Here is a 50,881-nt window from a genome sequence, read left to right as displayed (position 1 = left end):
TCAGGAACAGGGCTCGGCCGATGCGCTTCCAGCCGAGGTGATCGTGCGCCCGGCGCGAGGCCGTGTTGAAACGCGTCAAACGGCTGAAGGTATAGCGCACTCCGCGCTCACGCAGGTAGCGACTCGCCCCGTCCCACATGCCGACGAAGCTGAAACCCATTCGGTAGGCTTCGAAGAGGTAGAGATCGAAGTCGAACACCGAGGCATCGGCGGGGTGGATCTCGAAGCGCGCTCGCACCTCGTCCTCGTCGTAGTGGTTGAACGCGAACCAGATGTACCCGATCAATTCGCCCTTCTTGTAGGCGCCGAAGCAGATCACGTCCTGCTCGAAGCGTGCGGCCTTGATGTCCTCACGCGCGGGCATCAGCGCCACTTCCGGGTCACCCTCTTCGATGAGCCGAAACTCCATGTGCTTCACGAACTTGGCCGGCACCAGCGGTTCGCTCGGAATGGGCTGAACCATCAGCTCGTAGAAGTACAAGCGCATCTGGCCGGGCAGCCGGGAGAGGATTCGGTCCAGGACGTAGACGATGCCAGCGAACAGGCCGAATTCTTTAAACGGGCCGGTGAACTTGGCGAACATCAGGACAACCCCGGGCCGGGAACGAAGGAGGGTGCGTAGAGCGCTCGGAGTGTGGCGTTAGGTCAAGCCACCGTCAACTGTCTGGATCCCAGATAGGAAAACCCCCGCTTTGTCGCTGATGCGAAAAGGAAAAGGCGATGACCGGGGGCTCGGCGGGCAGGCTTGCCGTGGCCGGGATGGTTCTACGGGCGGGGCGCGAACAGTGTGGGGCAGGTGCCGTTCAGCGCTCGAAATCGACCGCAGGATCGGCCCGCTCTTCGGAAAACGCCGAAGCGTACGGGTGCCAGGCTTAAGCTGTTGAGTCAGCAAAGATTACATTCCTACCCGTGGAGTGTGGCGTGCTACCGGCGAGGCTGGCGCCTATCCGCTATAGTGTCGCGCGATCAAGGCAGCCTACGGCTTGACGCAGGCAGCCTGGAAGCGCCATAACTAGTTGAAATATAAGATATGAAAAGCAACTTGGTCAGCAAGGCGGCGACCCAGTACCGGGTGCTACGGAAGGAGCTGTCCCAGCGGTTCACGTCCCTCGGGGGGGTTGGGGATAAGCGCGTGTTGTTCGTGGCGGGCGTACAGCGCTCGGGCACCAACATGCTGATGGACGTGCTGGAGCGCAGCCACGCCACGGCTGTTTACAACGAGTCCGATCCTCGCGCCTACCAGGACTACGAACTCATCGAAGCGCGGGTCCCAGGCATCATCGAGGCTGCTAGAGCCCCGGCGGTCGCGTTCAAGGTGTTGTGTGAACTCCACGACCTGCGCCGAATGCTCGATACCTATCCCGGCGCACGAGCCATTTGGATCTATCGTCGCTTCGACGACGTGGTGAATTCGCACGTCGTGAAGTGGACGGGCATGCCCGAGTCGGTTCGCCTGATCGTGCAGGAAGACCGCGAGGCGGCCGGTTGGCGCGGGCGCGGCATGAGCGATGAGAGCCATCGAGAGCTGACCTCGCTTTACCACCCCGAACTCGACAACCCGAGCGCGTGCGCGCTGTTCTGGATGTGGCGTAACCAGCTCTTCTTCGACCAGGCCCTGAACGGCGATCCTCGGGTCAAGCTGATCAACTACGAGACCTTCGTGCGCAACCCGGCGGGGCACTTCCCCGCCGTCTTCGAGTTCTTTGGATTGCAGCACCGAACCGAACACTCGCAGTTCGTCAGCCCGCGCTCGATCGGTAAGCAGCAGCCACCGCAGATCGAGGCAGCTGTGCGCGAGCGATGCGAGGCACTGTTCGAGCGACTGAACGCCGCTGCCTGGAAGCTCTAGCCGCTCGCGAGATCGGCCGGCGCGGCACCGACAACCCGCGGTGCCAGGGATTGTGAGCTTGTGTGGCGCGCCGGCGAACTTTGGTCTGCTGGATGGTCTATCGAGACAGTTAGGGCCAAGAGCGTTGGGGTACTATGACAATGAGGAAGCCAAGGATGAACAGAACGATGCCTCGCGCGTTCCCACTGATCGCAGCGCTGACCTTGTTCGCTGCATGGATGCCGATGACGGCGACGGCTGGCTACAACGCACAGCTTTGCGGTGCTCTCGAAAACGCCTACGGGCCCTTCGACTACACCGACCCGATCCATAAGCGCCAGAAGCTCCCCGTGGTGGAGCGCCACCATTTCAATCGGGACGTCGCCCAGGCCAGGCGCGGCGTGGGCACCAAGAACACGCCCGGCCAGGACATCGATTACACCCTTCGCGCCTTCCCGAATCACCATGCGGCGCTGTACGCGGTGATGCTGTACACGATGCAGGTGCCTCTGGGTCGTCATCCGAAGGGGCTCCAGTTTGCGCCGGACTGCTACTACCAGCGCGCCCTCGCCTGGCGCCCCAACGACCCGACCGTGCACATGGTGTACGGCGTCTTCCTGAGCAAGACGGGTAAGTTGGAGCGCGCCCTGGAAGAGTACGAGACGGCGATCGAGCTGTCTCCGGAGTACGCGGAGGCGCACTACAACTACGGCCTGCTCCTGCTCGACAACGGGCGCCACGAGAAGGCCCTCGAGCACGCGCAACGGGCCTACGAGCTGGGATTCCCGCTCGATGGCTTGAAGCGAAAGCTGCTCCAGGCAGGCGTGTGGCGTGACGCTGCCGACGCCGGCAGCTAACGCACTCGCCTCAAGCCGAGCCTCGACGGGAGAGCCTGAGTAAATGCGTGACCTCCTAGTGCTGCTGTTGGTGCTCGGCGCCCTGCCCCACGTGTTCAGTCGAGCGTGGATCGGGGTGCTCGTGTGGTCGTGGCTCGGTTACATGAACCCCCACCGCCTCACCTTCGGTTTCGCCTACAGCTTCCCGTTCTCTCAGCTGGTCGGCCTGGTCACGCTCATCGCCTTTGCCTTCGACAAGGACAAGAGGGCACTGCCAGCAACGCCGCTCATGTTCTTGTGGGGAGCGTTTATCGTCTGGCTCAACTTGAGCACCCTGACAGCGATCTACCCCGACCAAGCGGCTTGGGAGTGGGATCGCACGATGAAGATCATGCTGTTCTGCCTCCTAACGGTGGCGTTGATCAATACCAAGCAGAAGCTCATCGTGCTGGTCTGGGTGGTGGTGGCCTCGCTTGGGTTCTTCGGTGTCAAGGGCGGGGTCTTCTCAGTCCTGGGCGGTGGCCACAGCCTAGTTTGGGGGCCACCGCAGAGCTTCATCACCGACAACAACTCCCTAGGTATGGTGCTTGTGATGACCATGCCGTTGATGTTCTTCCTGAGCACGCTGGTGGAGCGGAAGATCTTCCGCTTGGCGATCTTCGGCTGCATGGGGCTCACGGCCTTGGCGATTCTGGGCACCCATTCGCGCGGGGCGCTGCTTGCCTCCGTGGCCATGCTCACGATGCTGTGGTGGAAGAGCCCCTACAAGGGGCGAACGGCGTTGGTGCTGATCGCCCTGATGCCCGTGTTCTTCCAGTTCATGCCGGACGAGTGGTGGGAGCGGATGCAGACGATCCGCACCTATCAGGAAGACGGATCGGCCATGGGTCGATTGAACGCCTGGGGCTTCGCCATTCGCTTCGCGATGGATCATCCGCTCACCGGCGGAGGCTTCAGCGTCTTCAGCCCCGAGCTGTTCATGCGCTACGCCCCCGATCCCCTGGATTTCCACGACGCCCACAGCATCTACTTCGAAGTGCTCGCGGAGCAGGGGTTCGTCGGCCTTGGGCTGTTCTTGACCCTCGGCGTGCTCACGCTGCTTACTGCGGGTCGCATTATCCGCCTGAGCAAGCCCCACGAGGAGCTCGCGTGGGCCCGCAGCCTCGCCGCCATGGTGCAGGTCTCGCTCACCGGGTACGCCGTGGGCGGTGCCTTCCTCGGCATGGCGTACTTCGACCTGTACTACCACCTGATCGCGATCGTGATGATCGCCGAGCGTTTGGTGCAGGAGCACCTCGGGTTGGTCAAAGTGAAGTCGCCGTCGAAGGACAAGGAGCGGCGAAAGCGCCGGCCACGTTCCCAGGCGCCGGTGGGTGGGCCCCTGGACGCGCCAGCCCCCACGGCGGGGGCCACTATGGTCGCCACCTCATCCTCCCGAACCAGTAGCTGAGCCGGGCGGACACCCGATCAGTCGGTGGGGATCGAGATCCGAACCTCGTTCGAGAGGCGGCTTTCGACGCCACGCCCATTCACGGCGGTGATCGCGAAGTAGTACTCACCGCGGGCGAGTCGATCGATGCCGAAGGACGAGAGCCCCGGGTTATCCACGTTCGTGATTTCCGAGTAATTGCCCGGCGCCGTGCCCTGGTAGATCCGATAGGCCGTGAGGTCGGTGAGCACCGTGTCGTCGGTGTTCTCCGTGGGCGGTGTCCAGCTCAGGGTGACGCCGAAGCGCCCTGCCGCGAGCACCTCCACGCCAAACGTCGGCAAGCTCACCGTGCTGATGCCATCGGTGACGCTCACCGACACTCCGGCGTAGAAGCCGACGTCGGCTTCCATCGGCGTGCCGCTCAGTTCTCCCGTGGCGGGCGAGAAGCTGGCCCAGGCTGGCAGGCTGGCCACGCTGAAGGTGAGCGCGTCGCCGTCCGCATCTGCGGCGGTGGGGATGAACTGATAGCTATCCGTCGCGATCACTTCGATCCCCGGCGTGCCGCTGATCTGCGGCGGCGAGTTGTCCGCGGGGGTCGAGACCACCAGGGTGAAGGAGAGTGAGGCGGACTCCTGACCGTCAGAGACGCTGATCCGGATGCCGTTGTACACGCCCACGTCGGCAAGCTGCGGCGTGCCGCTGATCGCGCCGTTGTTGGCCGAGAAGGACATCCACTGCGGCGCGTTGTCGATGCTGAAGGAGAGCGGATCGCCGTCGCTGTCGCTCGAGGTCGGCATGAAGCTGTAGCGCTCCCGTGCCGTGACGTTGGTATCCGGCAGGCCGCCGATCGTCGGCGCGCTGTTCACGGTCAAATTGTCTTCCGGGGGAGGCGCCGCCTCCTCCTCAGGTGCCGGGGCACCGGTGCCGCCGCCACCGCCGCATCCGGAGATCGTGGCGATGAGCATGGCTAGGGCTGCCGGTACGCTGCCGGCGACCGCTCCCCTGGGTCTCTTACTGGACACTTCTGCCTTCCTCAGCTTTTACGGTGAGTCCTTCACCTAAGTTGTTATTCAGGTCAGGTCAGATGACTTCAAATGTTTCCTACGCCCGACGCCCCCAAAGTCGGGGGCCGCGTTCGGTAATACACGTCCGACTTGTCGGTCGACCTCATCGCACCATCTTCAGAGCGAGGGCCGCTGAGCTGCGGTGCAACGTCAGCGCGATCAGGCCGAAAACGCCGGCCCCCACCGCGATGAGCGCGGCCAGAGAATACACCCCTGGCGGGGTCCCCGAATAGGTGACCGCCTGTCGGGCAAGGCTGACCGCGATCCACATGGTGCCAGCACTGGCCGCGAAGGCGAGGATCAGCTTGACATACTGCGCTCGGGAGACATGCAGAAGCGGCAGGGATCGGTACGCGATGGCGGCGAAGCACAGGGTGAACCCGATGATCCAGGCCCAGCAAACGCCCACCAGCCCGTACTGCGCGCCGAACAGGAAGCTAGCGGGCAGGATAACCGTGGTGAGCCCCGTGTTGACCAGGGCGACGTCAGCCTTGCCGATGCCGAGCAGGGCCGAGTTCAGCACCTGATTAATCATGCGCAGCGGACAACTCAGGCTCAGTAGCTGCAGGGGCACGATGGCCCCGATCCATTCGGGGCCGAGAATGACCGTCACGATCTCCGGCGCTATCGTCGAAATACCGAAGAAGACCGGGAAGCTGAAGATCGCCACGAGCTCCGTGGCGCGCATGAACTGACGGGCGATTTCCGCCTTGTCGTCCTGCAGACGCGAGAAGCCGACGAACCCCACTTCGTTGACGTTGGCAGCTAGCTTCTTCATCGGCAGGGACGCGAGCTGCATGGCGACCGCGTAGAGGCCCAACACTTCCTTGCCGAGCAGTCGCCCGATCACGAACACGTCCGCCTTCGAGTAGACGTACCAAAGCACGCGCATCACCGTGACTTGGCCGCCGAAGGTGACGACCTCGCGCATGCCCTTGAAGGAGAAACTCGGCCACTCGAAGTGGCGTGCCGCGAGGTTCATGCCGATGGTGCGCACGAGGGTGGCGCCGATGGAGCTGTAGACGAGGGACCAGACCCCGGCGCCGGACAGGGCGAGGATCAGGGAGATCACGCTGCCGGTGATCATGGCAACGAAGATCACCATCGCCTTGCGCTTGAACTGCATACGCCGATCGAGCATCGCCTGGGGGATGGTGAGCATCGTGAGCAGCGGGAAGCGCAGGGTGAGCACCCAGATGATGGGGGTGATTCGGGGTTCGTCGAAAAACGCCGCCATCGGGTGGGCCAGGAGGAGCAGCAGCACCGCGGCGGTCGAGTTGACCAGGATCACGACGCCGAAGACCTTGCTCACCAGGCCGTCGGGGAGTTCGCTGCGCTGGGTGATCGCCGCGCCCATGCCGAATTCCTCGAGCAGGGCGAAGAAGCCGATGACGATGGTCGCCATGGCCATCAGGCCGTAGTCGTCGGGCGTGAGCAGGCGGATGACGACGAGGGTGACGACCCAGGTGCCCGCCTGGCCGGCGAGGCGGGCCATCGCGAGCCAGCGGAAGCCGGATATCACGCGCTTTCCAACGCTGTCCTTGGCTGGCTCGGCCACGGTGGCCCCCGCAGAGCAAAGCGGCGAAGTGTAGCGCCGCCGTTCAGCTTCGGCCATGGCAGCGATCACATCGTTCCGCGAGGCTCTCAGCCGCTTGGATCAAGTGCGTGAGAGCGGCGTGGATATTCCTCGCATCACGCGGCGCCCGCTGGCACCATTCGCCACTTCTCTGGCAGTAGGCGAATTCCATGTCCGCACTTGTTCACCTGATCGCTGGTGCACGCCCCAATTTCATGAAGATCGCACCCGTGGTGCGCGCCCTCGACGCGCGCTCCTCCGAGTTCCGGTACCGAATCGTGCACACGGGGCAGCACTACGACCGGCAGATGAGTGATGTGTTTTTCGAGGAGCTCGGCATTCCCGCTCCCGATCGCCACCTGGACGCAGGGGGCGGGAGTCACGCTGAACAGACCGCCAAGATCATGATGGCCTACGAGCCCATCGCCATGGAGGAGCGCCCGGATGCGACCGTGGTCGTCGGGGATGTGAACTCCACCGTCGCGTGTTCGCTTGTAGCGAAAAAGCTACACATTCCGGTGGCGCACATCGAAGCGGGCCTTCGCAGCGGCGACCGTCGCATGCCCGAGGAGATCAACCGCTTGGTGACCGACGCCATCAGCGACCTGTTCTTTGCGACGGAACCTGCGGGGCTCGAGAACCTGCTCGCCGAGGGCAAAGACGAGGCCAGCGTCCACTTCGTCGGTCACGTGATGGTGGACAACCTTCTGTACCAGCTCGAGCGGCTCGGCCGCGTCGGCGACGAGGGGCTCGAGGCACGTGACATCAAGGCCGAACTGGAACGCTACGGGGTGGTGACCATGCATCGCCCCTCCAATGTGGACGACCCGCAGGTGCTCGGCGGCATCATGGCCGCCCTGGGGCGCATCAGCGAGTCGCTGCCGCTGATCTTCCCCGTCCATCCCCGTACGCGCGCGGGCCTGGAGGCCGCGCAGATACCGATCCCCGCCGGTATCAAGCTGATCGGGCCCTTGTCCTACATGGCGTTCCTGAATCTTTGGAAGGACGCCACCATCGTGCTCACGGACAGCGGTGGCTTGCAGGAGGAAACCACGGCCCTGTCCGTGCCTTGCCTCACTATGCGCGAGAACACCGAGCGCCCGGTGACCGTGGCCGAAGGGACCAATCAGCTGGTGGGAACGGACCCGGCGCTCATCGAGAGCGCCGCGCGCAACGTGCTGGCGGGCGATGTACCCACGGGGCGTCGTCCGGAGCTGTGGGATGGTCGAGCGGCGGAGCGCATCGTCGAGCACATCGCCCAGTTCCTCGGGCGTACTGTCAAAGCCTAATACTACCGCTAGGCGTCGTCAGGGCGACGGGGCGTCCAGCCCGTCGAGTACTTCGACCAGTCGTCCGGTGAGCGCCTTGCGCGAGTAGCGCGCCACCGCGGCCGGATCGGCACTGCTGATCTGGCCCTCGCGCAGTTGGCTCAGGAATCGGGGCAGCATCTCCTCCACCGGATCCGTCTTCTCCAACGGGGTGACCCACGGCAGGTCCAGGGACTGCAGGAGCTTGCCCGTGTCGCCGGCGGGATCCGTGAGGGCGAGGATCGGCTGCTCCGTGCGCAGATACTCGTAGAGCTTGGCCGGGATCTGCTCGTTGCAGGTCTCGCTCTGCAGGACGAGCAAGGCGTCTACGCTCAGCATCTCCGCCAGGGCTTCGCGGTAGGTGAAGCGCGGCAGGATCTCGACGAAGTCGGTGACGCCGAAGTGCTCCGCGCGCTCGCGGACGAAGGCCTCCTGCACCGGCGCGCGGAAGCGGATCGTGACATCGCTCGGCTGCAGGGTGCCCTTTCGGTGCAGACGACTGATGGACTCGAACAGGGCGGAGGGGTTTCGCTCATTCTCGTACACCATGCCGCTGTGCAGAAGGACCAGGGGGCGTCCGTCGCGCGGCGGTGGGTCGCGGCGAAGGCCGTCGAAGGCGTTCTCGTCGAAGCCGTTTTCGATCAGCTCGAAGCGCTCCGCCTGCGTGCTCGCGTAGCGCTTGCGGTAGGTCTCGAGAGCGCTGGGCGCGACGAACACGAGCTTGCGGGCGTGCTCGATCGCGAGGCGCTCCGTCTCCACGAAGGCGCGGTGCTGGCGCGGGTCGCTGGGGTAGCCGTCCTGCGCCATCGGGTCGCGGAAGTCTGCCACCCAGGGCACACCGAGACGTTTCGATAGGTCGTGGCCCACGTGGTGCGCCGTGGCGATCGGGTAGGTGCTCCACACCACTTGCGGGTCGAGTGCGCGCAGCTGTTTGAGCGCGAGGGGGGCGAACCAGCGCCATGAGGTCCACCGATCCGGCAATGCCATGCCGCCGAGGTAGCGGCCGCCGATGGCCAGATGTCGCGCCGTGTCCAGGCACCCCGTGCGGATGACCTCGCATTCCGGCGGCAGGGCCTTCTCCGTCTCCAGGTCGACGGTGCGGTGGATGCCGCGCCAGGGGGTGATCACCACCGGTCGCCAGCCGAAGCTCGGCAGGTGCTGTACGAACCTGAGGGTGCGTTGGATCCCGCTCGTGCCCACGAGTGGCGGGAACTGGAAGGCGACGAGGGCTAGGGTCTTCATGGCGGGGCTCGGGGCTTTCGATCGGGTCGTTGTTGTCGCGCCGGCGGGCTGGCGTCGCGGGAGCACGCTCGCGGCGCTCGCCAGCACGGCGGGTGAGGGTAGCACGCGGCAGGAATACGGTTCTGTGGACTGACGCGAACGGGGCGCCTGTTCCACAGGCGGCGAATTACTAGGAAATTGCTCGGCGTGTCGAAATCGTGTGGGCTGGCGGCTCATCCAGGTGAGCGCGGGACAGGCTCGCGCCAACACCCAGGAGAGAAGATGCCATGCAGTACATGATGATGTTCGCAGAAGATGCCAACGCCTTCGCCGAGCGCGAGGACCCCGAGCGCACTGAGGCCTACTGGGCCGCCTGGCAGGACTACGTGCAGACCCTGCAGCAGTCTGGGGTGGTGGTGAACGGGGCCGGCTTGACCCCGCCCCACGCCGCGACCACCGTGCGCGTGCGTGACGGTAAGCGAGTGGTCCACGACGGCCCCTACGCCGACAGTAAGGAGCAACTCGGCGGCTACTTCATCATCGACGTCGATGACCTGGACGCCGCGTTGACGTGGGCGGCGTGCTCGCCGGCTGCCGCCTACGGGGCGGTCGAGGTGCGACCGGTGCTACCCCCGCCGCCGGACGCGCCGTAGCGACTGGACCGGGGGCTGAGTTGCCATCCCCGAACGCCCTGAGCGAGCGCGCTGCCGAAGCGGTAGCGCGCCTCTCCTACGGGCGCCTGGTCGCGCTCTTGAGCAGGCGGTCTCGCGATCTCATGGCCGCCGAGGACGCGCTCTCCGAAGCGTTCGCGGCCGCGCTGCGAACGTGGCCGGAGCGTGGTGTGCCCCACAACCCCGAGGGTTGGTTGCTCACGGTCGCACGTCGCAGTCTCGGCCACGGCGAGCGTGCGGCGAAGGTTCGCGAGCAACACCGCTACACGGTGGAACAGCTGCAGAACACCCTCGCTGAGGGCCCCGACGGCGCCGTGCAGTTCCCGGACGAGCGCTTGAAGCTGATGTTCGTCTGCGCTCACCCCGCCATCGACGCGGCGGCCCGCACGCCGCTCATGCTACAGACCGTGTTGGGCTTGGACGCCTCGCGCATCGCCAGTGCCTTCCTGGTCTCACCGGCCGCGATGGGGCAGCGCCTGGTGCGGGCGAAGTCGCGCATCCGGGATGCGGGCATCGCCTACGAGGTACCCACAGGCGATGCCCTGTCGCCGCGGCTGGATGACGTCTTGGCGGCGATCTACACGGCCTTCAACGCCGGGTGGGACGTGATGGCGGAGACGGCCACCGGTGAGGGAACCCCGCAGGGATTCGCCGAGGAGGCGATCTGGCTGGGGCAGGTGCTGGTGGCGTTGATGCCTGAGCCGGAGGCGCTCGGTCTGCTCGCGCTGATGTACCACTGCGAGGCGCGACGGGCCGCTCGCCGCGATGAGGCGGGTGCCTTCGTCCCCCTCGATCGCCAGGATCACTCGCGCTGGTCCTGGGCGATGATCCGCCAGGGTGAGGCGCTACTCGCCCAGGCCGCGCGCGCGGGGCAGCCCGGGCGCTACCAGTGTGAGGCGGCGATTCAGTCGGTGCACTGCGAGGTGGTCAGAACCGGAACGCCGCGCTGGCCTGCCCTCGAGCAGCTCTACGATGCGCTCCTGGTGTTCACCGATGCCGTCGGCGTGCAGGTGGGGCGTGCCGCGGTGCTGCTCAGATCGCGAGGCGCGGCACATGCGCTCTCGGCGCTGGAGGCATTGCCCGGAGCGCTTACGCAGACCTATCAACCCTACTGGGTAACCTACGCGCACGTGCTACGCCACGCGGGTCGCCTGGAGGAAGCGAATCGAGCCCTGCAACGCGCCCTCGGCCTCACCCAGGATCCCGCCGTGCGGGCCTGGTTGAGCGCGTTGCCATCTGACGACGCGCCGGCGAACGGTGATGCCTAGCGTCAACAGATCCGCGCCAGCGCCGTTGTACCAGGACACTCGCACCATCGGATGGACAAGATGACGATATCTCGCCCGACGACGAAAACCCCTTGGATCCTGGCCCCCCTGTTGCTCGCGCCGGGGCTAGCGGCCGCCCAGCAAACGACGATGTTCTTCACCTCGAACAACGACTACACGCTGACCAACACCTTCAGCGAGGTCAGCGTGTTCAACATCGAAATCGTGATCGACGCGCCCCTCGAGGCGGGCACCGCCTACGTCGATCCACCGATCACCAGTGTCACCTATCAGGTCCAGGGAGAATTGGAGGACGGCACCCCCTCCGGGTTCCCCGCCTTCGATCTCCAGCGGGAGATCACGGGCGAGGACTTCTACGCCCAAGGGAGCTCCCTCAGCTTCGAAATCGATGCGGCCGCGGTGCTCGACGACGGCGTCCAGGTGAGCGAACTGGTCGGCGAGGAGGTGGTATTCACCTTCAACGGTCGTGAGATGGACACGGGCCGCTTCCACCCGGCCCTGTTCGAGTTGCGCGCGGACGGCACGGGTCGGCTGCAGAACTCGAACAACGCGCCTGCCGGCGAGGCCATCGGCTTCGGTGAGGAGTACATCACCGATCTCATGTTCGATCCCGGCAACACCACGCTGCTGAGCACGGTCTCCGAGCCGATTCCCCCCGACGATGACGACGGTGGCAGCGATGACGATGACGAGGACAACGGCGGTGGCGGCGCCTTCGGCTGGCTCGGCCTGGCGCTGCTGGCTGGTGCTGCGCGCGCCACTCGCTCTCGTCAGCGGGCATCGTAGGTACCGCCTGAGCGGTTTTCCCTCGGCGGCAGCGCTCCGTTGGCGGAGGGCGAGTTAGCATCCTCGCCCTCATCGCTTTCGGAGTGCGTCGTCGTGTTGCTGCTGCTTCGTGTTGTTCTTCTCAGCTCGCTGGTGCTTCCCGCCGCGGGCTATGCCGCCCTCGCTTGTCCCTCGCAGTTGTTCGTCAGCGGGTTCGATGGAACACCCGAGGCCGGCGATAGGGCCGCCGTTCGTGCCGCCTTGGCGCGCGGGGCCACCTTGCGCCTGGGCTGGGAGCTCGATTTCGACGGCGATGGCATCGGCGATCTCACCCATTGGGCCGAGGCCAGCTTTCTGACCGAGTGGGAAGGCGAGGTGTTCGCCCAGGTGCAGGCGATCCACCGCCAGCGACCGATCCGCGACGAGGGGCGGGTGGAACTACCGCCGCCTTGGAATGAGTGGCGCGGCATTCTGGGCACCGACGGCAGCTTGGCGGGCGCCCTGAGCACCCCTCGAGAGGGCGGCGCGAGGGGATCGCGCGCCGTGCGCATCGTGTGGTGTGACACGGCCGCGCCGTCCTGGCGCCTGCTCTATCGCCACGATGCGCAGGGTCGGGCGCTGGAGGGGTCCCTCGACGCCCTGCACCGCGCCGTGCGCGCCGGGCACGCTATTCACGTCGGGTGGGGCCTCGAAGTAGTCCGCGATGGGCAGACGCCGCGGTCCGTCGAGCACCTCGCAGCACCGGTGTTCATCACGATCGTCGATCAGCACCACGTGGCTGCGCAGTTGCCGGAACACATCGGTCAGCGGGGCTACTGGAACGTCGAGGATGCGTTCTTCGATGACCCCGCCGTGTTGTGGCGGGGCCTGATGACGACGCAAGGCACCTTCGATGCCGTTTGGGTGGACCGATCATCAGGAGAGGCTAAGCGCCGAAGCCCGCAGCGGGCGGCATTGTCTTGGTACGGATTTGGCGTTGCGGGCGCAGATGCGCCATCGTTGGCGGTACCAGAAGGGGTCATGCGGGATCAAGCGCGCGCCGATGAGCGCCTAACGCCCTAGTGGCATCGCCTCTTCCCCAGTGTAGGTAGCGTAAAGGACGTTCATGGAACTCGACGGCGGCCACGTGCTGGTGATCGGCAAGGCGGTCATCTGGTTCGCGCTGCCGATCGCGTTCGTCCTGTGGGACATGCGCGCGCTGGCGCGCGAGCGCAAGAAACGGCAGGCCGCCCGTGAGGGTTCCGAGGGGCGTTCGTCGCTAGGCAGCTAGCGGCTCCGGTGACCCACCGCGTTTGCTCGATGCTGTGAAGATCAGCGTGCCGCTGGCACTACGCTAGGAGCGGGTGGCCAGGGAACCGGTGCCCTCGAGCTGAGACTCCCGCAAGACGGTTCGCGCGTCGCGGCGGATGAGTCGAGACACGATCGGAAGTCACCGCGCATGGCCGAAGCGCATTCGGCAGCGCGGAGATGAGCAACATGGACGAAGCGCCCGCAGTGATCCCGCAGGACCTTTCCGAAGACCGCTTCCTCGCCTACTACGCCGAGGCTAGCCTGAGCCAGGACACCTGGGGACGCTCACGGCGAATCCACTCGCTGATGATGCGCGCGCTCCAGCGCCTGGGCCTACCCGCGAGCGAGCTGGCGGTGGGTGATGTCGGCTGTGGCGCGGGCACGCAGTCCCGCGTATGGAGTGAGGCCGGCCATCGGGTCAGCGGCGTCGATATCGACGAGGGCTTGATCAGCCTGGCGCGAGAACGCCTGCGCGAGTCGCCGAGCAAGGTGCCCATCGAGTTCGCCGTGGGCAGCGCCGACGCCTTGCCGTTCGGCGATGCGAGTCTCGACATCTGCCTCATGCCGGAGTTGCTCGAACACGTCGTCGACTGGCAGGCGTGCCTCGACGAGTGTGCACGCGTCCTAAAGCCCGGCGGGCTGCTCTTCCTCTCCACCACCAACGCCCTCTGTCCGCGGCAGCAGGAGTTCAAGTTGCCGCTCTATAGCTGGTATCCGGCGGCCGTGAAACGACGCTGCGAACGCCTCGCGGTGAGCAGCCGCCCGCAGTGGGTAAACCACGCCCAGTATCCGGCGGTAAACTGGTTCACCTTCTACGGCTTGCGCCGGGAATTGACGGCGAGGGGGTTTGCGCAGTGTTTCGATCGCTTCGACAACATGGGCACGGAGCACTTGGGTGCCATGGCGCGCGCTGGTGTGCGCGTCGCCAGACGGTTTAGGGCGGTTCGCCTACTTGGCCATGTCGTCACACCGTACACGCAGATCGTCGCGATCAAGGGATAGGCGAGGGCCCGTGCGGGCAGTTGGGGCTCGTCGCCCCCTCGCCTGCGGCGCGGTGCTGGCGACCCTGTCGTCGCTCTGGCTAGGGGCGGCCTGGGGCGAGCAGACGCCCGTCGGGATCCACCCTTCCCCCCTGCAGGACCTGCCGAGCGAAGAGGGCGCTCACCTGCAGCAGATACGCGAGCTGGCCCCCGGTGCTTGGCTCGATCTGGGTCCCCCCGCCGCGGATCCTCGCTTCGGCGTGGCCTACGGCGCCAGCTGGGGTGGAAACGCCCTGCAGTACGATCCGGTCGGGCGCGGCGCCTACCGAGCCGGTGAGGGTCGCCACGCGTTCGTGAAGCCCGACGGCTACGGCCAGGACGACTTCTGGTTCTACGACATCCACCAGCACCGCTGGCTGTGCCTGTACCCGGGCACCAATACCCACGAATTGCTAGAACAGGTGAAGCAGGGTCGCATCGCGGTCGACGAGGTCGGGCGACCGGTGACGCCGGGTGGCGGCACCGTGCCGGGCCATCTGCTGATCCACGGCTTCGGCTATCTCGCCGTCAATACGGACACGGGGCGCCTTCGGGTGTTCGCCGAGGGCGGCTTCAACCGCTACTACATGCCGGGCGTCTCGCGCGATCGCGAGACCCGCGAGTACAGCGGCGATGTCCACGAGGCCATTACGCGGCTGGAGGCGCAGGGCCTGGGGCAGGGCAAGCGCACCTTCGGCCCCTGGGCCTACGATCCTGAGTCGGGGGACTTCCTGCGGCCATTGGCGAAGGGGAGCTTGCGAAAGGTGGGTGGTTACCCGGCCTTCGTTTACCTGCCCGCCGAGAAGAAGTTCTTCCTCGCCGGCCGCAAGGGGCAGGCCTACTTCGATCCGCAGGCGGGCGCCTGGCAACCCATCAAGGCGCGGGGCGAAGGACTGCAGGGCTACGACTTCGGCGCAGCGGTCGATACCGAGCGCAACAGGGTCTACGTCGGTCGGGACGAGCAGACCCTCAGCTTCTTCAGCGTCGCCCGGCAGGCGTGGGTGAAGGTCGATCCCTCAGGGGCGCCGCAGGGGCTGACGTTCAGCGCCAACGCGGGCGGTATCTACTATCACTCGAGGCAGGACGTGATGGTGGTGTTCAGCTTCGAGAGCAGGCGCATGGCGTACCTGGATCCTGAGCGCAACGAGTGGCTCGGCAGTCATCCGATCGCGAGTGACTTCGCGGGTAAACGCACCAACGCGGTGTTCTACGACCCGGAGCTTGACGTGTTCTTCATCTACACGGCCAGCGATAGCCGCGCGAACGGGTCGATGTGGGTGCATCGAGTGAAGGCTATCCCGGCCGTGGAGCGGTGACGGATCGCCGACCACTCAGAAGACGCGTAGCGCGCTGCGCTCCGGCACGAAGGCCACATCCATGAATGCGCTTGGCGCATCGGGTCGCCGCCGGCTCAGTTCGATGATCTCGTAAAGGGCGAAGCCCTGGCTCTCCATGAATCGCAGAATATCCGACAGGGCGGCCTCGCCCTCGTATCGTGGCATCAGCGAGACCTCGAGGATCACCAGTTCGCTCTTGCGCAGCACCTGCTGGCCACCTGTCAAGATCGGTAGCTCGAATCCCTCCGCATCGATCTTCAACACGTTTCGGCCCACGATCGGGTCGTAGTTGTCCAGCACATCCACTTCGACCGTGAGGGGCTTTGAGCCGCTGTCGCGCCCCTCCCGATCGAGGGCGTCCATCAGGTCTTGGGAGGTGGGTAGCAGGCTCGAAGAGGTAGGGGTGGACCCCGCGACGTGGATCGTGGCCTCCCCCGGGGCGTCGCCGAGGGCGACGGGGAAGTGCCTTGCCCCCGCGCGCTGCGCGATGATGGCGGAGATCGCTTCCTGGAAGACCTCGCCGAGTGGTTCGAACAGCATCAGCTCGGTGTCGGGGAATGCGTCATAGAGCCACGGCGTACCGTTGCCCACGCCCACGTCCAGCACGCTCTCGATGCTGAGCCCGCGGGCGATACATTGGCGAAGGAACGTAGGGAAGCCAGCGGGCGCTTCGCGCGCATCTCGCATAGTGTACCCGCGACCTTCGGCGACCGTTCTCAGCACACGCCCGAGCATTCCCTTAGCTCCCTACCGGCGAGGATAGGCGCAGGGTACCGCTCCGAATCACCGCTTGGCTACAGCAGCGACTGCCGTTCGTCGTGTGCCGGCGTGGTGGGCGAGTTGGGAGCTGGTGAGCTCACTGCCAGATCGTGAGCGCAAGGGCTGTGGCCCCAGGGGAGGGGTGCGGTGCCGACTGGGCTGAGGGCAGGCGGTCCGAGGCGAGGTTGGCCGTGGGCCGCGAAGGAAGGTGGTGGGCGATGCTGGGATTGAACCAGCGACCCCTGCCGTGTGAAGGCAGCGGCCGGTAGCGCAGAGATTTCTCAATCGAGTTTATAAATCAGAAGCTTGATAGCGTTATTGGTCGTATCTTTCCGCTGGGGTAGACGCAAGGGCGACGCACTCAACTGAGGATGCTGCGATGTTTGATGATCGGCCGTCCGAGGCGCGAGCGTCACGGCAGAGCATCCTGACTCTCCCAAAGGGCGTCCATTTGCTCCCTTGACAGAGTGATGTCTTCCAGCTTGGCGCCCGTGAATTTGGCGACTGTCAATTTGGTGTCCGTCAATTTGGCGCTCGTGAGGTCGGCCCCCGTCAGGTCGGCGCGCGTCAGGTCGGCGCGCGTCAGGTCGGCCCCCGTGAGGTTGGCGTCCGTCAGGTCGGCCCCCGTGAGGTTGGCGTCCGTGAGGTTGGCGTTCGTCAGGTCGGCGCGCGTGAGGTCGGCGCGCGTCAGGTCGGCGCGCGTCAGGTCGGCGCGACTCAAAATAGCATCCTTCAGGCGGGCGTCGGTCAGTTCGGCACCCGTCAGGGTTGTGTCCCTAAGTCTGGCGCCGGTCAGGATGGCGTCCGTCGCGTAGGCACCTGTCAGGTCGGCGCTCGTGAGCTCGGCGCGCGCCAGGTCGGCCTCCGTCAGATGGACGCCCTTCAGTTTGGTGAACCAGAGTTTGGCGCGCGTCAGTTTGGTCTCTGTCAGGCGGGCTCCGGTCAGGTTGGCGTTCGTCAGGTCGGCGCGCGTGAGGTCGGCGCACGCCAGGTCGATGTGTTTCAGGCTAGCGAGCGTCAGGTTGGTGCGCCTCAAACTTGCGAATGTCAGGTTAGCGCTCGTGAGATGGGCTTGACTCAGATCGGTTGCATTTAGGTAAGCGCGTTCCAACTTGGCGACAAGTCGCGCGTCATCTAGGTGGTTAAGACGCCCGGCTGCGGACGCCGCGAGCTGGAGATCTTGAGGTGCCGCAGGTGGCTCAAGCCCCGTGGCGTCATCTACCTCGTAATCGGGTTCTTGCTCATCGACTTCAGCAAAGGCCTCATGGCTACGGTCGAGGCAAAACGACCAAAGAGTTAGGCAAACTGAACTCGCGTACTTCGACGGGTTACCGCGCGCAAGGCTCTCCAGCACTCGTATCCCGCCCTCCCGCACGGACATACGCTGATCGCCCAACATCGAGACTCCCTTCTCGAACCGATCTAGGTCCTGTTGACGCATTGCCAGGCGAGTCCGTATCACTGCCAGCGGAAGTCCCACTAGTGCAACAGCGATGAGCACGATATTGCGTGCGACCTCGATCTTCTGCCCAAACTCCATCATTTCTCCTCGCGCGAAGCTCCACCAGACGCTTCGCCTACGATAACTGAGTGCCACTCATCGAGCGCGTCGCGCGCCTCTCGCAGGTGGTCGGGAGAGAGGTGCACGTAGCGCTTTGTTGTGGACGGGATTGCGTGCCCGAGCATGTAGTCAACCTGCAGTAGGGGCACGCCGGCCGCCGCCATCCTGGTGCCGGCGAAGTGCCGGAACATCCGCGGCGTGAACTCGCGGGGCAGCTCAGCTAGGCTCCGCGCTGCGGCCCATCCACGCTTGACGGTGGTGATCGGCAGGAGCACATCCCGGCCGGCGTGCTGCGTCGCCCGTCGGACTACGCATGTCGCCCGAGCTTCGTCGATCTTGAAGCGCTCCAACACCTCGGTCGGGGTGGGTGCTCGTGACAGCGTCATCAAGTGGTCGCGCGCTGCAGTCGGGATCGGCAGCTTTGCCCGTCGCTTCTTCGTCTCCTCGCGGTTGCCGCGCGTGTCCATGACTCGGGCTCGCAAGTCGATCTGCTCCCAACGCAGCTGCAGCAGCGCTTCCGGCCGCACGCACGACAGCAGCAGCCAGAGCACCGTTTCGATGTGAGCCCGTTGAGGGTCGCCCCGCACCGCCTCGAGGAATCGCCGAATCTCTTGCGGCGTCGCAACGTAGTCCAGGCGCTCCGCGTTCTCCAGCTCCTGGCTGAGGCCCCAGTCCGAGGGCTTCGCGGGGTCCGGCACCTTGATGTGCGGCACTGTTCGTAGGCGCCCGGCCTTGTAGGCGTGATTCAGCGCCGCTCGCATGGTGTGCAGGATTCGCTGGGCGTAGCCCGGGGCGCATGGCTTCCAGCGGCCCCACCCGCCGATCATTGCGTCGCGGAATTGCTTCTGGCGATCGTGGGTGAGGTCAGCCACGGCTCGGCCGGCCCACCATTCTCCGAGCCGAGTCAGGTGAGCGTGTAGGGAATCAGCGCCGGTTGGCCGCTTGCTACCGTGCTCGTCCCAGTACCACAGCCATATCTGCGTTAGCTCGACGTCTTCGGGTTCTGCGTCCCGTGGCCGGTAGTGCGTTGCCTGGAACTGGATAAGCTCGGCCTGAGCTGCCCGAAGGTCGGTAGTGCCGAGGCTGCGCTGGCGGGTCTGGCGGGTGTCTTCGTCGTACCAGGTCGCGCAGTAGACGCCGTGCCGGTTCCGGGTGAGCCAGTACAGTTCGTCGTGCTTCCTTGGCATGTCGTCGACTCCAAATAGCGGGCGAGCTCCCACACAGCATAGCGACGTCTCTTCGTCGCGGTGTTCACGCTCAGCTTGTCCCGCACCTGGCCGTGAAAGACAGGCTCGCTAATGCCGAGTGCCTGAGCCGACTGTCGGGCGTTCAGGTACTCGCGCCCGGGGAAGCGATCCCGAATGCGGCTTTCGAAGTCGGCGGCATCAGTCATTCCCCAACGCCCTCGCATGCGCTGCTCGAGCTGCTGCTCGTTCAGCGGGAATCGTTACGCCGCCCACACCTGCAGCTCCTGCTGCTGGATGAACTGGGCGATCGCCCGGACCTTGCTGGCCACGTCCGCATACATCCCGTCGTAGGCAAAGAGCGGCAGGATGTCCGGCTCCCCAGCGTGGAACACGCCTTCCCGGTCCAGCCGACACGGGATGCTCCAGTACTGGAACACCTTGGCCTTGAAGGCCAGCATGTAGGCACGCCACTGCCAGGCCTCCATGTGCTTGTCCGCGTTGAACGGGGGAGGGGAGGAGAGTCCCTCCTTCGGCACGCGCCCCTTGAAGTCGACGACCCGCAGGCCATGCGCCCAGTCCGCCTTGCAAGCTACGACATGGCCATCGATCCGCAGGTACTGCTTCACCTCGGCGACGCGGTCCTTGGGGAGCTGAGCCCTGATCGCCTCGAGGGATTCTTGGTCGAACTCGATCCCCTCGGTAGAGGTCGGTTCCGGTTCGAGCTCGCTGTGCAAGGCGATGCCCACATCGCGCTGGATGCTGGGGGTGTCGTCGTACACCCGCTGGAGGCGGTCACGCAGCATCTGCGTGGTCATCCAGTCCTGCGTCTCCCACAGCGCGTAGGAGTCCAGCATGGTGGCGGTGAGGTAGTAGCCCGTCATGCCGCGGCCTCGTCAGGGACGTACGCCTTGGCCTTCTTGTCGTACTTGCAGCCGAGTTCCTTCACCCGCTCACGAAGAACAGCGCGTACCTGAGCCTTGCTGGCAGGACGGTACTCGCCGTCCATCACCATGGTGGAGAAGGCGTTCAGGCCCTCGGCGTCCTGGACCTTGTCCAGTAGCTCTCGGAGGTCGCTGACCTCGGATACGACGCGCTGCCCCTCCGCGGACAGCACGCCGATCCTCTTCTTTACGTCGGCGATCCGGTCAGCAAACCATGTGGGTTCTTGGTGGTAGTCCGGCACTTCCAGGGTGCCGAATCCGGCGGGGTCTTTGCCCACGCTCGTATCTGTTGGGTTGCAGACCAACAGTGTGCACTGGGCGCGCTGGCAAAGATAGCCTACGAGATCGGCTAGTTTGAAGATCTCGTGGTAGCTGCCCCCCGTAATGTCCGGTCGGACAATGACGTCATCGTTGCGCCTGTCCTCTTTGTCGTGCGCGAGCAAGACAACGTCCAGCCCTCGCGTGTGCACCGTCTTCAGCCATCCGGCAAATCGCGCCTTCAGGGAGCCGTAGCCACGTTGATTCAATGCGCCACCGCTCTGGAGCTTCGGATCTTCTCGCATGATGTCAGCGGCAAGAAGGTCGAGCGCACGCCCTGCGGTGTCGATCACCAGCGTATCGAAGGGATCGAGCGGCCATTCGGCGATGTCCGCCACGTCGCGCCAAGCGGCGACGGGCTGAGTGTCCTGTCTGAAGGCAGAGCGGTGGGCACCGTTGTCGAAATCGAGCAGCAGCGGACGGGAAGAGGTGAAGCCGGTGCTGGTCTTGCCGAGGCCAGGCTGCCCGTAGATCACTGCGGTGATCTGCTGCACGTCGATGGGCTCGGATGCGGGAATGATGTTCAAGGGCATGCTGGTCGTGCTCCCGTAGCGGGTTAGAGGTTGGCGATCGTGGTGTGCACGACGCCTAAGATGGTCATGAGATCTTCCATCTGCGTTCGCGTGAGCTCCTGGCCCGTCTGTAGCGAATCAACGATGTCGTCGATGTCGCCGCACACCAGGCCGTTAAGGCTCTCTCTCATCTGCAATCGTTGGCTACGCACCACGCGGTTGGCGGTTTCGATCACTCGCTGTTCTACGTAGCGCTGTTGTTCATGCGTCATCGCTTCGAAGGTTCGGCTAGTAACCGACATAGCAGTCTCCGAAAAAGAGCGGGGCCGTGGCCCCGCTAAGCTCCTGGGGAGGGGATCCGGCGTTTCCATCATCAAGCGGTCACATTTCTCGGGATCAACACCAGAATTGGCCATTGAATGGAAACGCTAACTAGCGGACGCTGCATCGCTCCTTCGTGGGCGGATAATCAGCGAATGAATATGTTAAGTGTCAATTCCGTGCTTAGGTGAGAGAAGTCGCGTCGCATCGGAGATGCACTGCTGTTGCATCAGGTCCAGCATCTCGGTCCGCTCTTCTGCGGTCAGACGTGTGTGGCCGATGTCGAGCAGAGCGTGGATACGGGCTAGGCGATTGAAGGTCATGTTGTTCTTCCCAGTTCGCGTGTATCGGAGAGGAACCATGAGCAAAGACTGGCACAATTGTGCGTAATATAGCAAGCACAATTGTGCCAAATTTAGAGGCCAGCCTAGGTTGGCGTAGAGCGGTTCCTGCTGGACCGCGTTGTTCAACGCGCAATCGATCCTTCGTCGGGGGAGGGTGACGAGAACGCACCAGGAGCGGAGGTGTCTGGCCGTGGGCCGACATACGACTATGGAGAAATCAGTCGAAGAGGGCGTTCAGGGAGTCTCGAGAAGTTCAGTTGTCAGTCGGCTCGAGGCTGCGCTCGATTTGATTGAAGAACTGGGAGCGCACACTGATAAGGAGCACGAATTTGCGGTTATCAGCGCCGGCGCGAGGGTGCAGTTGGCTATCCTTGAGACTTGCCCCTGAGTTGCTTCGCGAGGTCGCGTACGAGCCGACGACCATTGGAGTCGCAATGAAGGTAGTCGTCCATGATCTGGGTTGCTTCACGAAGTCGGTCTTGGGGGCCGATCTCATCCGGCGCTAGCTGAAGAGCCCACGCCCCGGGAAGCTGGAAACCGCGCGCGATAACCTCCAGCGTCTCGAGTGACGGTAGTGTCGCCGGCCTAGCGTCGGGCACGAGCACGTCTCTGCCGGTTCGTTTCGGTAGGCCCGTGTGCGACTCGAGATCAGTCGCGCTGTTGGGGCGAAGGCCCGATTCCTCGAGGCATCGGGCTACGTTCTGCGCGATTGCGACTTTGAGTTTGTACTTCCTGTCCATACAGGCAGATTGTAGTGAGTCAGCGTAGTGCATCTCTGCTCTTCCTCACTTGCAATGCGCACAGTAGTGCACGCACAATTGTGTCATGTACTCGTATCCTGTTGCCGATGTGGCGGCGGCCATCAAGCGCCGCGGTGGCTATGAGGAGGTAGCTCGACGAGCGGGCTGTTCCGTCTCAGCCGTCAGCAAGATCGCCAACGGCGCGAGGAAGAAGCGGACTTCGGCCGACTTGCTTGCTCGACTCTCTGCCGTGCTCGTCGCTGACGGCCTTCTTTCTAGCGAGTCCGTTGAGACAATCGCCTCACCCACTGTCGGTCCGCCCGATGCAGCACAGTAGTGAGCGCCGTGGACCGCGTGCCCACAGTGACTTGCTTAGGCTTCCGACGCGAGCCCGTCTGCTGTCGGCATCCCAGCAGGTGGATTGCCTAATGGCGGAGCAGCGGGCATCCCTAGGATCTGGAGAGCTCGCGCTACGGCTACTGTCTTGCCTAGCCGTCGTTGATGCGCCCAACAATGCACGTCAGGTGGCGATCTACTTGGCGCTTCGATCCAATCATGAGCGCCTCGCATGGCCTGGCCTTGGGGCGATTGCTGACGACCTTGGAGTAGGCAAGAGCACAGTACAGCGAGGCGTTCGGTGGCTAGCGCAGCATGAGTGGGTCACCAAGGACCGTGGTCACTTCGGGCGCACGAACCGCTACACAGTGAACGTCACCAAGGTGCTCTCACGTGGTCACGGTGACCACAGTCAGGTTCCGTTGCCAGTTGGTCATGGTGACCAGAGTAGGGCGCTCCCAGATGGTCACGCTGACCACAGTAGCGAGTCCCCACATGGTCACAGTGACCATTCTCATGTGGTCACCCTGACCTCTCAATGTGGTCACCCTGACCAGGTAACCCGCCAGGAACCCGCCATAGAACCCGCCAACACAGCAGCGCGCGACGATGGTGGGGGCATTGCGACTCGGGTCGCCGAGATCGTCCAGTCGGTGAACGACGCTTACCTGGTCCACGCCCCGACGCTCCCGTTCAGCCCGACCAAGCTCCAGGCGCCGAGGGCGATGCAGGTCTGGCGAGCCTGGGCCCAGGGCACGCCGCCGACCAGCGATCAGATCTCCCGCGGCATGGACGCGTTCGTCGCCCACCACGGCACACCCCCAGACCACCCCCACGCCCTCGAGAGCTACGTCCGCCGGGTCGTGATGACCGACGCCGGTGGACCCGCCAAGCCGAAGGGCCACCAACCCTGTGCTCGCTGCGACGAGATCACCAACGACGCCCATCGGTGCGGGCCATGCCCCAAGCGCCGACGACCCAGCCCGGCGAGCGACACCGTCGCCCAGGCGGGCGGCCAGGCCCTGGGGAGGTGCTGAGCGATGGGAGCGAGGAGCGTGCGCAAGGGGAAGGGCGGGGAGCGGGAGGTCGTGAACGCGCTCAACGATCGCCTAGGCGAGGGGTTCGCCAAGCGAGCGCTCAGCCAGGCCCGGGACTCGGGCGAGGACATCGAGCACGGGATGGACCACGCCGTTGCGATCGAGGTGAAGCGCTGGGGATCTCGGGCGCAGCTGATGACCGCGATCCTGCAGGTGGAGCAGGCCGCGGCGGAGGGGAATCGCATCCCGGCGCTGGCCTTCCGCTGCGACGGCGGGGAGTGGCGGTACATGCCGATCATGGATGCCGATCGCTTCTGCGATTGGCTGCGAGAGATGGATGACGAGCCGAGGGAGGCTGAAGGAGGCCCGCGCGCATGAAATACGCAACGCTGACCCGTTGGTGCTACGGCATCGACTTCTGGGGCACCTTCGGGAGCCTAGTGATCCCGCAAGACGACGGGACGGAGCTCAGGCTCTACACGGTTGAGCGACCCTGGCGAAACAACGAGCGGGGCGTGAGCTGCATTCCTGAGGGTCTGTACCACGTCTCGCCGTACAGCCGTCCGAGTAACGGGGACGGGGTGTACATCCTCCAGGGCCGCACGGTCTCCCACTTCGATCAGCCGGGAATCGCGCGATTCGGCGTGCTGATTCACGCAGCGAATCGCTGTGATGAGGTGCAAGGATGCATCGCACCTGGGGTGGCGATCGCGCCCAATGCGCCGCTGGTTACCAGCAGCCGGGTCGCCATGAGGATGCTACGGCAGCACTTCGGCGAGGATGACTGGATGCTCAGCATCGACAGTGTCGGACCCGCTCGGGCAGTGGCCGCATGAGTGTGCACAGGAAGACTCGCTGGGCCGACCTGCCCATTCGCGATGGGAAGCTCCACGACCGCGCCTGTGCGGTCCTGGCGAAGCTGTGGCGACGTCAGCGGGTGGAGCCGGATCCGGACGTCGTGCACTACCTCGTCACCCGAGGGAACTGCGAGGTCGTGGACGGGCGACTTCGGATCAAGCGGCGGGTGGTGTCGTGTGGTCCTGAGCTCTGTCACCGACAGGATCGGTGGGCGTCGGAGCGGGAGCTCGCCTCACGGCGCCTCGAGGTCGCTGCGTGAGGACGCCGATCCACCAGCTCGGGGATCTCGCGTTGCGGGAGTGGGCCGCCAAGCGGGAGGGGTACGTGGCCTCGGTCCCCTCGCCGTCGATGGACTACAAGCCGAGTGCGGGGTTCGGCGGGCGGGTGCCCCGGGTGTGGTTCGCCACCGAGGATCAGCGCCTGGTGGAGGCGTTGACCGCGGAGGGGGTGATGCCTGAGCAGGATCGGGTGGTCGTGGCGGCTCAGTATCTCGCGGGGCTGGGGAGCACGCGGGTGGCGGCTGAGCGGGCCGGGTTGAGCCATCGGGCTTTCATGGCGGTTCTGGCGGAGATTCGGTACGCGGTGGGGTATCGATTGTCCGCGCCCGAGCAGGCGGGAGCGCGCTGACCCAAGAGGCTGCCTGACAAACAGCGGTGATTGGGTACACTGACGCTAATCGGCCGCCTTAGAAGAACGGACGCCCTTGCCACCATTCGTCTCAGAATTCCTGAAGCTTCTTTACGGTGTCGAACGGCTTTGGGCGATCCCGCTCAGCGCGTTCCCAGTACTCTGGGTGCTTCACTGGATGGTCCTGGGCGAGGACAGGGTCGAAAAAGCTCACAAGCTGAAGTGGGTTGCCGAGAGGCCTGATCCGCGGAAGTCCAACTCTGTTCTTCGGCTGAAATCCAGTCTAGAGAAGCGGGCGTTCGGCGAGAAGTATCGCGTCTTGGTTGGTGTCTTCTTGGACTGGAGTGCGCGGGTGCTTCCGCCGACGTACGAGCGCTCCTACACAGACCCCAAGGCTGAACTCTGGGATAGCTGCTTCAATAACAGCGCCTTGGCGTTCTTCGTAGCCATCTCTATCGCTTATCCAATTATCCTCATGACGACCGACTGGGCCGTCGGTGGGAGTGGCGCGTTGGGTAGCATTCAGGTTTACTCGGATAACCTCGGTGGTTGGGGGAAAATGGTCACGCTAGTGGGTCTGTTCGTCATGTGGCCAATCACCTTAGTCCTAGTGGTTTCGGATGCGCTCCTAGCCGAGTGGCCAGTCACACCGAGAAGGCTGGCTAAGGGTCTGCTACTAGCTGGTGCTCTCGCTTTCGCTCTCGCTTTCGCTGGCCGTGTCGCTGGCGCTGGCGTTGTCGCCTTCGCTGGCGTTCTTGCTGGCGCCCTCGCTGTCTTTGTCGCAGGAATTTTCGCTAACGCTGTCTTTGGCCCTGTTGTCCGTTTTGTGCCTGGCACGGGCGCCGTCGCTGCCACTTTAGCTGTCGGTTTGGCTGTCGGTTTGGCTGTGCTTGGCGCTGTCAATAGCGTTGTCAATGGCGTTGTCGTTGGCGTTGTCACTGTTGTTGTCGCTGTTGGCGCTTTCGCTGGCGCTGGTCACGTAGTTGAGACGAAGTGGCGGCGGCTTCTTCCGGCGATCCTCGGTTGCGTCTTTCTTGTGCCGACACTTGTGGCAGCGGCCGCCCTCGAGGTTGATGTCGAGAGTGCCGCCAACCTATGGCCTTTCCTAGTAGTGCTACCGTTCTGCAATGCAGTCTTCGATTTCGCGTCGTTCGGTGTAACGCGGCTCTTACTGACGAGATCCATAGCATCCTCTTCTCAAGGGGGTAGATCTGCTTGGTTGCGAGTGATCGGCTATTCCGCGCTGGACTCGCTTGTAGCGGCTGTCACGCTCGGATTGCTAGCGATCTCTATCGTCGGCCTGTCTCAGCTCCTCAACATAGCCACAACCATCGGGCCAACCGGCGCCCCAGTCATCGACCTCGAGTCCAAGTTCGCAGGCTTGCGCAGCCAGTCTCAGTGGTGGGTCTCCGCGATGCACTTCTCGACCTTCGTGCCGACGCTACTTCACCTCTCGGTGATGGCGTACGCAGCGGGGATCACGCTGATTCCTGCAAAGTGGAACGACTGGGCGGTGGAGCGGCTCCAGCCGGGGACACCGATGCAGGACAGCTGGCGCTTCTGGATCGCGACACTCCAGACGATCCGCTGGTGGTTCCCGTTCATGCTGGTCTACGTGCTGATGATTGGACTGTTTTCGTTCGGCCAGAATGGCGGGCTGTCCACCGTCGGGAACTTCTACCTCAGCATCGCTGAGTGCTTCTCGGATGCCATTGGGGCGACTGAGGGGGTGTGTACGGCTGGGTGGTTGGGGGGCTCTGTGGGAGGATGAGGTTACCGGGCCGCGTGCGAGAGCGCTAAAAGCAGTTTGTGGGTATGGAGATTCCATTGGAAAACGAGACTCCGGAGGACGAGCTTGAGCGGAGGCGGCTCTTCGAGCTGGTGGAAAAGGCGCTTTATCGGCGTTTTTCAGTCCACGCAGCGATAGTAGGAGTGTTCGCTGGCGCCGTTTTCACGCTTGCCGGCACCCTTGGTGGCTACCTCATCAAGGACTCAGTTAGGGATGCGCTCTTGCACATCGAGGCTGCTACTCTCGTGTCCGAGCAAACGCTTGAGAGGCTTGAACGCGCAGAGCAAGAGCTCTTCGCCATGCAAGGACAGGCGGACCGCGCGCGGGCCGATTTGGAACGATCACAGAATGCGTGGGAAAACCTAAGGTATCAGGCGGACAATACAGTGCAAGCGCTCTCATACGCTTCGGATCTGGGGGACGCCTTGAAGCCTTTTGCAGAAGAGATAGGCGCATTCGCCGCTAGATCAGGCGAGAGAGAGCTTGAGGAGGCAGCGAGAGGCGTCATGCAGGCGCTTGGCGAGTCGAGTGATCAAATAGAACGGGCACTGGAACTCAACGAAAACAGCAAGTATCAGGTGGGAATTGTGACGGTCGGTATGTCGCGAGCACGCCATGATCAGCTGATAATCGACGTGCGAGCGTGGGGGTATAGCCTTCGAGGTGATCAGTGGCTCGCAGTGCCAGCCACGCACACTCGCGCATCACGCGTGTATTACTACAATAGTGTAGACCTAACAGCAGCCGTCAAGCTTACGGAGCGACTGCAGAGGCAGGGCTTTAACATGGAGAACCCCAGCATCGGTGGCGGGCTTGGGTTGGAGGCTCATGAGTGGGGCGGCGGCACGCTGATAGTGCACGTCATCTCGCCGTAGGTTTCCCTGGGGAGTGGGAGGACGACCTTTCATGTCCCTGATCCCCGTGCCTCGTGTCGTTGTCGGGATTTACAATTCTCTCCAGCGGGGCTGCCCAGCGGGCAGACCCGCGGCAGTCGAAGCTAGCTAGCGCACGCACCGGAACTGCTCTACTCGCGCGAACTCATCCTCGCGTCCGACGAAACCGCGTGTGCCATCCTCGCAAGCTCCGCTCCCGAACATGTTGGCGCCTATCCCGCGTGTGGGATTAGGTTCGTAGCCAATCGTTGTATTCCCAGCCCACTCCCATTCGCCGATCATGTTCAGGAGCCCGAACGTATCGGCGTTGAAGCAGCTGTATTGCCACTCCATGGCCTCGGGTAGACGCATGTCGTCGATCGTGCAGGCGACGCGAGCCTCCGTCCAAGTGGCGGCCTCACGCTGGTCGCGCTCGATCACCCAACCCTTCATCAGAGGACGGCAAGCCCCGCCCTGGGTCGATTCGCCAGCTTCGTTCTGGTCGAAGAGAACACCGCCTCCGGTGATGCACACCTCCGTGAAGGCGCGGGAGAAGGTCCTGTCCGGTATGCGGTTGGCGTATAGGCCAGCGTTGGCCGTCTGCGACTGGAGGGCGTCCAGGGGCGACTGGGCGCTCGCCGGCAGGGCGAGCAGTGCAGCAATGGCGATGGTGGTTCGTAGCATCGGGATCTCCTGGTAAGGTTGATGGCCACAGGGAGACGCTAACTGGCGAGTGTTACGGGCGCGGTGCTGAGGGGTGGCCGTTGGTCCGGTCTCTTGTGTAGTGCGAAATCTGGGCGTGATATCGCACTAATCCTAGGACCCTAGAGAGAGGGATCCGTAGCCAACAAGAACCAGGCGTCTTCATCAGCTACCGGTGGGCTGACGTGAACTGGGCTGGAAACCTGCTTCGACTTGTAGTTTCCGCCAGCTGAGGTGTCTCTCGGCGTATTGAGCACGAAGAAGGGAACGAAGAATGAAGTGCTACAAGTAAGCGCCAACTGATAAGTGGGATTTGCCGATGGGTCGTAAGGTGTCGTTGGTGCGTTCCGGAAAGTGACAATTGGCGAGAGCAAAGGGATGTGATGCTAAGAGAACAACTGATCGACGGTATCCGAGAAGTCGTCGACGCGCTTAATGAGGCCCAGATAGAGATGGTCCTTCGTGGCCGGCCAGATCGCCAGAACGTGGCGAGGTTTGTTTCCGCCAATTCGCGATGGAGCGTGCGCAGTGCGAACTTCGACAGCGTAGCTAGACAAGTCTTAGCCGTCTTTGATCTCGAGAAGCTCGACTCACCTGAGTTTTGGGGCACGTTGATGCGTGCGGAGTCAGGTAAGGGAGACGCCGATGCAGCCAGATCGGTTTACACAAGCGTCTATCATTTAAGGCGATTCGCCCCTCCGATTGTCTCGCTTCTCGATCGGAGCAATGTGGAGCAAGTAAGAGGGAGTTCGGAGGGGCTTCTGACTCTGTACGTGATTGAGGATACGGGTAGCTCTACGCCGACTAGGTTGATCTACGCGCTTCAATCCGTAGAAAGCCTCTATTCAGCTATCGCCCAGCTGGAAGGCGAAACGGACCATGCACTCAGCGTTGTTGCGTGCGATTCCGGTAGTGACAAGTCCTTTGACCTGCTCGGGGCCGCGAAGATTATCCAGCTGGTCAAAGAGGTCTTCATTGAACTGTGGGACAGAATCGTGTTCCACAGGGAGAGGAAGGCTGAAAAGCAGCTGGAGATTTTATCAGGTACTCTGCCTCTCTACGAAAGAATCGCGGAACAAAGGGAGGCTGGCTCCATTGAACCAGAGATGGCTGAGATACTTCGACGCCAGGTTGCGAGCGCCGTAGAACAGTTCTTTGAGGCTGGAGTCACGATCCCGGAGATTAATGACCGAGCGACGGTTGATCCGCGTCGACTCATGAGCCCCGAGCCTAAGCTCCTTACTGGTCCTCCACCCGGTCACCGACCTGACACTGCGGTCGCGTCGGACGACCCTGAGCCGGAAAGAGAGCGGTCGCCGGAGAATACAGCCGAGACCGAGTATGAGGAGTTCATCGCATGGAAGAACAGCCGCGAAAGGAGTAAGCGCGAGGAGCAAGGAGGCGAGGAGCACGGTGAAGACGCGGAAGGCGGAGTACAGGACTAATCGCTAGCCATGAATCCCAATGCTTGCGCCGATGCCACCAGAATCCTAGACTAGCGCTACGTTGAGCGAGTGCGCCCTGGAGTCAGTCATGACCCGGGGCGTTTTCGTATCTCCCTCCAGCCCGCCGCGTGCGGGCTTTTTTGTGCCTGGAGAATTCGCAATGTCCCGATTCGGTGACGCCGCCACGGACGCCAAGCTGGCACACATTCGCGACAATTGCGATGTGATCCACGTGGTGCCCCGGGCGCAGGAAAACGAGCAAACGTACGCGAGCCTGGTGGCCGCTACGCTCGGCAACTTCTCGACCTCGTCTGCGAACTTTACGGCGCCAGGCGCTGGTGATGCCGCCGACAGCCGAAAGACGGTCTGCGGGCCGCTCACTGGTGGCGCCGCGACTGCCGACTACAACGGCACGGATCTCATCACCCTGGCCGGCGTCGACACCGTCAACGGCCAGGTGCTGTTCACCACCAACGTGACCGCGGCCGCGTTCAGTAACGGCGACGAGCTCAACATCTCGGCCGCCTTCGACATCGAGCAGACCGCCGACGTCACCGTAGGCTAGGCAGTGGCTCGCGTCGGCGCCGCAGTCCTCGACGCGCGGCTATCCGCCGCCGCCGCTGCGACGTCCTTCCGCCTGGTCCCTCGGTCACTCGAGGACAGCGAGGACTATGCCGCGATCGACTTGGCCACGCTCGCGACGTTCACAGGGTCCTTCGGTGCGCTCGCAGACGGCGGCGACGATACGCGTCAGGTAACGGCGGGGCGGCTGGACGCCACCGGAGCGACCGCATACTCGAGCGGCGACCTGTCACTGATCGGGGTCAACGATATCGCTGATGCGGTGCTGTTCTCCACGACCGCCAGCGTCGCGGCCTTCAGCGTCGGCGATGACCTGACGATTCCCGCAGGCCTGACGCTGAGGGATGATCCGTTCATTGGGCCGCGAGTGGGGCAGCTGTCGGTCGGCGCGGTGTCGGGGACGCAGGGTCGTCTCGGTGCACCTGTCATCACATCCGGTGCTCCTGGTGCACTGACGGTCGAGCGTGACGGTCCCGCGACTCCGCAGCAGATCCAGGTGATTGTCCCTGGCAGTGCGTACGGCGCCGCTGCTACAGCGACGATGCGCTACCGCGAGACTGGCGCCCCCTCGTGGACGACTGGCCACCCGCTTTACCGGATCAGTGCGGCTGACGGCGCACAGCCCGGCGTCAACGATGTGAGCGTCCTGCGCGACGGGGATTTCTCCTTCGCTGCGATCCGACTGACACCTGGCACGAGCTATGACGTCGAAGTCACGGTGGACGACGGCGGTAGCCTGACTACAGCCCAGAGCACGTTCACAACCCGCGCCCTTCCTGGTGTCGCAGGTGCAGCCACCACGACCGTCAGCGACGGCAACATCGCCACGCTGCGCGCTGCCATTGCGGCCGCAAGCCCTGGCGACGTGATCGAGTTCAGCGGCGACTACGACGCGGGTTCGGATCTGTTCGGGGTAGAGGCGCCGATCGAGGGCCTGGACGCCAGCTTCATCTACGTGCGCGGCGCGAACCGCACCGACTCGATTCGCCTCAACTTGGCGGGCTGTCGGGGATTGTCGACGGTGAACGGGTCGCGCACCGCGAACGTCGTCTTCGAGAACTTCACGCTCGTTGGCCCGCGGACAGGTGGAGGACCGAACAGCAGCCTTCGCTCGAGCGGCATTGAACTGCGCGACGGCAGCAGCAACGAGCGGCTGACGTTCCGTGACTTGATCGTGGTGGGCTTCGACATCGGGGTCCGCGGGTTCGCCGAGTCGTCGCAGACGATGATCTACAACTGCCTGTTCCTGGGCTGCAATCTGTACGCAGATCACTGGACGGAGGACAACGACTCGAGCGGTAGCTGGAGTGAGGGTGGCATCATCCTGCCGGGTTCCGGCAACGCCGCTTGGGGTTGCACCGTCTGGGGCCACGGCGACGCGCTTTCCTCGGCTCAGCACGCCGGCACCCAACAGCTCACCGAATCGCGGAGCGTTCACTTCGCGCAGATGCTAATTCTGGACTGCTCGGACGACGCCTTCGAAGCGGACTATGGCGTCAGCGGGTCACTTGTAGACTCGACGGCGATCAACACGATGACGGCGGTGAGTCTGGATCCGCTGTTCGCCGGGCCCATGCTGATCGCGGGCAACATCTTCGCGAACCCGGGTCGCCAGCCGTTCAAGTTCAACGACGAGGCGTCCGGGTACTTCCTGTACCACAACACGGTGATCCTATCGGACCGGGATGACAGCCGATCGGCTTCGCTCGCCACCTGGTGGAACGCCAACAACGGTGCCCAGAACCGCTACGCGTTGCAGGGGAACCTCGTGATGTCCGCCTACGGCCCGGACGACACGCGCCTTATCCAGCTGAATAACACCGGGCACGGACAGGTGCACATCAGCGGGAACAGCTGGTACCCGGACGGCACGATTCAGTACGGCAGCGACAGTGCGACGAACTTGGCCGATGCGCAGGCGAACCTGCCGGCGGTGACCGCCCTGTTCCCCGGTGGCCCGACGCAGCGAAACGCCGGGGACATCATCAGCGATGCTGAGCCCTTCGAGAGCATCGTGCTGGCCGACTTCATGCCCACCGAGTCGCGGTTCGGCATCCAGGGCGGCACTGACTTCACCGGCGAGATCAAGGTGGCCAGCCCCAACAAGGGCAGCGCAACCGAGATTGCAGGCATCACCAACACGACCCCGACGCCCGATAAGGGCAACGCCGGGTGCGCCTACGTGGCGCGTGGCTACGAGGCGCCGCCGTTCCAGTACCTGGATGGGCTGGGCGCGTTCCAGTGCCGTCAGGTGACCGAAGGTGCAACGCACGGCGTCACGATGGACGACATCGTCCCCGATGCCTGGCGGGACTACATCGACAACACACGCAGCCTCACGCGCCACAAGCGAGCCTGGGCAGCGGGGCACGGCGCCCTCTATCGGTTGGTCATCCAGATGGGTGGCCACAACGATGGCGGTTGGAACGGGTTGCCCGTCTACGACGCGCGGGGCTGCGAGCGGCCGATGGGCTACCGCCTTTCTACGACGTCGCCGGACCCGACCGACATTCGAGATGCCATCTCCGAGAGCAACGTCTACGCGGATGGCTCGCCGCCATCGCTGCACCCCTACGACGGCATCGTTGCCGACTGGGACCGCAACCGCTATCTGCGTTTCGGTGGCGCACCGAACAGCGCGAGTGGGAACTTCCTGGGCGACTCGTGGGAGCTTCCGTTCGCTGACGAGTCACTGGGCGGCGCTGGGTGGAGCCAGCTACCGACGCCTGGGAACCTCGCTAGCGGCAGCGCCATCGCTCAGACGTGGCTCGATCGTTCCACCGGCAAGGTGATGATCGGCTCGTCCGATAGCCCTGAGGTCTACATCCTCAGGCCTGACGGCACGATGACGTCGGGTATCTCCACGGGGAGCAACAACCTGGCGTCACAGGGCGTGCTCGTGCACGCGGGCGGCCGGATGCACAGCATCGGCAGCGGCGAGTGGTACAGCTTCGTCTTCGATTTCGCGACGGAGACCACGACGACCGTAAGCCGTGACGAGGCGGCGCTCGTGACGGGTGCCAACCTGTCGAGCACGGTGCTTGCCGATGTGCTGCCGAGCCCGTGGTACGACGAGGCGCGGGGGTCACTGTGGCTGTGGAACGCGACGGACGCGAGCCCGACCACGCAACAGGACATCTTCGAGTACAACCTCACGACCCACGCCGCCACACAGCACACGCTGATGGGCGACGTGATGCCGTGGGATGACGGCGGGACGCAGATTCGCGGAGACGGGAAGGGCTTCATTGAGATCCCAGAGAAGCGCGTGCTGCTCCTGTTCCCCTCAGCGATTCAAGCGCCGTATGCCGTTCAACTGCCTGATGCTGCATAGAGGAGCTGCCCTGTGGGAATCCAGGTAGACAGCAGCAACTATGCGATCAACACGGCGCTACCGGCGGGCTCGATCGTCGATGAGATCAATGCCCTAACGTCGAACACGGTCACCATCGCGGGCTGGTGTAAGCGCATCTCGGGCGACGACAACATCGCTGCGATTTTCCTGGACGACGCGTTTACGAACCGGTTTGTCCAGGTTGGTATCGATCGGCAGAGCCTGGACTTCCTTGCACGCGCATACGCGAAGCAAGGCGGGAACGACAGCATTGTCAATCTCGACCAGGCTGATTCGATCACTGATGACGACTGGCACCTCGTGGTGGGCATCTTCGGGCCGAGCAGCATCACGGTTTACCTAGACGGATCGGCGATAAGCGCAACAGGCGCTCCCGGCACGTACCCGTCTACGATCGACTCGTTGCGGTTCGGTTGGGACCAGCAGGGCGCCAGCGGAACGGCGGGTGAGGTCGCGCACGTAGCTGTCTGGGACTCGGGCCTTAGCGCAGTGAACATCGACGCGCTGCCGACGACGCGCCCCGACGAGATCACCCCGCCGCCGAAGCACTACTTCAAACTGGAGTCCAACCTCGACGATACCGGCACCGCGGAGGGCACAGCCGACGAAATCGTAATGACCGAGGTCGGGACGGTCACGTACACGACCGACCCGTATCCGACGCCATCGGCGGATCTGACGGTGAGCTCCATCAGCGGCAGCGCCGGCAGCATCGCCGCGCCGGTCATCACCCAGACGCGCACGGTCACTGTCGGCGACATCACGGGCTTGAGTGGCTCCATCGACGAGCCAACGATCACGCGTACCGTGCAGCAGGTGAACCTGACGGTGAGCCCGATCGCGGGAACCGCCGGCAGCATCGTCGCGCCCAACATCGTGCCGACCCTGCCAGCCGACCTGGTCGCCGGGCCGATCACGGGCACGTCCGGAACCATCGGCGCTGCGGTCATCACCGTGACGTCGCCCGCGAATCTGACGGTAAGCCCCATCACGGGCTCTGCGGGCTCAATCGGTGCGCCAACGATCACCGTCGTGCAGCCGAGCGAGCTGACTGTCTCGCCGGTCAACGGGTCGGCCGGTTCCATCGGAACGCCTGTCATCACTATCGCTATGGGCGAAGTGGTAGGGGAGGCCGCTACCTTCGATGCGCCGGACGACGAGCGCACGGTGTACTGGTCGCCTGGTGACGATCACGTCAACGAACTCGGTTGGGAGGCACCAGTGGGGCCAGGTGAGGTGCAGGCGCGCTACGTGGACCTGTCCGACGTGATGCAGGCGGGTGATGCCCTAGTGGGTGCGACCGCGCAGTTCATTGCCTCGACCGTAGCGAGCACTGGTGAGGATGCCACGGCGACCCCTCAGCTGCAGTCGCTTCAGTTCGACCCGGAGGGTAGGCTGCGGCTCTACGTCACCGGCACGCTGGATGACCGCGCCTATGAGGTCCGCTTGAGGGCTACAGGCAGTGCGCTCACCCATGAGCGGTATGTGCGACTGCTCGGAAACGATCGGGGTCGACCATGATCCAAGCCATTGCTCTGGTGGCCGACGTGCTCACCATCGTCATGTGCTCAGTCCTCGGGTGTCTGCTCTGGCGGTACGGGTCCATCGCCTTGGAGATCATCCGCGCCTGGCCAGACATCAAGCAATGCGCTGTTCGTATAGCGGCGCTACCAACCAAATTCACCGCAAGTATGGAGGTCGCCATCAATGAGCGGCAGGGACGAACCGAAAGCAATCGTGGCTGACGCTGTAGGCCACGTGAACTACGCCCTCGATGTGTTGGAGGGCGGGGCCGACGAGGCCGGCGCCATCCTCGATCGCATGGCTACTATCGTCACCAAGGTGCGTGCGCTCGAGCCGAAGGTTGAGGCGCTTCGTGCGGCTGGCGGCGCGGGGGCTGCGCCCTAGGTGCCCGTTACCCCGGGATCGTTCAAGCCTAAGCGTCCTGGTCGCTCACGTAAGTGCGCGGCACGGCGCGGCTACGACAACACCTGGCGCAAGACGCGATCGGCCTTCCTGGTCGAGCACCCGGTGTGTCAGGGCAAGTGGAAGTGCAACGGCGACCCGGCCACCGAAGTGGATCACATGCGGACCATCCGGTCGGGTGGAGCTCGGCTCGACTGGGCCAACCTGCAGGCGCTGTGCAAGCGGTGCCATAGCTACAAGACGCGGACGGTGGACATGTAGGCCGAATCCCGCCCAAGTCGCCTCGATGGCATACTTGCTCTCGCATGACCTGCGAATGGAGAGCATCGTAGTGTTTGAGGCTTGGCTTGTGTTCGGGGTGTTTGTCGAGTGGGGGCTAGGGACTTTGATCGAGTGGGGGCTAGGGCTTGTAACTGAGTGCGTGCAGGATCTTTGGGGGTTCTGGAAGACTAACGATGAGGAGGTGCGCAACCTCGCGCTTACGATCGGACTTCCCCTGCTCATATGGCGCTTGTGGTTGGCTAGCCGGCAGACTGATATTTCGAACAAGCAAGCGGAGACGGCGGCAAATCAGGCCGATACCGCGAACAAGTTGCTTTCAAGTTCGCAAGATCAGTCTAAGACGGCCCAGGCGCAACTCGTGTTGGCCAAACACGCTCAGAATATCGATCGATTCCAGTCGGCGTGTTCGATGCTAGCAGGCGACAGCGAAATTCTTAGGCATGCAGGACTCCTGATCATTTCGCGACTGGTGGAGCAGGAGTTAGAGTACCTGACGACCACTGAGTTCGTGCTAGAGACGTTCGTTCGAATGTGCAGCAAGGAGCTTGAGAAGGAGCGTCTTTCGCCTGTTGAGCATCGCGATCAGCTTAGAACGTCAGCACTCATTGTAATGGCTGTTCACATCCGGATCACTCTTGCTTTGCGACGCTCTAAGTCTCAGAGGCAGTCGATCGATCTTGAAGGGGCTTGGCTAGTGGGGGCGAAGTTGGTCGATCTACCTGGACGCATCCATTTGAGTGGAGCCTTTCTGATGGGCGCAGATCTGCGTGGTGCCCGGCTTGCAGATAGTTACTTCCTTGACGCGTACGTGCATCGAGCAAAAGTCTACGCACGTGATGTGCACTATTTTAGGTTCGCAATCGGTCAAGACGAACTTGAGGTGTTTGAAGACCCGGAGGACGAAGGAGGGGTAGGGGCGTGAAATCCCTGCGGGCCCTTGCCCAGAGACCGCCCGGTGGTGAGTTAAATTTTTGGGCAAAACTGAACCCCCAAAGGAATCAGGAGCTTACAAATGAGCCGTAAAGGCATCGGAGGGCGGCCCAGGAAGCCGCACCTGCTGCTTGCGGCGAGCGGCGGCAAGCGCACCGACCGTCACGGCGATCGCGCCGGCGAGGACGACGTAGCGCTCACTGAGCCGCCGGCCCCGCCGGAGTGGCTACAAAACGCGTACCCGGCGGCCGTGCCGCACTTCGAACGCTGGGCGGAGATCGCCCTGATGACGGAGCGCGACATCGACGCGCTCGCCATGTGCGCCATCTCCTTCGCCGAGTACCTACTGACGGGCCAGGACATCGAGGCGGAGGGTCGCTCCTACGTCAACGAGAAGGGTGACCAGTCTCGGAACCCGGCGTACACAACCCGGAATGAGACCTACAAGCGCGTGGTGTCGATGCTCGCTCAGTTCGGGCTGACGCCGAGCGGCCGCGCCACGCTCACCAAGGCCGACAAGGGCGAAGACGGTCCGTCGCTGCAGGACTTCAAGCGAGCGAAATGAGCGAACAGCGGTCAGGGATGGCCGCGGTCACCGAGTACTGCGAGGGTGTTCTAGACGGCACCGTCATCGTTGGCTACCTGATCCGCCGCGCTGTTGAGCGCTTCTACCACGACCTCGAGCACGGGCACGAGCGCGGACTGCGGTTCGACGTCGACGCCGCCGAGTGCGTGCTCGACTTCTTTGCGCGAGGGCTACGGCTCCCGAACAAGGATGCACCGTTCCAGCTGGATCCCTGGCAGCAGTGGTGGCTCGCGCAGACGTTCGGTTGGCTGCGGGCGGATGGCACCCGGCGGTTTCGAACGACCTACCTCGAGGTCGCTCGCAAGAACGGGAAGACCGCGCTGATGGCAGGGCAGGGGCTCTACATGCTCACCTGCGACGGCGAGGACGCGCCGGAGATCTACTCCGCGGCCACCAAGAAGGACCAGGCCAACCTGAGCCACAAGGCGGCACGCGTGATGTCGCGGCGCTCGCCGTTGCTCAACAAAGAACTCGTCGTCTTCCCCAAGGCGGAGACGCGGCGTCAGGTGATCGGCTCGATCGCTTACCCGAACAGCAATGGCATGTGGGTGCCGCTCGGCCGCGACTCCAACACGGAGGATGGCCTGAACCCGCATGCCGCGCTTATCGACGAGTACCACGCCCACAAGGACAGCGGCATCGCGCAGGTGCTGCAAACGGGCATGGGCGCGAGGTCGCAACCGCTCACGGTGTACATCACCACCGCTGGCTTCGATGTGTCGGGGCCGTGCTACGAGCTGCGGCAGGACGCCGTCCGTGTGCTCCAGGGATTCGATCGCGGCGACGGAACGCAAGACGATAGCTTCCTGTGCGCGGTGTATACGCTCGACGGGTACGGCGATGTCGCTGGTGATGCAGAGCCGGATGACCCGTTCGATCCGAAGAGTTGGGCGAAGGCCAACCCGGGGCTAGGCACGATCAAGGGATCGAGTCACCTCGAGGACGCAGCCGCAACCGCCCGCCGACAACCATCCACGCGTAACCACTTCCTGACAAAGGAGATGAACGTCTGGACCACGGCGAGCGTCGCCTGGTTACCGGTCACCGAGTGGCGCACCACGGAGAGCAGGCCCGTGACGCTGGAGTCGTGCCGCGGGCGGATCGCCTACGGGGGGCTCGACCTCGCAAGCACGCGAGACATGACCGCACTCGTGGCTCTGCTGCCCGACGGCGACGGCCAGTTCGACTTGCTCGCCAGGGTATGGGTACCCGAGTGGGCGATCACGAACTGGCGGGAGTGCGGAGGCTCAAGCGCCTATGCCGCGTGGCGCGATGCCGGTTGGCTCACGGTCACGCCGGGCAACGTCACCGACTACAACATCGTCGAGCAGGGCGTTCGCGAGTTCGCCGAAGTGCTCGACCTACGAACGCTGCTGTTCGATCCCTGGAATGCGGGCCCGCTGGTAAACAACCTCAGCGAGGACGGCGACCTGGATCTGCAGCAGTGCCGGCAGGGCTTCGGCTCCCTGTCCGCGCCGATGAAAGAACTCGAGCGCCTAGTGCTACGTCGCGTCGTGAATGGTGGAGGAGACCCCGTGTTGAGCTACTGCCTAGAGAACATCAAGGCCAAGAGCGACCCCGCGGGCAACATCAAGCCCGACCGCGACGGCTCGAACGGAAAGATCGATGCGGGCGTCGCCACAATCATGGCAGTGGCTGGATGGATGAATGACGACTCTGGGCCGGTCTACGACGGCGAGTTGATCATCGCGTGAACATTACTGAGCTACAGCGTTGGCAGTCGAGTTGCAATGCACGGATACCCCATCCCGCAGAGGCCCGCTCGACTACCAACTACAGTGGCGACATCACCGGACTCACGCTGACCGATCCGTCGTTGCTGTCGATCCTGGGCGCGGGTCCTACGTCGGCGGGTGTCACCGTCAATCGCGAAAACGCGCTGCGCCTTTCTACTGTGGCGGCTTGCGTGAACGTCCTGTCGCAGTCACTGAGCGTGCTGCCGGTGGAGGTTCGTCAACGCACCGGTGACCGTCAGACTCGATCAGTTCCCGAGCACCCATTGTGGCGGCTACTTAACCTCGAGCCCAACCCCTGGATGACAAGCCTCGACGCGCTGGGCGTGGTCGAGTGGTGGCGACAGGTGGATAGTGCCGGGTACATGTTCGTCGACTTTGACAACCAGGGTCGGCCAGTTGAGATGTACCCGCTTGAGTCGAGCGCTACCACGATGCTTCGACCAGGCGGCGGCCGCCCGCCGGTTTATCAGACGGTGATCGACGGCGTGTCGTTCCGCTTCCTGCCTGGCGAGGTCGTGCACATCAAGGGGCACACCTACGACGGTATCGAGGGTCAGTCGCCCATCGGTTTCCTTCGCGAGACGATCGGCACGGGCATCGCGGCGCGCGAGCGAGCTTCCCGCACCTTTGCGAACGGCGGCATCTCGGGCGTTATCGAGTCCGAGGGGAAGTTCTCCAGCCCCGAGGCCCGCGACGAGTTCCTGAGCCACTGGCGAAAGGCGTACGGGCAGCTGTCACAGACGGGGCGCGTCGCGCTACTGCCAAGCGGGATGAGCTTCAAGTCGGCCGGCATGACCGGCACTGACGCGCAGCTGCTGGAGCAGGCCAAGCACATCCGCACGGAGATCTGCGGCTACTACCGTGTGCCGCCGCACATGGTCGGCGACATGGATCGCTCGACCTTCTCCAACATCGAAGAGCAGGACCTGTTCTTCGTCAAACACACCATGCACCGCCTAGTACGTTCCTGGGAGCAGGAGCTGATGCGCAAGCTGCTCACGCGCACGGAGCTCGCGGACGGGTTTTACATCCGCTTCCAGCTCGACGAGCTGCTGCGTGGAGACATCGCCACTCGATTCGAGGCCTACCAGAAGGGCATCACCGCTGGCTTCATGAGTCGCAACGAGGCGCGCGAGGCCGAGCACTGGAACGTTACTGACTCTGCACTCGACAACTACCTGCGCCCGCTGAACATGGATCCCGAGGGTCAGCAGCAGCAACCGAGCGCACAGCGAGCGCTGATGACCGAGAGCGAAGCGAGCGCCGTGCAGCGTTTCGCCGACCCGGATTCAGTGCAGCCGGTGGTGCGGGAATTGGTCGAGGTGCTGGAGCGGCGCGAAGCCAAGGCCGGCGAGAGTCGCGCCGAATGGTGGGACGCCAAGCACGCGGACATCGCGGAGCGCCAGGCGCTGCCCGTATTCCAGACCGTTGCCCGCGTATGCGGAGCGCCCGAAGCCAGCGCCGCTGAGGCTGTGCGGAGCTTCCTGGCTGCACGCCGCGAGGCGTTTACCGAAGGCCACGAGCTGCCCGAGCTCACTGCTCGGACCGTCGCCGAACTACTGACCCAGGACACCGAGACATGAATGACACCGAGTACCGGATGAGCAGTTGGTACGCGGGCGCCAAGCCCAGCGTACGCGCCGAAGGTGAGTGCACGCAGGTTGCAGGTATCGCCACGGTGTTCGATCAGCGCAGCGTCCCGCTCGGTGGCTTCGTGGAAGTGATCCACCGAGACGCGTTCGCAAACTGCGATATGGACGGCGCCGTGTGCGCGGCAAACCACGACTACACGGCGGCGGGCCTACTGGGCCGTGCAGGGATCAACCACGATCTCGAAGTGTCCGATGCGGGGCTTGAGTATCTGTGCACGCCGGCCGAGGACAACGCCGCTTGGCGCACCTACATGCCGCTCCTGCGTGATCGCCAGATCTTCCAGTCAAGCTTCGCGTTCCGCGTGGCGCCTGGCGGCAGCCAGTGGGACGAAGACGACGACGGTGTCATCGTCCGAACAGTGATGAGCATCAGCCGTCTCTACGACACGGCCCCCGTCACGTTCCCTGCGTACACCCAGACGACTAGCGAGGCGCGCTCCGGAGCGGCCCAGCTGTCCCCCGCGCAGTGTTACCCGGAGCGGCTTGAGCACGCGCGCCGCGGCCTCGACCAAGCGCTCGGCGAGCTCCGTGACCACAACGATCTTTACAAGGGCGCGATGGAGCGCCGAGCAGCGTACCTGGCGTCAATCGGCGCCTAGCACCTTACCGAACTTGCACGCGACGGATCGGCCTCTGATGAGGGGCTGAGGGTTCGCCGCGTGCATTGACCGCGCACGGTCCTGATGAGGTCTGACCGCGGTTGTTTATCCGATAGCAACCATCAGAGGAATAGGGCAATGACGGACCTAGTGAAACGCTTGCGCGAGCTCAAGGGGAAGCGCAACAAGATCGACACCGAGCTGCGCACGGTCTACGACGGTGCGGAGAAGGAAGACCGCGGCTTCAACGCTGACGAGAAGCAGACCTGGGACAACCTCCACCAGGCGCGCTCGGATCTGGATCAGCGCATTGAGGCAACCGAGTCCATGATGGACGAAGCGCGGGCGTACGCGCAGGATGTCGATGACTACGCTCGTGACGAATACGGCGAAGCCGGTGACCGCAACCCCAGCGGTCGCATCGGCCCAAGCCAGGAGCGAAGCGCCAATGGCCAGCCCCCGGCAGATCCGGAGGCGCGCGTGCGCGATGCGTTCAACGTGTTCCTGCGTGGCGGTATCACCGCGTGTAACGAAGAGCAGCGGAACATCATGATGCAGCGCGCAGGCGCTGTGCCGGACGAAGTTCGCGCCCAGGGCACCACGCCCGATACTGCCGGCGGCTACGCGGTGACCGAAGAGTCGGCCGGTCGGATCGTTCTGGGGATGCAGGACTATGACGCGATCGGCGCCCTTGCCGGTCAGCCGAATGGCCCGATGCTCTACCCCACGGCCACCGGTGCTCTGTTGCCAGTCCCGAAGGATGACGACTTCCAGGTAGGTGAACAGCTTGCGGAGAACGCGCAGGCGTCGCAGTCCGACCAGACCCTGGGAATCATCAACTACCTGTCGTACATCTTCACTTCGAAGATCATCCGCGTCAGCTTCAACCTGCTGCAAGATGCGAACATCAACATCATGCAGTACCTCGAGGGCAAGGGCGCCGAGCGTTTGGGTCGCATCCTGTCCAGTCGCCACGCGATCGGCGGCGGGCCAAGCGCACCGACACCGACCATCGAGGGTCTGACCATTGGCGCTGCCGCTGGTGTCGACGCGGTGTCGGCGACGGCGTTCACCTACGAAGAGCTACTCGACCTCAAGCACGAGGTCGATCCGGCTTATCGCCGCATGGGCCCGCGCTGGGTGTTCAACGACAACACCCTGAAGGTACTGAAGCTGTTCACGGAGACGGACAGCGGCCGACCGCTCTGGCAGCCGAACATCGCGCTTGGTGAGCCGCCGACAATCGACGGTGACCAGTACGTGGTGGACCAGGACATGCCGGACATCGCGACCGGTACCGTGCCGGTGGTCTACGGCGCGCTGAGCCGCTACGGCGTGCGTGCTGTGCGTGGTATCGAGATGCTTCGGTTTGCCGAGAAGTACGCCGATAGCCTCCAGGTGGGCTTCCTGTTCTGGACCCGCCGCGACGCTCGCGTCGAGGACTCCCGCGCCATCAAGCGCCTGACCATGGCGTAAGCCGGTACTACGACCCCGGGCCCAGGGGTTCGCCCCCTGGGTCCATTCCCCCGGAGAAAGTACATGAAGAAGCCGGACGCGCGGCGCACCGAGCGTCGCGAGGAATCCCCGCGCCTGCGCGAGATGCGCGAACGGGAAGAGAGCAACCATGGGCGGACAGAGCGAGCTGTCGGTCGCCCCATGCGTGAGTCGCGGTAAGTGGCCACCAGCATCGTCACCTTGCCCAGCCTCGAGCCGCTCACGGTTCGCGATGCGCGTGAGCACCTGAACATCACCCACCAGGAAGACGATCGGTTGCTCTCGGGCTACATCGTGGCAGCACGCAGTGCGGCTGAACGCGAGACCCACCGGGCTCTGCTCACCCAGGAGTGGGATATCACGCTGCCGCGCTTCCCCAACGTTTGCGACGACGGGGGCACTTACATCCGGGTCCCGGGTGGCTTTTGCCAGTCCGTCGACTCGCTCGCGTACGTCGACGGGACGGGCGAGTCGGTGACGCTCGACCCGGCCGAGTACCAGGTGGACACGTCGAACGAGCAGGGCGCCGTTGTGCTGCCGGCTCCCCAGGGAGCGTGGCCCGCAACCCAGGCAGGGCGACGAAGCGCCGTGACCCTACGTGTGACTGTCGGCTGGCCCACCGTGTCACGTGTCCCGCCCATCCTGCTGCAGGCAGTGCGGTTCCTGATCGGCCACTACTACGAGAACCGTGAGGCGGTGGTTACGGGCACGATCGCGACCGAGATGCCGCAGGGCGCTAAGTCGATCCTGCAGTCCTGGCGGGTGTGGGGTGCGGTGTGAGAGGTGGTCGCCTTCGCCATGTCGTCGAGGTGCTCAAGCCCACCACGACGCAGGACGCATCCGGTGGCGTGGTCCGTGGCTTCACCGTCGTCACCAAACTCCGCTGCCGTGTCATGGAGCGCGGGGCCCGCGAGTTCGAGCGATACGAGCAGGCCATCGCCGAGGTCGACGCCATCATCGCGACGCGCGAGCTCAAGGGCAGGAACGCGGTCATCGAGGCTGACTGGCAGCTGCGGTGGCGAGGCGTCGTGTACGACATCGCCGGCACCTTCGAGCCAGAGGGTAGTGCCGACCGCGAGACGATGATCGCCGCGCGCCGGCGCAAGTGAGGTTGCCGTGGATTTCGAAGTGAAGATCGAGGGCGCGCGCGAACTCGAGCAGAAGCTGAAGGCCCTCGACGGCGTTGCTCAGTTCAAGGCCGTCAGGCGCGCAGCGATGTACGCCATGCTCCCAGTGCTCAAGAAGGCCAAGGCGCTTGCACCGGTCGGCGAGTACGAAGGCGACCGAGAAGGCGGAACCCTGCGCGACAGTCTCGTCCGCAAGGCCGTCCGACCCCAAGGTCTAGAGCGCGAGATGTCGGTGATTGTCGGCCCTCGTAAGAGCAAGCGGGGCGATCCCTTCTACGCGAAGTTCGTCGAGCGCGGTACACGCAACACGCCGGCCCAACCATTTCTCCGGCCGGCGCTGGAGTCGCAAGGCGACGTCGTCGTCGAGCGTTTGATGAAGCAGCTGCGCAGGACGCTCGACAAGTTGGTGCCGCCGAATGGCTGACGAACTCGATCTGCGCCGCGCCGTGTTCGCGACGCTCGACGCTGCACTCTCCATTCCCCTCTACACGCGTCGCGCGCCCCACCAATCCACCGGCCAGTTCCTGGTGCTGCAGTGGATCTCTACGACCCCCGAGTACGACATGGAGGACGACACGAGCGGTGTCACCGACAGCCTCATTCAGATCGACGCTTACGGCGACAGCGTCGACGAGGCAGGCCAGGCAGGGAGGGCCGCCAAGACGGCTATGGAGCAGGTCAGGGGATTGCTCGGCACTGCGCCCAACCAGGTGCTCGTGTGGGGAACTGACAAGACGGATGAGCGGGACTACACGGGTCAGCAAGGCGACCTGATGGACAACCGCATCAGCCAGGACTATCGCATCAGCTGGAACGAAGAGGAGTTCACAACACCATGACCGCCAAGCGCATGTCCAAGGCCCGGTTCTACTTGGGGGATTCGCTCCCAGCGCCGGAAACCAACACCTCCGAGAACTACACCCAAGTCGGGGGCACAGTCACCGTCAACGGTCCTGGCCCATCGAAGCAGATGGTCGACGTCACAGACATGGAGGACAACGCCATGGTCTTCCTGAGTGACGTACCTGATGGGAACACGATCACCATCACGGGCTTCGTCGACGAGACGGACGCCGGCCTGGCGCGCCTTGAGGCGGACGCGTTCACCGACAACGCGCGCCGTTGGTGCCGCGTAGAGTCGCTGAGCCGCGCCGATAACACCGTGGTCGCAACCTACGACTTCCTCGGCGAGGTGCAGGATCACGGCATCGAGCACTCGCGTGGATCGTCGGTGCCCATCAACGCCACGGTGAAGATCAGCGGCCCAATCACGAAGACGGTGGCTTGATGTTCCGCAAGACAGGCACCTTCGAGCACGACGGCGAGACCTACCAACTTCGCGCGATGTCCGCGTCTATGGCCGACGACATGATGATGATCATCACGCTGTTGGCCCAGTCCGAGCCCGACGACGAGGACGACGACGAGACGGCGGCCCGACTCGACTCCGAGAAGGTCGAGATCTATCAGCGGCTGGTGGCTCTGCGGCGCAAGTGCGTGGCGATGTGTCTGGATCATCCCGCGATCGCTGACCTCCTCAAGACCAAGGGCGCGCAAGAGGTCGGCGACAACGAACTCGACCCCGACTTCGTCACCGTGGCGTGGGAAGCGCTTGAGGATCTGAGCGGCGTCGGCGCGCTCCTCGATGTGGGCGAGGACAGCGAGGAGGAGTTGGAGAAAGCCGCGGGAAACTCCGAGGGCGACCCCTCCGACGCATAGCGATAGGGGTCGCCCTGCAAAGCGGCATCTCTCCCACCACGATCATGGAGACGTGGTCTCCAGAAGACTTCGTCGATGTGATCGCACTCAAGTACTTGAGCACCGAGCGGGCTGAGGAACATACCCCTCGGGAAACCGACTGCTTGTTCGACCTGCTAGGCATGGAGGAACCCGACGATGGCAAGGAGTAGGAGCCTACTCGACATCTTCGTCGGTCTCTCCATCCGCTCCGCTAAGTTCAAGGCGGGCCTAACTGACGCCGAAAAAGCGGCGCAGCGCTGGCAGAAGAAGGTGTCCAAGGACATCGGCGGTGTGCAGAAGTCGTTCGCTGGCTTGCAGAAGATCGCCGGCGGCCTGGCGGCTGTGCTCGTTGGTCGAGGCGTTGCCCAGGCCGTAGGTGAACAGGTACGACTTAAGGCTGCCGCGGCCGACACCGCGCGCTTCCTTGGCATCGGGACGGAGGCCTACTCCAAGTTCACGTTCGCCGCCGACCAGTTCGGTGTCCAGCAGAACCAAGTCAATCTGTTGCTGCAGCGGATGACGCGCAACGTGTCCGAGGCGGCGATCGGTGTCGGCGAGGCGCGCAACGCGTTCCGCGCATTGAACCTCGATGCGGCGAAGCTTCGAAACCTTCAAGCCGACAAGCAGTTCGAAGCGATCGCCGACGCACTCTCGAAGATCGAGAATCAGGGCGATCGAATCGCAGTCGCCAGGAAGATCTTCGACAGTGAAGGCGCTGCTGCCGCTCTCCGGATGGCTGAGGGGTTCAGGGCCGCCGCAGATCGCGCCGAAGATCTCGGCGTAACGCTCTCCGAGAAGGCCGCCGCGAACGCGGTGAAGGCGCGCCGGGCGTTCAGTGAGTTCAGTGCGGTCATCGATCAGATGACCGAGAACGTTGCGCTGCCGGCGGCGATCGCCATCACCAAAGTTGCGCAGTCCGTCTTCAAGCTTCGGGAGGAGGCGGCGGGTATGTCCCGCGACGCCGTGCTCGCGGAGATGGAGAAGAACGCCAAGCGCATCGCCGACATTCAGCGCGGACTGAACGAAAACGCGAACTTCGAGGGCGGCGCGCTACTAGCCAAGATTCTCGGTGCGGGACCGGATGGGAAGCTGGTCGAGCGAGGAACGAAGGCTCTCGCCGAGGAGCTGGACCGAGCGCAGGAGCTGCAAGAGCGATTCCGCGAACTGAGTCGGGGGGGCGGGCCCGCTCCTACGATCGATCTCAAGTTGCTTGGCGGCGCAGCCTCGAAGGGCGGGGGCTCAGACAAGACCGGGGCTGTTACTCGGGCGAGGGACCGTGGGCGCGAGGCAGCGCAGATCATCGAGGGCGTGCGCCTCGAGTACGCATCCGAGGCCGAGCGTCTCCACGCCAAGATGAAGGCGGACATCGCCCGAGTGCAACAGGCCGCGATTGAAGGTCTGGGCCTTACGCCGGACGCTGCCAACGCGCGCTTCGCGCCCGTCTTCGAGTCCATCCGCGAGGGCTACGAGGAAGACCTCGCCGCGCTGACCGAGACCGCCAAGGAGTCCGAGAAGAAGATCGGCGACTTCTCCCGCCGCGCCCGCGAGAACATCCAAGACATCTTCGCCCAGGGCTTTGAGGATGCGTTTGATGGTGGACTGAAGCGAATGGGTGCGAGCTTCGCTCGGTTCCTGAAGAGGCTCCTCGCGCAAGCGCTCGCCGCCAAACTGACCAACGCCATATTCGGCAGCAACGGCTCCGGTGGCGGTGGCGGCTCCGGGTTCTTGCCCGGTGGCGGCGGCATCTTCGGCAAGGTGTTCGGCTCGGTCTTTGGCCAGTCTCACGCAACGAACGCGTTCGCTGGCAAGGCCTACCGAGTGGAGCCGGGGCGTCCCGAGGGGGAGACGTTCGTGCCTGGGATGGATGGGCGCTTCATGCTCGATAGCCAGCTATTCGGCGGTGGCGACATGTCGCTTGCGCTCAATGTTGGTGGTTCAACGGTGCACGTGCACGGCGGCGGCAGCGACGAGCAGGTGAACATGTTCAGGCAAGAGTTGGCCGCCAGTGAAGCGCGCCAGCGCAGGGCGCTTGATGCGCAGGGCCGTCAAATCCTCTCGAAGGTCCGCGACGAACGCAGGCGGAGGCGACTGTAATGGGACACTCGATCTTCCCAGACGTTGCCCCGCTGAACCTCAGCATCGGCTTGCGTGGCAACACCAGGACGAATCCATCGCCAAGCGCGGCGGTCAGCGTGACCACCTTCCGGCCTGGTGCTGCATGGGCGCTCAATGCCACCTTCGGCATCTTGGGCGACTCCACTCGAGAAGAGCGCGCCCGCCTGAACCGCGCGTCGTCCTTCGTGAACTCCGTGCAGGAGACGCGCAAGCGGTTCTGGTACTACCCCCGGCAGCACCCAGGCGGCGAGGTGGTTCGCGGCAACCTGCTGGCCGCTGGGTCCGGGTACCTGCAATCGAACCGTCTGGGCGCTGAGCTGTGGACAACCATCGCCGTCGATGGAGGCTCTACGCTCGCCGTCAATTCCTATCGCCTGGAGATCCGCGGCAACGCTGGGACTGGAGCCGAACAGCAGATCGCTGTGACGGATGGAATGACGTACAGCCTTACCGGCGAGTACCACATCGACCCGCGCGTCGGATCCACGGCGACGCTCCGAGTCGGGAGCACGTCGGAGGATAACAACCTCCTGAACGTCTCGCTGACCGCGGACGACGTCGGTCGCTTCACCTACACCTTTGTCGCGTCGGGCAACACCGCGTTCCTGTCCATGGTGAGCGGCGAGGCCGGCTCGATCTACTTCAGCCAGATGGCGGTGGCGCCGGCGGCGACGGTGACGGCAACCGCGCAGAAGGGCGAGAGCGTCGCCCGCATCGGCGGCCTGCCCGGCAGTCTCGACATCGCCCTGTTCGTTGGCGACTTCATCGAGATCAACGGAGAGTTCAAGCAGCTGACGACGGACCTTGAGACCTTCGGCGCCGGCGAGGAATCGCTGTCGTTCGCGCCGAGCTTGCGCAAGCCGCTGGCGATCGGCGACCCCGTCATCCTGCATAGGCCGAGCATTCTCGTCCAGGCGGCGGATACGGACGTCACCTACCAGCGCGCGGGCATGGGGACGCTGCCCCTACAGATGGTCGAAGTGTTCCCGAGGTCGACGAACCCATGATCACGGACACCGAACAGCAGGCCGTACTCGATCGAGAGCACATCGGCGTCGAGTTCGACGTTGAGTTCGATTTCGACACGGGTACGGAGTACATCACCAACGGTGCAGCAGACGTCACCTATGGCGGCAACACCTACCGCTCGGTGGGCGAGCTCGGTCAGATCGATACGATCGAGGAGGCGGGCGACGGGCGGCCGACGGGGCTGCGGATGGCGCTGGCGCTGCCCCAGGACCTCGACGACGCGGGGACTGTGGTCAACAGTGCGCTAAACACGCCTATCCGTGGCCGCAATTACCGCGTCCGGATTCGATTGTTCAACGAGGACGGCACGCAAGCGACGCCGGATCCGATCCTGCTGCATGCCGGACAAATGGACTTCGTTGCGGTCAGCGATGAGGAAGGTATCGAGCAGCTTGAGCTCCAGTGCGAGAACGCCGCGGCGGATCTGTTGCGGCCGAATGGTTCGCGCTATACCGACGCGGATCAGCAGGCGCTGTTCCCTGGCGATCGAGGGTTCGAGTACCTACCGCTGACGGGCCGAACGATTCAGCTGGGCGACGGGTCGGCACGCGTGGGCACGAGGCAGGGGGACGGCGGCCTGGCGCCGAACGAACTCCCCCCGCAGCCGCTGTGATCGAGGCCAAGCTAGCGCGCGCCATGGCGCAGCACTCGGACACGCCTTTCGAGTATGGGGTCCACGACTGCGCCAAGTTCGCGAACGCGTTGATCCTTGCCGTGCACGGGCGGGACTTGCTGGCAGAGTCGGGGCTGTTCTGGTCGTCGCCGCGGGAGGCTGTGGCGTTACGCCGCGCGTTGGGTGCGGGAAAGATGGCGGCGGCGGTGACTGCTGTTCTCGGGGAGCCAATCGAGATACGTCAGGCGCGGGTCGGAGATCTCGTCGTCGCAGACTGCTCGCCGTGGCAACGTGCGAGGCCTTCTTGGGCGGTGGGTGTGCACACCGGCGCCCGTGCCGTGTTCGCCGCTCGTCCGCGTGGCTGGGTGTCGCTAGACCTGTCGCGCTGCTCTCACGCGTGGAGGGTGGACTGATGCCAGCAACGTTCACGGCGGTCAGTACCTTTCTAGCCAGCGGCACCAAGGCCGCGATCGTGGCCGGTGCGGCGCTGAAGGTCGCCGGGCTGGCGGCGCTCTCTGCTGTCGAGCGTGCCCTGATTGGCCGCCAGAGCCAGGGCGACTCGGCGCCAGGGTTCGGTTCGCGCACGGTCACCGAAACCGGCGCCGACACCCATCGAAAGATCATCTACGGCACCGCCACGACCGCGGGACAGCTGTCGTTCATCCACGAGGTACCGCCGGACAATATGGCCTGGTGGGAGGTGCACACGTTCACCGGCCACGAGGTCGACGAGTTCGTCTCCCTTCACCTCGACGACTACCCGGTCATCGACCTGGCGACCGAGGTCGACGGCAACGGCTGGGTGACCAACCCGGCGTTCGTCGACGCCGACGGCAACAGCCTGCTCCGCCTTGAGTGGAAGCTCGGCACCGATGACGACACGGTGCTGCCCCTGCTAAGCGCCGAACTCCCCACGCTGTGGACAACCGCCCACCGTCAGCGTGGGTGCTCGAAGATGGGCCTACGCTTCGCCGTGGACCAGTCCGACACCGCCCGCGAGGACCCCGACGCGTCGGTGTGGGCCCAGGGCTACCCGGAGCAGATCCTAGTTCGCGTCCGCGGCAAGAAGGTCTACGACCCGCGCGAGCCCGGGCACCTAGTGGACGACTCGAG

Annotated in this window: 52 protein-coding genes; 40 read left to right on the top strand and 12 right to left on the bottom strand. The window is 64.1% G+C overall.

Going from position 1 to position 50,881, the window contains the following annotated elements; all coding sequences use genetic code 11:
- A partial coding sequence (locus tag AAF184_09935) for a hypothetical protein (protein MEO0422644.1) occupies nt 1-583 on the bottom strand: 583 nt, incomplete at its 3' end.
- 447 nt (nt 584-1,030) lie between these two features.
- Between AAF184_09935 and AAF184_09930 the strand changes: the two genes are divergently transcribed.
- From AAF184_09930 to AAF184_09920, 3 genes are all read left to right on the top strand, one after another.
- Entirely contained in the window at nt 1,031-1,849 is an 819-nt protein-coding gene (locus AAF184_09930; protein ID MEO0422643.1) for a sulfotransferase family protein, read from the top strand.
- A gap of 155 nt (nt 1,850-2,004) precedes the next feature.
- Nucleotides 2,005-2,685, top strand: coding sequence for a tetratricopeptide repeat protein (locus AAF184_09925; protein MEO0422642.1), 681 nt, complete (start codon nt 2,005-2,007; stop codon nt 2,683-2,685).
- Between the two features lie 43 nt (nt 2,686-2,728).
- Nucleotides 2,729-4,114 carry a putative O-glycosylation ligase, exosortase A system-associated gene (locus AAF184_09920; protein MEO0422641.1) on the top strand — a complete coding sequence of 462 codons (1,386 nt, stop codon included), beginning with the start codon at nt 2,729-2,731 and terminating at the stop codon, nt 4,112-4,114.
- 17 nt (nt 4,115-4,131) lie between these two features.
- On the opposite strand, the gene AAF184_09915 is transcribed toward AAF184_09920, so the two are convergent.
- Together AAF184_09915 and AAF184_09910 are read right to left on the bottom strand one after the other, a co-directional pair.
- Complete coding sequence (locus AAF184_09915; protein ID MEO0422640.1) at nt 4,132-5,115, bottom strand: putative Ig domain-containing protein; 984 nt, start codon at nt 5,113-5,115, stop codon at nt 4,132-4,134.
- A 145-nt stretch (nt 5,116-5,260) separates the two neighbouring features.
- Complete coding sequence (locus tag AAF184_09910) at nt 5,261-6,772, bottom strand: lipopolysaccharide biosynthesis protein (GenBank protein ID MEO0422639.1); 1,512 nt, start codon at nt 6,770-6,772, stop codon at nt 5,261-5,263.
- Nucleotides 6,773-6,903: 131 nt separating this feature from the next.
- On the opposite strand from AAF184_09910, the gene wecB reads away from it, so the two are divergent.
- Nucleotides 6,904-8,022, top strand: coding sequence for a UDP-N-acetylglucosamine 2-epimerase (non-hydrolyzing) (gene wecB, locus AAF184_09905; GenBank protein ID MEO0422638.1), 1,119 nt, complete (start codon nt 6,904-6,906; stop codon nt 8,020-8,022).
- Between the two features lie 18 nt (nt 8,023-8,040).
- Here wecB and AAF184_09900 read toward each other — a convergent pair whose 3' ends face one another.
- Nucleotides 8,041-9,282: a glycosyltransferase gene (locus AAF184_09900; GenBank protein MEO0422637.1), complete on the bottom strand. Its 1,242-nt coding sequence runs from the start codon at nt 9,280-9,282 to the stop codon at nt 8,041-8,043.
- Between the two features lie 266 nt (nt 9,283-9,548).
- On the opposite strand from AAF184_09900, the gene AAF184_09895 reads away from it, so the two are divergent.
- From AAF184_09895 to AAF184_09865, 7 genes are all read left to right on the top strand, one after another.
- The gene (locus AAF184_09895) at nt 9,549-9,914 is read left to right on the top strand and encodes a YciI family protein (GenBank protein MEO0422636.1); all 366 of its coding nucleotides are present in this window, start codon (nt 9,549-9,551) and stop codon (nt 9,912-9,914) included.
- A gap of 20 nt (nt 9,915-9,934) precedes the next feature.
- On the top strand, nt 9,935-11,200 hold the full coding sequence (locus AAF184_09890; GenBank protein MEO0422635.1) for a DUF6596 domain-containing protein: 1,266 nt from the start codon (nt 9,935-9,937) through the stop codon (nt 11,198-11,200).
- 60 nt (nt 11,201-11,260) lie between these two features.
- A complete protein-coding gene (locus AAF184_09885; protein ID MEO0422634.1) occupies nt 11,261-12,007 on the top strand; it encodes a hypothetical protein in 747 nt (248 codons plus the stop codon).
- Between the two features lie 93 nt (nt 12,008-12,100).
- Entirely contained in the window at nt 12,101-13,048 is a 948-nt protein-coding gene (locus AAF184_09880) for a hypothetical protein (protein ID MEO0422633.1), read from the top strand.
- A 43-nt stretch (nt 13,049-13,091) separates the two neighbouring features.
- The gene (locus AAF184_09875) at nt 13,092-13,256 is read left to right on the top strand and encodes a hypothetical protein (protein MEO0422632.1); all 165 of its coding nucleotides are present in this window, start codon (nt 13,092-13,094) and stop codon (nt 13,254-13,256) included.
- 206 nt (nt 13,257-13,462) lie between these two features.
- Nucleotides 13,463-14,278, top strand: coding sequence for a class I SAM-dependent methyltransferase (locus tag AAF184_09870; protein ID MEO0422631.1), 816 nt, complete (start codon nt 13,463-13,465; stop codon nt 14,276-14,278).
- A 10-nt stretch (nt 14,279-14,288) separates the two neighbouring features.
- Nucleotides 14,289-15,611, top strand: a complete 1,323-nt coding sequence (locus tag AAF184_09865; protein ID MEO0422630.1) for a hypothetical protein — start codon at nt 14,289-14,291, stop codon at nt 15,609-15,611.
- Nucleotides 15,612-15,626: 15 nt separating this feature from the next.
- Here the strand turns inward: AAF184_09865 and AAF184_09860 are convergent, their stop codons facing one another.
- From AAF184_09860 to AAF184_09830, 7 genes are all read right to left on the bottom strand, one after another.
- A complete protein-coding gene (locus tag AAF184_09860; protein ID MEO0422629.1) occupies nt 15,627-16,319 on the bottom strand; it encodes an FkbM family methyltransferase in 693 nt (230 codons plus the stop codon).
- A gap of 484 nt (nt 16,320-16,803) precedes the next feature.
- Nucleotides 16,804-17,931, bottom strand: a complete 1,128-nt coding sequence (locus AAF184_09855; GenBank protein MEO0422628.1) for a pentapeptide repeat-containing protein — start codon at nt 17,929-17,931, stop codon at nt 16,804-16,806.
- Nucleotides 17,931-19,139, bottom strand: coding sequence for a tyrosine-type recombinase/integrase (locus AAF184_09850; GenBank protein ID MEO0422627.1), 1,209 nt, complete (start codon nt 19,137-19,139; stop codon nt 17,931-17,933). Before AAF184_09850 ends, AAF184_09855 begins: the two co-directional genes overlap by 1 nt.
- Before the next feature lie 260 nt (nt 19,140-19,399).
- Nucleotides 19,400-20,020, bottom strand: a complete 621-nt coding sequence (locus AAF184_09845; protein MEO0422626.1) for a hypothetical protein — start codon at nt 20,018-20,020, stop codon at nt 19,400-19,402.
- Nucleotides 20,017-20,931 (bottom strand): ATP-binding protein, encoded by a 915-nt coding sequence (locus AAF184_09840; protein MEO0422625.1) that lies wholly within the window; start codon nt 20,929-20,931, stop codon nt 20,017-20,019. The genes AAF184_09845 and AAF184_09840 overlap by 4 nt, the downstream gene beginning before the upstream one ends.
- 23 nt (nt 20,932-20,954) lie before the next feature.
- Complete coding sequence (locus tag AAF184_09835; GenBank protein ID MEO0422624.1) at nt 20,955-21,212, bottom strand: hypothetical protein; 258 nt, start codon at nt 21,210-21,212, stop codon at nt 20,955-20,957.
- A 1,828-nt stretch (nt 21,213-23,040) separates the two neighbouring features.
- Entirely contained in the window at nt 23,041-23,169 is a 129-nt protein-coding gene (locus AAF184_09830) for a hypothetical protein (GenBank protein MEO0422623.1), read from the bottom strand.
- A gap of 135 nt (nt 23,170-23,304) precedes the next feature.
- Between AAF184_09830 and AAF184_09825 the strand changes: the two genes are divergently transcribed.
- The 6 genes from AAF184_09825 (at nt 23,305) to AAF184_09800 (ending at nt 27,837) form a co-directional block, all read left to right on the top strand.
- Nucleotides 23,305-23,688: a hypothetical protein gene (locus AAF184_09825; GenBank protein ID MEO0422622.1), complete on the top strand. Its 384-nt coding sequence runs from the start codon at nt 23,305-23,307 to the stop codon at nt 23,686-23,688.
- Between the two features lie 18 nt (nt 23,689-23,706).
- Nucleotides 23,707-24,066, top strand: a complete 360-nt coding sequence (locus AAF184_09820) for a hypothetical protein (GenBank protein MEO0422621.1) — start codon at nt 23,707-23,709, stop codon at nt 24,064-24,066.
- Complete coding sequence (locus AAF184_09815; GenBank protein MEO0422620.1) at nt 24,063-24,524, top strand: DUF5675 family protein; 462 nt, start codon at nt 24,063-24,065, stop codon at nt 24,522-24,524. Before AAF184_09820 ends, AAF184_09815 begins: the two co-directional genes overlap by 4 nt.
- Nucleotides 24,525-24,801: 277 nt before the next feature.
- A complete protein-coding gene (locus tag AAF184_09810) occupies nt 24,802-25,173 on the top strand; it encodes a hypothetical protein (protein MEO0422619.1) in 372 nt (123 codons plus the stop codon).
- Between the two features lie 76 nt (nt 25,174-25,249).
- On the top strand, nt 25,250-26,944 hold the full coding sequence (locus AAF184_09805) for a hypothetical protein (protein MEO0422618.1): 1,695 nt from the start codon (nt 25,250-25,252) through the stop codon (nt 26,942-26,944).
- A 56-nt stretch (nt 26,945-27,000) separates the two neighbouring features.
- Nucleotides 27,001-27,837 (top strand): hypothetical protein, encoded by an 837-nt coding sequence (locus tag AAF184_09800; GenBank protein ID MEO0422617.1) that lies wholly within the window; start codon nt 27,001-27,003, stop codon nt 27,835-27,837.
- Nucleotides 27,838-27,963: 126 nt separating this feature from the next.
- Here the strand turns inward: AAF184_09800 and AAF184_09795 are convergent, their stop codons facing one another.
- A complete protein-coding gene (locus AAF184_09795) occupies nt 27,964-28,518 on the bottom strand; it encodes a hypothetical protein (GenBank protein MEO0422616.1) in 555 nt (184 codons plus the stop codon).
- A gap of 401 nt (nt 28,519-28,919) precedes the next feature.
- Here AAF184_09795 and AAF184_09790 point away from each other — a divergent pair, with 401 nt between their 5' ends.
- From AAF184_09790 to AAF184_09680, 23 genes are all read left to right on the top strand, one after another.
- Nucleotides 28,920-29,981, top strand: a complete 1,062-nt coding sequence (locus AAF184_09790; protein MEO0422615.1) for a hypothetical protein — start codon at nt 28,920-28,922, stop codon at nt 29,979-29,981.
- A gap of 160 nt (nt 29,982-30,141) precedes the next feature.
- Nucleotides 30,142-30,546 carry a hypothetical protein gene (locus AAF184_09785; protein MEO0422614.1) on the top strand — a complete coding sequence of 135 codons (405 nt, stop codon included), beginning with the start codon at nt 30,142-30,144 and terminating at the stop codon, nt 30,544-30,546.
- A 3-nt stretch (nt 30,547-30,549) separates the two neighbouring features.
- Nucleotides 30,550-33,897, top strand: a complete 3,348-nt coding sequence (locus tag AAF184_09780; GenBank protein ID MEO0422613.1) for a hypothetical protein — start codon at nt 30,550-30,552, stop codon at nt 33,895-33,897.
- 12 nt (nt 33,898-33,909) lie between these two features.
- Nucleotides 33,910-35,439, top strand: a complete 1,530-nt coding sequence (locus tag AAF184_09775) for a LamG-like jellyroll fold domain-containing protein (protein ID MEO0422612.1) — start codon at nt 33,910-33,912, stop codon at nt 35,437-35,439.
- The gene (locus AAF184_09770) at nt 35,436-35,663 is read left to right on the top strand and encodes a hypothetical protein (protein ID MEO0422611.1); all 228 of its coding nucleotides are present in this window, start codon (nt 35,436-35,438) and stop codon (nt 35,661-35,663) included. Before AAF184_09775 ends, AAF184_09770 begins: the two co-directional genes overlap by 4 nt.
- Entirely contained in the window at nt 35,656-35,826 is a 171-nt protein-coding gene (locus AAF184_09765; protein ID MEO0422610.1) for a hypothetical protein, read from the top strand. The genes AAF184_09770 and AAF184_09765 overlap by 8 nt, the downstream gene beginning before the upstream one ends.
- 334 nt (nt 35,827-36,160) lie before the next feature.
- The gene (locus AAF184_09760; GenBank protein MEO0422609.1) at nt 36,161-37,048 is read left to right on the top strand and encodes a hypothetical protein; all 888 of its coding nucleotides are present in this window, start codon (nt 36,161-36,163) and stop codon (nt 37,046-37,048) included.
- A gap of 90 nt (nt 37,049-37,138) precedes the next feature.
- The gene (locus AAF184_09755; GenBank protein MEO0422608.1) at nt 37,139-37,621 is read left to right on the top strand and encodes a phage terminase small subunit P27 family; all 483 of its coding nucleotides are present in this window, start codon (nt 37,139-37,141) and stop codon (nt 37,619-37,621) included.
- Entirely contained in the window at nt 37,618-39,357 is a 1,740-nt protein-coding gene (locus AAF184_09750; protein ID MEO0422607.1) for a terminase TerL endonuclease subunit, read from the top strand. The genes AAF184_09755 and AAF184_09750 overlap by 4 nt, the downstream gene beginning before the upstream one ends.
- Nucleotides 39,354-40,982: a phage portal protein gene (locus AAF184_09745; protein MEO0422606.1), complete on the top strand. Its 1,629-nt coding sequence runs from the start codon at nt 39,354-39,356 to the stop codon at nt 40,980-40,982. Before AAF184_09750 ends, AAF184_09745 begins: the two co-directional genes overlap by 4 nt.
- A complete protein-coding gene (locus AAF184_09740) occupies nt 40,979-41,650 on the top strand; it encodes an HK97 family phage prohead protease (GenBank protein MEO0422605.1) in 672 nt (223 codons plus the stop codon). The genes AAF184_09745 and AAF184_09740 overlap by 4 nt, the downstream gene beginning before the upstream one ends.
- Before the next feature lie 138 nt (nt 41,651-41,788).
- Nucleotides 41,789-43,126 carry a phage major capsid protein gene (locus AAF184_09735; protein MEO0422604.1) on the top strand — a complete coding sequence of 446 codons (1,338 nt, stop codon included), beginning with the start codon at nt 41,789-41,791 and terminating at the stop codon, nt 43,124-43,126.
- Between the two features lie 63 nt (nt 43,127-43,189).
- Complete coding sequence (locus AAF184_09730; protein ID MEO0422603.1) at nt 43,190-43,324, top strand: hypothetical protein; 135 nt, start codon at nt 43,190-43,192, stop codon at nt 43,322-43,324.
- Nucleotides 43,325-43,924: a head-tail connector protein gene (locus AAF184_09725; GenBank protein MEO0422602.1), complete on the top strand. Its 600-nt coding sequence runs from the start codon at nt 43,325-43,327 to the stop codon at nt 43,922-43,924.
- Nucleotides 43,909-44,253 carry a head-tail adaptor protein gene (locus AAF184_09720; protein MEO0422601.1) on the top strand — a complete coding sequence of 115 codons (345 nt, stop codon included), beginning with the start codon at nt 43,909-43,911 and terminating at the stop codon, nt 44,251-44,253. Before AAF184_09725 ends, AAF184_09720 begins: the two co-directional genes overlap by 16 nt.
- Before the next feature lie 7 nt (nt 44,254-44,260).
- Nucleotides 44,261-44,695 (top strand): HK97-gp10 family putative phage morphogenesis protein, encoded by a 435-nt coding sequence (locus AAF184_09715; protein ID MEO0422600.1) that lies wholly within the window; start codon nt 44,261-44,263, stop codon nt 44,693-44,695.
- Entirely contained in the window at nt 44,688-45,110 is a 423-nt protein-coding gene (locus AAF184_09710; protein ID MEO0422599.1) for a hypothetical protein, read from the top strand. The genes AAF184_09715 and AAF184_09710 overlap by 8 nt, the downstream gene beginning before the upstream one ends.
- The gene (locus AAF184_09705; GenBank protein ID MEO0422598.1) at nt 45,107-45,559 is read left to right on the top strand and encodes a hypothetical protein; all 453 of its coding nucleotides are present in this window, start codon (nt 45,107-45,109) and stop codon (nt 45,557-45,559) included. The genes AAF184_09710 and AAF184_09705 overlap by 4 nt, the downstream gene beginning before the upstream one ends.
- Nucleotides 45,559-45,990: a hypothetical protein gene (locus tag AAF184_09700; GenBank protein MEO0422597.1), complete on the top strand. Its 432-nt coding sequence runs from the start codon at nt 45,559-45,561 to the stop codon at nt 45,988-45,990. The genes AAF184_09705 and AAF184_09700 overlap by 1 nt, the downstream gene beginning before the upstream one ends.
- 177 nt (nt 45,991-46,167) lie before the next feature.
- Nucleotides 46,168-48,105 (top strand): hypothetical protein, encoded by a 1,938-nt coding sequence (locus tag AAF184_09695; GenBank protein MEO0422596.1) that lies wholly within the window; start codon nt 46,168-46,170, stop codon nt 48,103-48,105.
- Nucleotides 48,105-49,133 (top strand): hypothetical protein, encoded by a 1,029-nt coding sequence (locus AAF184_09690; GenBank protein MEO0422595.1) that lies wholly within the window; start codon nt 48,105-48,107, stop codon nt 49,131-49,133. Before AAF184_09695 ends, AAF184_09690 begins: the two co-directional genes overlap by 1 nt.
- Nucleotides 49,130-49,768, top strand: coding sequence for a hypothetical protein (locus AAF184_09685; GenBank protein MEO0422594.1), 639 nt, complete (start codon nt 49,130-49,132; stop codon nt 49,766-49,768). The genes AAF184_09690 and AAF184_09685 overlap by 4 nt, the downstream gene beginning before the upstream one ends.
- Nucleotides 49,769-50,180: 412 nt before the next feature.
- A partial coding sequence (locus AAF184_09680) for a hypothetical protein (protein MEO0422593.1) occupies nt 50,181-50,881 on the top strand: 701 nt, incomplete at its 3' end.

This window comes from Pseudomonadota bacterium, assembly GCA_039815145.1.
GTDB lineage: Bacteria > Pseudomonadota > Gammaproteobacteria > Steroidobacterales > JBCBZW01 > JBCBZW01.
The sequence above is the reverse complement of the archived record's forward strand: the minus strand, read 5'-3'. Positions and strand labels throughout refer to the sequence as shown.

What these genes read in the sequence shown, in the direction of transcription:
- AAF184_09860 (MEO0422629.1), bottom strand. Translation starts at nt 16,319, where the DNA reads ATGCGAGATGCGCGCGAAGCGCCCGCTGGCTTCCCTACGTTCCTTCGC.
- AAF184_09930 (MEO0422643.1), top strand. Translation starts at nt 1,031, where the DNA reads ATGAAAAGCAACTTGGTCAGCAAGGCGGCGACCCAGTACCGGGTGCTA.
- AAF184_09700 (MEO0422597.1), top strand. Translation starts at nt 45,559, where the DNA reads ATGTTCCGCAAGACAGGCACCTTCGAGCACGACGGCGAGACCTACCAA.
- AAF184_09770 (MEO0422611.1), top strand. Translation starts at nt 35,436, where the DNA reads ATGATCCAAGCCATTGCTCTGGTGGCCGACGTGCTCACCATCGTCATG.
- AAF184_09795 (MEO0422616.1), bottom strand. Translation starts at nt 28,518, where the DNA reads ATGCTACGAACCACCATCGCCATTGCTGCACTGCTCGCCCTGCCGGCG.
- AAF184_09710 (MEO0422599.1), top strand. Translation starts at nt 44,688, where the DNA reads ATGGCTGACGAACTCGATCTGCGCCGCGCCGTGTTCGCGACGCTCGAC.
- AAF184_09695 (MEO0422596.1), top strand. Translation starts at nt 46,168, where the DNA reads ATGGCAAGGAGTAGGAGCCTACTCGACATCTTCGTCGGTCTCTCCATC.
- AAF184_09740 (MEO0422605.1), top strand. Translation starts at nt 40,979, where the DNA reads ATGAATGACACCGAGTACCGGATGAGCAGTTGGTACGCGGGCGCCAAG.
- wecB (MEO0422638.1), top strand. Translation starts at nt 6,904, where the DNA reads ATGTCCGCACTTGTTCACCTGATCGCTGGTGCACGCCCCAATTTCATG.
- AAF184_09885 (MEO0422634.1), top strand. Translation starts at nt 11,261, where the DNA reads ATGACGATATCTCGCCCGACGACGAAAACCCCTTGGATCCTGGCCCCC.
- AAF184_09870 (MEO0422631.1), top strand. Translation starts at nt 13,463, where the DNA reads ATGGACGAAGCGCCCGCAGTGATCCCGCAGGACCTTTCCGAAGACCGC.
- AAF184_09895 (MEO0422636.1), top strand. Translation starts at nt 9,549, where the DNA reads ATGCAGTACATGATGATGTTCGCAGAAGATGCCAACGCCTTCGCCGAG.
- AAF184_09730 (MEO0422603.1), top strand. Translation starts at nt 43,190, where the DNA reads ATGAAGAAGCCGGACGCGCGGCGCACCGAGCGTCGCGAGGAATCCCCG.
- AAF184_09755 (MEO0422608.1), top strand. Translation starts at nt 37,139, where the DNA reads ATGAGCCGTAAAGGCATCGGAGGGCGGCCCAGGAAGCCGCACCTGCTG.
- AAF184_09790 (MEO0422615.1), top strand. Translation starts at nt 28,920, where the DNA reads ATGCTAAGAGAACAACTGATCGACGGTATCCGAGAAGTCGTCGACGCG.
- AAF184_09910 (MEO0422639.1), bottom strand. Translation starts at nt 6,772, where the DNA reads ATGGCCGAAGCTGAACGGCGGCGCTACACTTCGCCGCTTTGCTCTGCG.
- AAF184_09760 (MEO0422609.1), top strand. Translation starts at nt 36,161, where the DNA reads ATGGAGAGCATCGTAGTGTTTGAGGCTTGGCTTGTGTTCGGGGTGTTT.
- AAF184_09850 (MEO0422627.1), bottom strand. Translation starts at nt 19,139, where the DNA reads ATGCCAAGGAAGCACGACGAACTGTACTGGCTCACCCGGAACCGGCAC.
- AAF184_09920 (MEO0422641.1), top strand. Translation starts at nt 2,729, where the DNA reads ATGCGTGACCTCCTAGTGCTGCTGTTGGTGCTCGGCGCCCTGCCCCAC.
- AAF184_09875 (MEO0422632.1), top strand. Translation starts at nt 13,092, where the DNA reads ATGGAACTCGACGGCGGCCACGTGCTGGTGATCGGCAAGGCGGTCATC.
- AAF184_09840 (MEO0422625.1), bottom strand. Translation starts at nt 20,931, where the DNA reads ATGCCCTTGAACATCATTCCCGCATCCGAGCCCATCGACGTGCAGCAG.
- AAF184_09705 (MEO0422598.1), top strand. Translation starts at nt 45,107, where the DNA reads ATGACCGCCAAGCGCATGTCCAAGGCCCGGTTCTACTTGGGGGATTCG.
- AAF184_09830 (MEO0422623.1), bottom strand. Translation starts at nt 23,169, where the DNA reads ATGAGAATGGTCACTGTGACCATGTGGGGACTCGCTACTGTGGTCAGC.
- AAF184_09900 (MEO0422637.1), bottom strand. Translation starts at nt 9,282, where the DNA reads ATGAAGACCCTAGCCCTCGTCGCCTTCCAGTTCCCGCCACTCGTGGGC.
- AAF184_09750 (MEO0422607.1), top strand. Translation starts at nt 37,618, where the DNA reads ATGAGCGAACAGCGGTCAGGGATGGCCGCGGTCACCGAGTACTGCGAG.
- AAF184_09735 (MEO0422604.1), top strand. Translation starts at nt 41,789, where the DNA reads ATGACGGACCTAGTGAAACGCTTGCGCGAGCTCAAGGGGAAGCGCAAC.
- AAF184_09925 (MEO0422642.1), top strand. Translation starts at nt 2,005, where the DNA reads ATGAACAGAACGATGCCTCGCGCGTTCCCACTGATCGCAGCGCTGACC.
- AAF184_09855 (MEO0422628.1), bottom strand. Translation starts at nt 17,931, where the DNA reads ATGGAGTTTGGGCAGAAGATCGAGGTCGCACGCAATATCGTGCTCATC.
- AAF184_09815 (MEO0422620.1), top strand. Translation starts at nt 24,063, where the DNA reads ATGAAATACGCAACGCTGACCCGTTGGTGCTACGGCATCGACTTCTGG.
- AAF184_09835 (MEO0422624.1), bottom strand. Translation starts at nt 21,212, where the DNA reads ATGTCGGTTACTAGCCGAACCTTCGAAGCGATGACGCATGAACAACAG.
- AAF184_09690 (MEO0422595.1), top strand. Translation starts at nt 48,105, where the DNA reads ATGGGACACTCGATCTTCCCAGACGTTGCCCCGCTGAACCTCAGCATC.
- AAF184_09845 (MEO0422626.1), bottom strand. Translation starts at nt 20,020, where the DNA reads ATGACGGGCTACTACCTCACCGCCACCATGCTGGACTCCTACGCGCTG.
- AAF184_09785 (MEO0422614.1), top strand. Translation starts at nt 30,142, where the DNA reads ATGTCCCGATTCGGTGACGCCGCCACGGACGCCAAGCTGGCACACATT.
- AAF184_09685 (MEO0422594.1), top strand. Translation starts at nt 49,130, where the DNA reads ATGATCACGGACACCGAACAGCAGGCCGTACTCGATCGAGAGCACATC.